Here is a 57,671-nt window from a genome sequence, read left to right as displayed (position 1 = left end):
TTAAAGCAAAAGCATTCCATCTTATTGAAGTAGGTTGCCCCCATACCTGGAGAAACCGACGGTACGGCTTGGCCAACCAATGAGGCTCCAGAAAGGTTTTTGGCAATGTAGTTAGTTTGAACCACCTCACCAGGATGAACCTCTAACACTCGAACTTCAGGCGAAAACTGCCATGGCATATCTGGCTTGATGTGGGACATGAATTCGACTCGAACCGTACGAGAGTAGTCTGGCTGCATTCCCTGAGGTTGCACCGCTGAAACAGTATTAGTTTTGCCATTGATGCCTAAGGCCTCACACATGACATCGTAGAGCGGCACCAAAGCGAAACCGAAGCAAAACATCGCAACCACGCTCAACACCAAGTAGCCCGTCAGCTTTTTGGTCGATCGTTTATTAGACAGGCGCTTAGGTTGTTTTTTATCTTGATTGGTATCGCTTTGCTTATCACTCATGGTTCTGCCCTCTAATCCACTTTCGGCGGATGGGTAAAGGTGTGGTGAGGCGCAGGGCTTGGTACTGTCCATTCAAGACCTTCAGCTCTATCCCAAGGCTTACTTGGCGCAGGCTCTCCCCCTCTTACGCACTTAATCGCTAGCCATAAGAAAATTAGCTGAGACAACCCAAACGCAAAACCACCAATCGACACGACTTGGTTAACGTCAGCAAACTGAATCGCATAATCAGGAATACGACGCGGCATACCCGCTAACCCTAAAAAGTGCATCGGGAAAAACAGTACATTAACTGAAATCACCGACGTCCAGAAATGCCACAGGCTGAGCTTGTGGTCGTACATATGTCCGGTCCACTTAGGCAGCCAATAATAGGCAGCAGCCATAATCGAGAACACGGCACCGGTTACCAGAACATAATGGAAGTGAGCCACAACAAAATAAGTATCGTGGTATTGGAAATCAGCTGGCACGATAGCGAGCATCAATCCAGATAACCCGCCAATCGTAAACAAAACAATGAAGGCAATCGCAAACAGCATTGGTGTTTCAAAGGTCAAAGCACCGCGCCACATGGTCGCCACCCAGTTGAAGACTTTCACACCGGTCGGCACCGCTATCAACATGGTGCAATACATGAAGAACAGTTCGGCAAATACTGGCATACCCGTGGTGAACATGTGGTGTGCCCAAACCAAAAATGACAACAGTGCGATACTACAGGTCGCATAAACCATCGAGTGATAACCAAACAGGCGCTTACCACTGAATGCAGGGATGATGGCTGAGACAATACCAAAAGATGGCAAGATCATGATGTACACTTCGGGGTGCCCAAAGAACCAGAATATGTGCTGGAACATCACCGGGTCCCCACCACCAGCGGCATCAAAGAAGCTAGTCCCAAAATACTTGTCAGTCAGTACCATAGTCACAGCCCCCGCGAGAACGGGCATCACGGCTATCAGCAAGAAAGCGGTAATTAACCATGTCCATACGAACATCGGTAGCTTGAACCAAGTCATACCCGGAGCGCGCATGTTCACTATGGTTACGATGACGTTAATCGCCCCCATGATCGAACTGATCCCCATAATATGAACTGAGAATACGAATAGCGCGGTACTGTCTGGGCCATAAGTTGTCGAGAGTGGCGCGTAGAAGGTCCAACCAAAGTTCGGGCCGCCACCCTCTGTAAACAAAGATCCGATTAAGATTAGAAACGCAAAAGGCAAGATCCAGAAACTGAGGTTGTTCATTCTCGGCAGCGCCATATCTGGTGCACCGATCATCATCGGAATCATCCAGTTAGCCAAACCCGTAAATGCAGGCATTACGGCACCGAATACCATGATTAAACCATGGACTGTAGTCATCTGATTGAAGAAATCTGGCTCAACGAGTTGCAAACCCGGTTGGAACAGCTCCGCACGGATCACCATCGCCATTGCGCCGCCCGTTAAGAACATTGCAAAGCTGAACCACAAATAAAGTGTACCAATGTCTTTATGATTGGTTGAATATAGCCAACGAGCCCAGCCTTTAGGTGCCGCATGTGAATCGTGATCATCAACAGGCAAATCATTATTGCCCAAGGTGCCTTCCGCAGAATGGCTCAGTACTTGATCTTCTGCTGGAGCCGATTTCACCGGCTTATTGATTGGTGAACTCATAACTGATCCTTAGCATCATTTTGTGCATCATCCGTTGAGCTTTCAGAACTGCCTTCTTGCTTCGCCTTATAAGCGTTGATATCTGAGGCCTGAACAATATCGCCGGTATCATTACCCCAAGCGTTTCGTTGATAAGTTACTACCGCTGCGATCTCTTTCTCGGTTAACTGATTATCGAATGCTTGCATCGCCGTACCGCCACGGCCATAAACAATTGTGTCGATATGAACATCCACATCACCAAGGGCAATAGGACTTCCTTTGATGGCAGGGAATGCTCCAGGAATGCCCTCACCGTTTGCTTGGTGACAAACCGCACATCGAGTTTTGTAAACCTCTTCACCGATGGTATTCAACTCCGCCAAGGAAAGTGACGCACCTAATGCATCTTTTGCGGCTTGTTGTTCGGCTATCGCTAACTCTTTCTGCTCCGCTAGCCATGCGTCAAACTCATCTTCTTCCATGGCATGCACCACGATCGGCATGAAACCATGGGCACGACCACACAACTCTGCACACTGCCCTCGGTAAACACCAGGCTCATCTATCTTAGTCCAAGCCTCATTAATAAAGCCCGGAATGGTATCTTTCTTAACGGCGAATGCTGGCACCCACCATGAGTGAATCACATCATCGGAAGTCATCAAGAAACGGACTTTACGGTCAACAGGCAGTACCAGCGGCTTATCAACTTCTAGCAGGTAATGCGCGCCTTTCACTTCGAGGCCTTCAATCTCTTTGTCACTGGTCGCTAGAAGGCTGTAAAACTCGACGTCTTCACCAAAATAGCTGTAATGCCATTTCCATTGTGACCCGGTGATTTTAACGGTCAGATCTGATTGGGAGGTATCTTCCATCGCTATTAAGGTTTTGGTGGCGGGTATCGCCATAGCGATGAGAATGATGATAGGGATGATGGTCCAAAGAATTTCGACTTTCGTGCTTTCGTGAAAATGGGCAGCAACTGCGCCCTTCGATTTCCTGTGCCTCAAAATCGAATAAAACATCACACCAAAAACAACAAAGGCAATCGCACAACAGATGTAGAAGATCAGCATATGAAGTTCATACACCTTACCACTGATCTCAGTGACGCCTTGAGTCATGTTGTAATCACTGCTAGCGTGCACTAAAGGCGATACTAAAAGCACAACAAAACTCTTCAAAAGCCACGCTAGCCTAACCAGTAATCTTTTCAAAAGATCTCTCCTTGTCCTTCCTAATTGGATACTTGCGACCTAAATGTCGTTGCGAACTGGACAACATTCATTGTTATTCCGGCTACACATGAAAAGGCTGAATCTCAATCTACAACTCACATGGAACTAGCCTGTGAGCAGGCTACTGACCTCATATAAACCCAAGAACTAATACGGTTCAAAAGCGTTGGAGGTTTCCATGAAAGATTCAAAAACGGCGAACTTGTTAAATTTTGTTATATTTATGTAAAAGGCTAGTTAGTGATATCCAATTATTCAAGGTAAGTTTACTTACTAAACAGTCAATTATTTGAAGTGGCTTAATCTACGTGCCCTCTTGCCGTTGGAATTTATTTTATATCGAGTTTACGATTGCTTTCATGGAAATGAGAATTAATATCACTTAGATTAAATCAACGGTAAGTCATACAGACATTAATAGGTTTAGTGATTATGCAAGATGCAATGAATTGGTTAGCGAGAGACCCAGATCCAAGAACTCGTGAAGAACTTCAACACCTCATCGATGAGGGAATGCACGACGAACTTGAAGACCGCTTTACTCAACGATTAGAGTTCGGAACTGCAGGACTTAGAGGCAAAGTTGGATGCGGCCCAAATCGAATGAACCGTTTAGTCATACAGGAAACAGCAACCGGGCTCGGCCACTACTTAATCGAACATGTCGCTAATGCGACCATTCGCGGTGTGGTCGTCGGTTATGACGGCCGTTTAGATTCAAAGCAGTTCGCGATTGATACCGCTTCCGTACTCACGGCTTTAGGCATTAAGGTTTATCTAACCTCGAACGTCGCGGCGACCCCTATCGTTGCCTTTGGTATTGAGCACTTCAACGCCGCAGCTGCCGTTGTGGTGACGGCCAGCCACAACCCACCGGAATACAATGGTTTCAAAGTGTACTGGGAGAATGGCGCTCAAATCATTCCTCCTCACGATGCGGGTATTGCCGCTGAAATCGATATCGCATCGACCAAGCCGCTCCCTTTAATGAGCCTAAGTGACGCTGAGACGCAAGGTAAGTTGGTGTGGTTAACTGAAGGCTATTATCAAACGTACCGCGCTGCGATCAATCAGAGCCCATGCGTGAGTGACGAGATCGAATCGGCGAACACCACCATCACCTATACCGCAATGCATGGTGTCGGCGCACAAATGGCCGAGGATCTACTTCACGATTCTGGTTTCCATAAGGTGTTCAGCGTCGCCGAGCAAAGAGAGCCCGATGGTAACTTCCCGACCGTCAACTTCCCGAATCCGGAAGAAAAAGGCGCGATGGATCTGGTGGTTAACTTAGCAAAAAGTGTCGATGCCGACATTGCTTGTGCCAACGATCCAGATGCAGACCGATTTGCGGTTGCAGTGAGAACAGATGATGGCTCATACAAAATGCTAACAGGTGACCAAGTCGGCGTGCTATTCGCTCATTATCTACTCTCAAAGCCGCATACCAAAAACCAATTAGTTGGTAACAGTATCGTATCTTCAACATTGCTTGAAAAAGTAGCTCAATCCCACGGGGCGACTTATTTCCAAACACTGACAGGCTTTAAATGGTTAGCGAATATTGGCATGCAATTGGAAAATGATCAGAACGACTTCTTGTTCGCCTATGAAGAAGCATTAGGCTACACAATTGGTACTCAAGTACGAGACAAAGATGGGCTGTCTGCTATTGTCGTGTTTGCTCAATTGGTTGAGGAGTTAAAATCTCAAGGTCGAACTGTCTGGGATCTTCTTGCTCAAATTTCATTTGAACATGGGGTTCACACCAACGCGCAGCGAAGCATTGCTCTTGACCCAGATTCGCCATCGTTAGGTTCGAAGCTTAGGTCTGCACAACCTAAAGCAATCAATGGCGTCGCTATATCAGTGATTGAAGATCTGCAGTCGTCTTTACGCTTTGTTATTGGTGGTAATACTGAGGCGATTAACCTGCCCGCAAGTGACGTACTCATCTATCACCTCGAAGACGGCTCACGCATTATCGTAAGACCTTCCGGCACTGAGCCAAAAGTTAAGGTCTACTATGAGACGGTGACAAAATTTGAAGGGACAGAAATCTACGAAGACACTCGCCTGCGCGGTGAGAAGTACATGGACAAACTCATCGAACAACACCAGCAAGAGCTGAATTCTTAGCGATTAGTATGTTCAACATATAACGGTTAAACCAAAAAATGGACGCTCTAAGCGTCCATTTTTCTATCGTCAGCTCACCGCGCGATAATATGTTCGATTTGGAACTTTACGAAGTAAAGAAAGAAGACAACATCCAAGCCGCCAATACGATGAATACACCGCCCATCACTTTCTGCTGATAAGTGCGAAACTTAGCATTTTCGACTAGAGACTTACCAATCGTACCGACCAACGCTACTAGTAAGAAATTGAACGTTAAACCTAAGACATTCAGTAGCAAACCAAGCACTAACATTTGCTCGCCCGAAGTCGCTTCAATATTCGTCGACACAAACTGAGGCAGAAACATCACAAAGAAAACCAACGCTTTAGGATTAAGCAGGTTACTGATTAGCGCTCTTTGATAGTAGGCTTTTGCTGCAAAGTTATCGCTTAACTCAGGCGCGTTACCCTGCTCTGTTCGCAGGCAGTCCCATCCCATCTTCAACAAGTACGCGCCGCCTAACAAATGTAGAGCTTTAAGCGCTATTGGGCTCATTGCGATCAACGCTGATACACCCATAGCCGCTAATACTGTCAGAATGATTCCAGAAGTCGCATTACCTAGGCTTGCAAACACGCCGACCTTACGGCCATAGCTCATGCTTGAACTCGCAATCAGTAACATATCAGGGCCAGGTAAAAGAAGAAGTGCAACAACGGCAGTCAGGTAGACAGGTAAAATGGTTAAGTCGATCATGAGGTTCAGCATTGATAAAAATGGAGGCGGATTTTATATCAATTACTGACGCCCTTCCAGATGCAATCAGTTGTACCAAGGCTAAAATTTCGAATTAAAAACCAACATCATAAAATTAGCCCAAATTATTAACTAAACAGATAACAATAATTAACTCGCGACCCACTCTATCTCTATCAATGTTGTCTCACCACACTTAAGGCGGCCAAGGAAAATATCACCTTGGTGCACTTCTCCGACGCCTTTCGGGGTGCCTGTCATCACAACATCGCCATCCAGCAAGGTCGTGTAAGAAGAGAGCTCTTCGAGGATAGTTTTCGGGGAATATAGCATCTGCTCAACGTGCCCTTTCTGAACACGAACACAGTTAATAAACAGCTCTAGATTCAAGTCTTCAAGATCCAAATCTGTTGTGGGTACAAAGCGGCTAAGAACGGCAGAACCGTCAAACGCTTTAGCGCGCTCCCAAGGCAAGCCTTTTGCTTTCAAGCTACTTTGCAACTCGCGCTTAGTCAGGTCTAACCCTAAACCTACCGCTGAGTATTGACCGTTTTCAACGATGAAACAGATTTCAGCTTCATAGTGTAGGGCTTCTTGATGAAAAGAAGAGAGAGAAGAAGTTACGCTAGTAGACGGCTTGTTGAACACCACCATAGCATCTGGGATCGCGTTGTTAAGCTCTTCGATATGATCGACATAGTTACGCCCAACACACAGCACTTTCGTCGGTGTCGCTGTTCGTTTCGAATTCATTAACTGTTCCTGATCTACAACGCTGCTCATAGTTTATCCCTGAACTATTTTTGGAATGCAGAGTTTACCTCATCACAAAGAGAGAATCTTCGACAAGCTGACTACTGATCTCCAAATTCTGATCTTTAGCTCAATTCGCTCATTGGGAAGTTTTTGTAAGGAGATCGCTGCATTAAGAAATGGCCATTCAAAACAGAAGTTCAAAACGAAAAAAGCCCTCTCCAACCAATAGGTTTGAGAGGGCTTAGCATGGTGTCTAGGACAGTATCCTAAAAGGTAAACCTAAGGAGTAAACACTATGCTAAATCAGTCTGCGACTTATAGGTAGTAACGACCACCGATAGTCCACTTATCATCAGTGTTACGACCGTTGTCGTCATTTAGGTCGAACTGGTAACCAGCGTAACCAACGAACTTAGGAGTGAAGTTGTATTCAGTTTGAAGAGCTAGTTCTTCACGAGCTGTTTCTTTTGAATCGCCTTTAATTACACGGCCTTCAACCATCTCGTAGTTGATGATAAAGTTTAGGCTGTTGTCTAGTGCGTAGGCTGCTAGTAGCTCATATGCGTCACTTTCAGCAAGAAGGCCAGTTAGCGTAGCATTAGCACCATCAAAAGTACCACTACCTGAAGTAGAGTTCATGTACTCGTTAGAAGCGTATACACCTGCTAGGTAAAGACCTTGACCGTAAGAGCCGTATGCAGCAGAGAATACGTGAGATGATGCTGTTTCAGTATTACCAGAAATCTTGATGTCACCAGTGTTGTAACCGTAACCAAGCTTAGCACCCATGATCTCGTAACCTAGGGTTACTTGAGTGCGGTCTTTCACCTCAGTGTTGAAACCAACAGTGTAAGATTCATCAGTCAGACCTGTTCCATCGCTGATAGTTGCGGTGTAGATGTCAGAAACAGTTTGCGTACCTTGCCAACCCAGGCCAATAGTAACTTTACCCGCTTCACCTAGTTCAAAACCATTGCGGTAAGAAACCATTTTGTCCGCACGGCCAGTACCAAGAGCACCGTGGTTGTCGTAGATGAAGTCGTTCGCGAATGCGATTGGCATATCCGCAACGCCCGCTACATCGTAGTAAGGAGCCCATTGAGTGCCCACTACTGCACGGCCAAAGTCGTCGTGAGTAACACCAACGTAACCTAGACGAGTTGTAAACGTCTCTTCACCACCTTCAAGGTAGTTAAGTGCCCATTCGCCTTTAGCGTCAGCAGTAAAGCCGTTACCCAATTCTTGAGTAGCGTTAAAGTTGATACGTGGTGAGTTAGCACCTACATCTGTATCGCCGTTCTCAGAACCGTTTAGGTTTACTGAAACGTGACCGCCAACTGAGAATGTTGTGCCGTCTTCGTTGTAAAGTTCTACTGCAACTGCCTGTGTACCAAATACTGCACCAGAAATTGCTAGCGCTAAAAGTTTCTTATTCATTTGTCATGTCCATTATGTAACTGGGTGAGTTATTCACTAACAACCTCGTGCTTACGGAGAAGTTGTTACCTGCATTTAACAAGTAGGCAAACCCTAATATACGAATGACAAGAAAGTTGCATTAAAATATATAAAATAAAAAAAATCGCACTATAAAAAACAAAAATACCTTTTAAAACAGTTGATTAACACGACGATTTCTGGGATCTCCTTTCATTCTTTGAGATAAATACTTTGATTATTTTTGATTTTATAATCACTAAAAAAGCATTAAAAATCTAAACCCAAGGTAACTCATCAGACCATCGAGAGGCTCGCCTTTGCCTTTGAAACATTTTGTAACACGTAGAGCTCAGCTGAAATATTTAGCTTTGTGAAACAAATCCCAATATGAGCTAGGAAAAATCGTTCAATAGAAAGTTTATTAGAGAAAAACAAAAAAAGGGCAACCAATCAGCGACTGGTTGCCCTTCATAACTCATCATTGAACTCTTATTTGAAGCAAACCTCAGCCCAACGAGCTAAACCTGCAGTTACTGAACCGAAGTAATTACCACTCACAATCGGTACATTCGGCACAGCTTGTTGTACGGCTTCACGAAGTATCGGTGAACGAGCGGAACCACCCGTCATGTAGATTACGTCTGGCTTTTTCTGGCCTTGTTGAATCGCTTCTTTAACCAACTCAATCATCTTAGACTTTGGTGTTTCAATCGCTTCAACCATCTGTTCGACTGAGATATCTACCTCGACCAGTTCAGAGGCAACATTAATCGCAGCACGATATTGAGGGGATTCTGCCAGCGCAATCTTGGCCTCTTCCGCTCTACGCACAATACCGTAACCCAAAGTGTCGTGATAAACCTTCATCAAACGTTCTAGCTTTTGAGGCTCTGACGCTTCTTTACGAAGTAATTTTAATGCCGCTAGGTTTTCTCTTGAATAGAAGTTCTTTTGAGCTTCAACATTATTAATCGCAATTGGGTTCCAGAATTGAGTCAGTGGCATATCAATACCCGAAATGCCTTTGCTGCCCATACCAAAAGGTGACATCAGTTGTTTGAATGCAAGATAGATATCGAGGTCATTCCCCCCTACCCTTTGCCCACTGTGTGCCAACAAGCTCTGGGTACGATCCGCTTTACCAGACCACGTTGGTCCCATTTCTAATAATGAGCAATCGGTGGTACCACCGCCAATATCAACAACCAATACTGTTTGGTTTTCAGTTAATGTGCTTTCGTAATCAAGGCCTGCGGCTACGGGCTCAAATTGAAAAGCGATATCAAGGAAACCGGCACGCTTAGCTGCGCGAGACAGTATGTCTTCAGCTTGTCTGTTCGCCTCTTCACCACCTCGACCGTGGAAGTTAATTGGTCGGCCGATAACAGCTTGCTTGATCTGCTCTTGAGTCGTGAGTTCGGCTTGATTCTTGATATTTGCCATCATGGCGCACACTAAATCTTCGAAAAAGCTCACCTGCACATCATGCAGTCCACTCGCGCCAAGGAAAGATTTAGGGGACTTAACATAATAAACATCGCGAGGGTCTTCTAAATATAAGTCCAACGCAGCCTGACCAAATGCCATGTCTTCTGGCACTAAGTCGATACTCTCTTCTCTGTTCAGCGCAATCGCACGTCGTAGTACTTGCTCACCGATCGCATCACTCGGCTTGATATTCAAGTGGCGGAATAGATGTTCAGAAACACTCTCACGAGTAGGCGCAAACACGGTTGAGGGAATATAGTGGTTGTTACCTTCTAGCGGTAACAGGCTTGGCTCTCCATTAACCATCGCCGCGACAGAACAGTTCGCTGTTCCATAATCAAATCCAATAAACATAATATCCCCCCACTCAATAAAAGGGGCGAGATGCTACATGAAAAGCCTAAAAATTACGAGGTCATTTCTAAATTTAACTGAGTAATTTCTTAGCTTAACGGCTCTTCAAGAAGAAACAAATATGCTACATTTCAGCCCAAATGAATCACAGGTTAGAGAAATGAAAACACCTTGCCGAGCGGCTTGTAAAAATAATGGCGGAATGTGTAGTGGCTGCTTTCGAACAATGGATGAAATTATAGGTTGGAAAGTCTTATCTGAAGAAGAGCAAACGTCGGTTATGGATAATCTTAGTGGCGCGAGTTCGACTCACCAATGTCCACAGTGTAATGAGCCAGCTCAATGCGATATCAGTGCGGGCAAAGAGACGTGTTGGTGTTTTGAGTTAGAAAAACGAGATACTAGCGATATTCCAAAGGCTGGAGTTTGTATGTGTCGTAAGTGCTTGTCTGCCCTGCCCGTTCAGTAGTTTAGAGCCCATTTAGTAAGTTACTGGATAGCAAGTTACTAGCCAGTTCAACATAGACAAAAAAAGCGAGAGGTTGTTTTCTCGCTTCAAAATACTGAGATTAAATTTCGACCTAATCGTTACCTGGTTAGTGTCTACTTCACTTTTGCAACCAGCGCAGGCTGAGAAAACTGGATACCATTCCAGCCATGAACCATAAAGTTACGAATATTTTGATGGTCGCTGTTCTCAGGAAAACCTAGCACGTCGTTACGATAAAATTGACCAAAACAAGCAAGTGTTTGCTCTGCTGATAGGCCTTGCTCTAAACCAAAAGCAAAAATCTTACACGAACCATTATTCTGCCCTGCAGCGTTCACTACCTCACCATTGCGAAATTCGCGCTCAGAAAAATCATAGTGAGCTTCGATCACTTGCATTGTATCTTCAAATTGCACGGCCTCTGGGGTTTCAGCCAGAGTATTCAATAAGGTTTCCAGTTCCATTTACTATTTCTCCATCAAGTATATATCTGTCAGCAGTGTATCTTGTTTTACGACAAGAGTAAGCCGTTGTTTACTTGAGATAGCGATTCACTTTTTTGTTGTACGCTGCTAATTACTTCAATGAAACTAATGACATAGTTTTATCAGGGCGTTATATTATTTTATCAAACGATTAACATTGTTCAGTAACGAATATGCATAAAGATAAAAACTTAGAACTGTTCAGATACCTAAAGCCAGGTACAAAAACAGCAGGTGTATTGGAATTTGGCCCAGACGACTCAATCCAGATCAGTACACTTTATATCGGACACAAAGAAGATCAGTACCTCATCCTAGAGCTTACGCAAAAAGCGACAGAAGCACTGACGCTGAGAAAGCTCACAAACGTTGATATTATTGTTCGTGCGATTACCGACACCGAACTTGGGCACATTGTCGCGTTCAAAACCAATGTACTGGCTCATATCACCTCTCCAGCACATCTAATCTTCCTTCGCCCACCCTCAAACTTTGCAACCAAGCCTATTCGTGAACACGAAAGGTATAAAGTACGTCTCAGCTGTGAAGTCACTTTTGATACCTTGTCGCTGGATGCCACACTAGTCGACTTTTCAGCGTCAGGGTGCGGTATCTATCTTACCCAGCAATCAGATATTGATGTCGGCTGGAAGATAAAAGTTAATTCTGACTTAAATGAGTACTTAGATGACGATCTTGTCTACAAGGTGGTAAGTAAGAAAAGGCAAAGACAAGGCTGGCTGCTAGGTATCCAATTCCCTGAACACCTAGATATGAGTGATGAGTTGAAAACGCTGCTATTGGAACAAGCCTTTGTCGCTGGCTCGATATAAAGGCAGAAAATTAGTTACTTCTCTTCAACAGACTCCATTAAAGAGCACTAAGTTAAAGCCTAGTGCTCTGTGTCATTCCAGTATGAGTTTTTGAAATGAACAAACGCTTGGTGGAGCGACTCTTCTTTAATCGGCTTTACAATTACGTAATTCGCCCCTGCGGCCATAAAGCTGTCTCTAGTTGACTCTTGAGCATCAGCGGTACACGCATAAATAGGGGCTGACACACCAATCTCACCTCTTAGCTGCTGAGTGGTTTCAACACCACCGAGATTAGGGAGTTGGTTATCCATCAAGATCAAGTCATAGGTAATCGTCTTAGCCATCTCAATCGCTTCTAAGCCATCTTTTACCCAGGTGACGACCATGCCATATTTCTTACAGAAAGCCTGAGCAATAAAGGCGTTGGTGTGATTGTCTTCCACCAGCAACACATTCAAAGGTCGACTAAACAACGCCTCTGGCTCAACCTCAGCTTGTTGCTTAGCATCGACTAATAGCGGCTTGGCGTGTACGACTACAGGAATTTCTATCGTGAACTCTGAGCCTTGACCTATCACGCTGCGGACTTGAATGTCCCCTTCCAGCATATCGACCAGATTTTTTACAATTGTAAGTCCTAAACCAGTGCCACCATATTCACGAGTGGTGGTCTCTTCGGCTTGAACAAAGGGTTCAAAAACAGCATCAATTTTGCTTTCATCAATACCAATGCCAGAATCTTTCACTCGAACGATCAAGCTGGCGTGATCGGAGTTAAAGATACTCTCGAGCTCAAAGCTGACGGAGATACCGCCTTGATGAGTGAATTTAAAAGCATTACTCAACAGATTAAACATGATCTGATTGAGGCGTACTTGGTCGGTATTGATTTCAATGTCATCAACCAAGTGATTCACAATGGTAAATTCGACGGATTTATCTTCACACAGCGGTCGATAGATGCTGTCTAAGGTATTAACTAACTCTCCTAAACGGAAGTCTTTCTTTTGAATATTAAACTGCCCTTGCTCAATCTTTGAGAAGTCCAAGATATCGTTAAGTACCGCCAGTAAATGTTCCGCACTATTACACAGTACATCCACCTGCTCGCGATTATCTTCATTGTGCATAGAGCGCTTGAGCAGCTGAGACACACCGAGAATACCGTTGAGCGGCGTGCGAATCTCATGACTCATCTTAGCTAAGAAGTCTGCTCGCACATTCGCAAGATGCTCAGCTTCTTCTCTTGCTCGATCAGCCTGTCTTTCCGCCTCGATTAGCTTAGTAATATCTTGCCCTTGTACCACCACTCCTGTGATGCCGTGTTCCACGCGAATAGCAGACATGTTCCAACGAAACACCTTTTCACCAATGGGTACGTTAATACCCGTCAGTTTAGAACCCTGAACCACCATTTGAATATTAGGCAGCATTCGCTGCTCAAACTCTTGGGCAATTGGACCATAATTGTCATCAGCATCGAACAACGCCATGCGAGCGGCGGGGTTCATCTGAATCAAATCGCCTTTTTCAGACCAAACTAAGATAGGCGAATGAGCAAAGTTAAAGAGATCTTGGAATTTTTGATTCTGTTCAGATAAGCGCTCAAAGGTGTCTTCAAGAGTACAACCAATATGATGAAATTCGAAAATGTTAGAGCCATCGAACTTGTTGTACTTTTCGCTAGCACTTGCCGAACGAGTAAAGTCCATTAGCTTATCAAGCTCGGCTGAGACTCTCTTTTGAATCCAAGTTCGAGCAAAAAAAGACATCAATATGATCACCACAATCACCACGATGATCGCACGCTGATAATTCTCTTCTAACGCAATGAAATTATTATTTTTTTGAACAGCTCGAATGATTAAAGGAGTTTCAACAGCATTAATCTTAATGGTTGCGATGGTAACGAAATGACGCGGCAACTGTTCGTACATTTGGTAATTGAGGATGTCAGTAATGGTGTAGCTTTCATCACCACTGAATGTCGATGTCACCGGTGTACCGTGCGCTTCAATCACGATATTTTCGCTATTACTGCCCTGTTGGATTGACTCAGCCAAAGAGAAGTTGTTGTCAAGCACAATGGCGATATAGAGTTGACCAAGGACTTCCCCAGTAGCGTTATCAACAATAGGGGTACGGCGAGCCAACAAGTGACGCTTACCTATATCTGTCCTCAGTTTAATAAAATGCCAATTACTACTGAACGAAACCTCATCAGAAATATGCTTTAAGTTGGACTCATCCAAACCATAAAATTGACTGTTGCCGTCTTCCCAAGCCAAACCATCGTGGGTTGAGACAAAGCGTAAATCTGGTGCATGATCCGGTTCACGTTGGTCAACACCAAAGAAAAAGTAGCTCAGAGTCTCGTCATTACCCGTATCAAAGTACTCTCTGAGAGTTTCACTGTGTGAGCTACTGTCTTGATGGATTTGCAGCACCGACAAACGATAATCAAACATGTTTTGGATCAGGCTTGAGGTTTGCTGTACCGTTCGATTCGTCTCTTGCTGTACGATATTACTGCTGGTTTCATAATTATGAATAAGCACGCCAAGTGCCATCACGCCTATCACCAAAATAACGATACGCGTAATGAGTCTAGCTAAAGTGTTTCTAGGTGTACTGGCGTAACTTTTCTTCATTAGTGACCTGAGTACCTAAATGCTCGCTGTTTAAGTTCTGAAATACGTTCTGGGGAATCTTCCTTGGTGACAATTTCAAATTCACCAGAGTAAACGGTAGGCACTTCCAAACCGGCTAGATCCCACTTGATCGCCTCTGCCATTGCAATGCCTGTATCGTCGTTCATACGCATGACAGTAACATCTAGGTCGCCCCTTGCAATGGCTTCAAGTTCAGCAGAGCCGCCTCCCCAACCATTCACTAAGATGTCTTGGCCCGATTCACGAATCGCTTCCATTGCACCGAGAGCGACATCCGTTGAACATGCATAGATAAAGTCTAGATCCTTATCGTTCTCTATGCTGATTTTAGCCGCTTGGTAGCCACTGTCTTTGTTTGATTTTGTGTAAAACGAAGACTTAAGGGTAAAGTTGGTAACCGTATTCACTTCATGGATAAAAGTATCTCCACGCGCATCACTGATATAGCCTTGTGAATAATACAAAACAGAATACTTACTGTCTGGCGGACTTACTTGTTTAAAATAGTCCGCCAGTTTTAAGCTGCCTGTCGCATGGTCAAAACCCACATACATAAATGGCTGTCTATCTGCCCAAGCTCGCACTGGCGTCGTGATATTTTGAAGAATCAGTTTGGTGTCTGTAGAGGTCAACACGTGCTCGATAAACTTGCGGTGGCGCGTGGTATCTAGCGTGAAAATCAAATAATCCGTCTTGTTTTCAATCGCTTCTTGCAACGAAATACTCTGCTGCGCGAGATCGGCATTAATACGGGTAAATACTTGATTTATTTGGTAGCGGATCTTCAGCCTATCGAGACGCTTCTCAAAAGCTTGAATATTACGAACCCAGTAATCCGAGATCTGTTGGCCCGGATACACCACGGAAATCGTAATTGGTTCGTCTTGGATTCTTCTCAGTGGCACAGGGTGATTTTGTACAGCCTCGACCATTTTATCGGTCAATGCTCTTTGTTCTGGAAAAGTGGAAAGATAATCTTGGTATTCCCAGTACCTATTGAGGACATGAGTACCATGGGAAAGAGCGGACGCAGAAAATACGGCAAGTCCAAACAACATCAGTAAACGTTTCATATTTTTCTCGTTTTATATGAGCTACTTTGGCTCATTTTTTAACCTAGCATGACACCATCTCTTTGTATGGCTAATGGATATTATGTAGGACAACGATGATAAATGATAGCGTCTAACACTAATTAGAACGACATTCTAAATGAGCAATATGTTAATTTGGAATGGAGATTAAGAACAACGAGTTAAATTATGATTTCAGCCCATTCACGGTAAGAGTAATTACCATTTAAATTCATAAGCTTAGCTAGAGCCGATATAGCTCCTTACACTATTAAGATTTAATCAATAACAAACATTTTAGCTATGAATTATGAGACTTCGATATATTGAATTTTGTCTTTTTGCCACTCAATAATCAGTTTGAGTGATACCAGTTTTTCTTTGCGGGATTTGGGCAACTGCTTGATCGCGTATTCGGTTTTCAACGCCTCACTTTTTGAGCCAACACCAAAGCTCCAAACCAGCTTAAGTGGGCCTTTACCTTTTAAAGCTTTGGCGCCTTTACCGGTTTGATGTTGTTCAAATCGACGTTCTAGATTGTTCGTCACGCCACAATAAAGGGCATTGTGACGATTGCGGATCAAGTACACGACCCAATCCGCATTTTTATCAGCATCTGACATTTAAAGCAGTGATTCAACCAGAGCCTTAAGCTCTGCCACTTCTGCTCGTAGGCTTGCAACTTCAGACTCAAGCTCTTCAAACTTTTCACTCGTTGCAGAGGGGGCAGCCGCGCTTACTGATGCCATCGCAAACGCTTCAACGTCCACTTCACCGCTCAACAAATGCTGGTAGCGTGATTCACGTTTACCCGCTTCGCGTGGCAGCTTCACAACCAAGGCACCTGCTTCTCTTGCAGCGAGTTTGTCTAATGTTGCTTCTACTTCTTTCACATCACTAAAGTTTGCAAGGCGACCCGTTCGAGTACGAAGTTCACCGGGTGTTTGCGCACCGCGCAGTAACATACAGCAGATGATTGCACGCTCTTGCTCTGTAAATTGCAGATCGCCGAACTCAGTGTTGCAGAAACGATGCTGATACTTATTAACACGGCTATTGAAGCTGCTCTCATCACTCACCATGCGACGTCCGATTAAACCATCAACTGCATCTAAAACATCTGACTCAGAAAGAGAGAGAACAGGTTCACGGTTACTCTTTTGATTGCATGCCGTGGTTAAACTGTTCAGTGTCAGTGGGTAATGATCGGGAGTAGTGACTTCTTTCTCGATCAAACAACCGATAATTCTCGCTTCAATTGGGGAAAGTACTGTGTTCATCGTTTTTCCTTTTTATTATTTTGATAATTCCATCTCAACACCTAACAATGCAGTAACTAGTGTTCAGACAAAATTGGTACTCGTTTCTTTCTGCCCTGTTCATCAATCATTATGATCTTAGAACGGTTTAGCTCTATTTCCACGACTTCCAAATAAGTACGCTCTTGTACATACGCATCACGAAGCTTGTTTTGTTCTGCTGAAGATTCAGTGACATTGTCGTCCAATTCTTCGTTTTCCAATTGTTGTTGATTCATTTCATATTTCGTATCAATGCAGTATCTACATGGGATACTAACTTGAACGGTAAGATAAAAACAATCACACATCAGCGAGAGTGACGAATAATTAAACAACCTTACTTTTGCTTTGATCTAAAGACTGTTACATCATCAATTGATGTGCTTTAATCAGAAGCAGACAACGTATTTGACGAATAGGAAAAGGAATCTATGAGCAGCGTATTTGAAATTGTTAACCAAGCACGACGTAAGAACAAACTTAAGCGTGAACTTTTAGACAACGAAAAGAAAGTTCGTGACAACCGCAAGCGTGTTGACCTTCTTGATAACCTACTTGATTACATCAAGCCAGAGATGACTCACGACGAGATCCTAGGCATTATCAAGAATATGAAAGCTGACTACGAAGACCGTGTTGATGACCACATCATCAAGAGCGCAGAGATTTCTAAAGCTCGCCGTGACATCAGCCGCCGCATTCGTGAACTAACAGAAGAAGACAAGCAAACGCAAGGTAAGAAGTAATCTAACCTCGCTGATTAACTTGTAATAATGTTAGTAACCCACTCTTTATAGTGGGTTTTTTTGTACATAAATTCCAGTGTCTATACTTAAGCTTACGTATTTACTGATTCAAATATTACTAGCAAAGCCAACGTAAGTAATGGAGCCACCTTATGTACTCAAGCATCCTGATTACCTTAGCGCTATCAACGACTCAACCCTACCCAGAAGAATTTGAAAGGCTGTATACCGAAGAGACTGAAATCACCTACGAGGATCTCGTGGTGGATGTTCATGGCTACAAGGTACCGACTCGCTCGGCATTTCGTGGCTGGATGCTTCTAAATCACGCAGAAGACCAAGTAAGAGAGATCGGACAACAGCTCAAAGATGCGGGAATCACACAAAGCATGCCTTTACATCTGGTGTTGTTGCAAGGAACAGACTGGGCAATGAGTAACACCACCTTGTTTACCCTCCCCAACAAAAAACATGTACCCAACATGATCAACACCTTGAAGTACATTCAAGAATACATCGAGCCTGAAATCGGTGTGGTTATTCCTGTTTCTGGTGAACGTTCAAAACTCTACAATCAACAAGCTGGCGGTGCCCTGCAAAGTAAACACTTAGAGTTCTGCGCCTTAGATCTTGTCCCAGCCAACGGTATTTCTCGAGCAGATTTGCACGTTAAACTCAAAAAAATTCACGCTGAATACGGGCAGAAGAATAACGTAGGGTTAGGCTTGTACGCCGGCGTTCGATTCCATATCGACACTTGCGGCTTCAGAAACTGGTAACTTAAAAAGACACCAAAAAGTCAAATAGACACATCAATTTACCATGTCTTTTTGACACTGTCCATATCTGGATTTTTATTAAACCATTGATATTTAATTAAAGTTAAATATGGAACGCTAATTGCTATTACTAAGTATCAAAAGAAAATAATAGCAATTAGGAATTCAATATGAAGACGATGACTCAACGCTTTCAAACTCTGCTTTCTGTTTCAAACTTCAGTCTAGCTATCACAACCTTGCTTATGCTTCTCAGTATTATAGTTGCTTATCCAATGGCCAATCACTTCTCACTGCCGATTCAAATTGTCGCCCACATCAGCACCATCTTAGTCGCAGCCTTGTTGAAAATCAGTTATGTAGGTCGCTGTCTTGCACAATACAACCTTGGCTTAGAAGTCCGCTAGACGATATCAAGACTACTGAAAAGATCGTACAACTGGTGAGATTTATAAGGTTTGGGCAAGTAGGCGTTCATGCCCGCTTCAAAACAATCTTTAATGTCTTCTTCCAGGACACTAGCGGTCAAAGCAATAATGGGTAATGGCGCAGCTTGTTGAGTGGTTTCCCACTGTCGAATCGCACGAGTCGCCGTTATACCATCCATAACAGGCATCATGCAGTCCATTAAGATGGCATCAAACTGAGCACCTTGAGTGATGACGTCCACCGCTTCTTGGCCATTACTGGCAATCAAATACTCATAACCCGCTTGCTCAAGGAAGAAGCTCGCTATTTTTTGATTCATCAGATTGTCTTCAACGATCAAAATGCGTCGATTCAGAGAGCGAACCTCTTCATCTTTTGGTTCCACCGCTGATGCTTGCTCTTCACCGACATCAAGCGATTGTAAGCTGTTTAAGAATCGTCGGCCCAAGAATGGCAAGGTATGAGTCGAGTGGACCGTTTCTGTGATTAGGTTGGTTTTGAATAGGTGATGCTGACACACGATGACGCGGGCAAGAGGATATATCGCCTTCAACGTCGCAAGATCTTTCTCCATCGAGTGATGCAAGGTATGACAATAAAGTATCAAGTCGCTTTCTTTTACACTTTCACTAAGGGCAGCAATGGATGACACCACATTGGCTCGAACATTCAAACGCTCACACTCTTTAACAAGCTGATCAAGGTAATTGAAAGAGTTCGAGATGATCGTCGCTCGGCTCAGGTTATCGAAAGTTTGAACAGGCGCTTCTACAACATCGACATACAAACAAAACGTGAATGTAGAGCCCTCTCCTTTCACTGAACGTGCGGTAATGTAGCCCCCCATCAAATCAACAAGCTGTCGACAAATCGCAAGCCCTAGCCCCGTACCACCAAATTGGCGGGTAATGCTGCCATCTTCTTGAGTGAAAGGTTCAAATATGGATTCTAACTTCTCTGGTTCAATCCCAATCCCGGTATCAGACACGCTGCATTCAAGCTTACCCCTGCCCATAGACATAGGGGTATAAGCAATGTCCGTGGTAATTGTGCCCTTGGACGTAAACTTAATGGCATTCGAAAGCAGATTGGTCAGCACCTGTCTCACGCGGTACTCATCGAAAAACAGTTGTTGCGGCGTTTGATAGTCGATATTGATGTCGAGCTCGATATCCTTACTTATCGCTTTCGACAGAATCACACTTACAGAGTCATAGACCGCCTCTCGTAAATCAGCATTGTGTGGTGACAACATCAAGTTACCCGACTCGATTTTAGATAGGTCGAGGATGTCATTAAGTAGGACTAGCAAAGAGTGAGAAGACGATTCAATATCCCCTAATACTTCTTGCTGATTTGCGCTAAGTTGACTTTGAGATAAGATCTCAGCCATGCCAATAATACCGTTAAGTGGCGTGCGTATTTCATGTGACATATTGGCTAAAAATGCGCTTTTGGCTTTATTGGCCGAAATCGCGTCTTCTTTTGCTGTTATCAACTCTTTATTGTGAAAGTAGTTACGCTCCATCACTCGATTTAGAGTTTCAGTGAACTCGGTGAGTTCATCGTTCCCTTGAATCTGAATCACCTTAGGTTCACCGTAGCTATCTGCGCATTCAGATACCCCTCTTAGGATAATCGATAAGTTTCGATTTAAGCGAAGAGACGTTGCTACACCGAGCCACAACAACACACCTGAAATGGCAAGAATAAGCAAAGTCATGATCAGGGTTTGCTTTTTTTGTAGCGCTATATTGTTGGTCAGATCAAACTGTAATTGCTTGGTATAAGCACCCACTGCCTTTGAAATCGCCAACTTCTTTCGTTCTAAACCTTCCACATGTTCATATATTTCAGGTGAAGAGAAGTCACCTTTGAGGATTCGATCGGTAAATCGGTTTTGAAATTCATCTTTAGAAAACGTATTTAGTAGCTTTCTAATTTCAGGCGAGCGACTACCTGATCGGAAAAACGTATCTAATAATTGCAGCTGCCTTTCTAAAGCACCAACATAACTCAATAAATATTGATCAATCAGCTCCGGAGAGCGATACAAACGGTAACTCAGCCACGCTTCTCGCTGAGTCCAGAACACATAATGAGTAAGATTGATAAACATCGCGTTAGCTTGACTGACTTTTTCATCCACAATGTTAATACGATATTCAGATAGCTCCATTAACACGCCTTTTAACAAGTCGAAGGCACGCTCTGTCAGTTGCGTGTTGTTATCAGTAACCTGTGACGCGTCCCTGTTAATACTGGAGGTTACACGGGCGAGTCTCTCTAATACGCTCTTAAGCTCAACCAGCTTTGGTTCAACAGTCCAATTACTGTCGAACTGTTGAAGCTGTTTCTCGTATTGAGCTAGCCTAGTCAAATCAGTTTTCAGTTTTAAAAGCAGCAGACCTTTCTCTGAAGAGTCATTAGACAGAACCAACCATCGATAAGCATCACTTGAAATCGTATTAAAAGATTGAAGCGCTTCAACCTTAATACGGGTTGTTTCAAGGTGATTCATCTTCTTTTCGTTCTTAAGCACTTCATTCACTGTAAACCCAAACATAATGAGTACAGAAACCGTAGAAAGAAAAATAAGACGCCATCTAATTGACATATTTATCATTTTTATAACTACTCCCTTCCCGAAAGTAATTTACCTAGCCCAGATTAAGGATAGGACATTAACAGGGGGTTATTGATCAAATTGGATATGAACAAACGTTACTCTGAGCCCAGAACGAAAAATTAGAACCAACTGATATCCAGAACGGAGCTTTAAAGCGGAGGAGTCTGCTTTACTAAGTGAGATTGAGACAAGCCGATTTTAGACAAGTGAACGTTACGTGAGAGAGGTCTACTCGAGGAGGTTTCTACAAATGAGATGTAAGCAAGCGAGGTTTTAGTGAGCAAAATGTAAACAAAAGACGTTTTCTCCAGTTATTATCACCGGCATAACAAGTACACATCCACATTCTGCGGCTCAACTAGACTGTGAATAATGACTCTGCGTGCTAACAAAGTGGATAGTTAGGTTAAAATTGTGACATCCAATCGTTTGCGTGATGCACTTTTCACACTCAAGCTAGGCTTATTCAAAGGTCGAACATCAATACTCGTTAATTCCCTTATTTATCGTTTACTGTTTACGTGTAACTTGAGTTAACGATCACACCTTTAATGTTCAATATAACCTGTATTACATATTATCCTTTGAATTGAGTATTTTTTGACGAAAAATAAGTGCTACAGATTGTTAAAGTCAATAGTCTTTATCTACGTTCAAATCTTGATTTTTGGCTAATACAAAGTCAATTTACAGATATTTTGTCTGCATTTATTTTTCCTAGCAGAATAACCAGTCGTACCTTACAATCCTGCCACATAAAAATTACAAGTTACACACAACGCATTCAAGCAGAATTAAGTGGCACTAAAGACCACCGCTTGATAGCTCAACCCCCTATGCTGATTGGCTTCCCTACAACCGCCATGACTGCAGAAACTTAACGTGAAAGGTCCCGAGTAAAGATGAGTCCCGAAAAGCACCTCCTAGACTGGCAAACTAGTCAAACTATTGCTGAATCCATCGCTCCAACTTTAGGTCAGTTATACCGCCAAAAAGGCGTAGAAGTTATCCTCTTCGGTAAGACCTTAGTTAACGCAACTACTATCGACATCATCAAAGCTCACCGCATCGCAAAACGTTACACTGGCTCACCGCTAACCGCGGAACAAACTCAACCAATTATCCAGCATCTACTATCAATGCGCTTGTCTCCATGCCGCGTTGATGTTGGTCGTCTTGCGCATTCATTCTGGCAAGATCGCGAAGACACACATGGGTTGGATGATTTCCTACAAACTGCACTTATCGAATCGCTTGAAGGCGATGCAATGACAGAACCTCGTGACGTTGTATTGTACGGTTTTGGTCGTATTGGCCGACTGCTAACTCGTCTGTTGATCGAGAAAAGTGGCCCGGGGTACCCACTGCGTTTACGTGCAATCGTTGTACGCGGCGGCAAAGATGGCGACCTAGAAAAACGTGCAAGCCTGCTTCGTCGTGACTCTGTACACGGCCAATTCAACGGCAGCATTGTTGTAGACCAAGAACGCAAAGCGATCATCGTTAACGGTAACTTCATCCAAGTTATCTACGCAAACAAACCAGAAGAAGTGGATTACACGGCTTACGGTGTTGAAAATGCACTTGTGGTTGATAACACAGGCGTATGGCGTGACGCGGAAGGCCTGAGCCAACACGTTGCGTGTAACGGTGCGAAGAAAGTGCTACTGACTGCACCTGGTAAAGGCGACATCAAGAACGTGGTATTTGGTGTGAATGAAAATGTTATTCAGCCAGAAGACACCATCATCTCTGCAGCAAGCTGTACTACTAACGCAATCACGCCAGTATTGAAAGCGGTTCACGACAAGTTTGGCGTGCTGTCTGGTCACATCGAAACGGTGCACTCATTTACCAATGATCAAAACCTAATCGATAACTTCCACTCGGGTGATCGTCGTGGTCGTGCTGCATCATTGAACATGGTACTGACATCGACTGGCGCTGCTAAAGCAGTATCAAAAGCGATGCCGGAAATGGAAGGTAAGCTAACAGGTAATGCGATTCGCGTTCCTACGCCAAACGTTTCAATGGCAGTTGCGAACCTAAACCTTGAGAAAGGCACAAACAAAGAAGAGTTGAACGAGTACCTGCGTGAAATGGCGCTGTCTTCTGCTTTGTCTGCACAAATTGATTACACAGACTCGACTGAGATTGTATCTACCGACTTGGTTGGCTCTCGTCACCCAGGTGTGGTTGACGGTGTGGCGACTATCGCACAAGACAACCGTGCCGTGCTGTACATTTGGTACGATAACGAGTTTGGCTACAGCTGCCAAGTTGTTCACTGTATGGAACAGATGATGGGTGTACGCTACAAGACATACCCAGAAGTTTAATTAACTTCGCTCTTGTAGATACGTCCATCGCAACAAGCTCCACAACATAATAACTATATCTGCGAAGTCTGTATGGACTTCGCAACCCCTTTTGTTTTACTCCCCCGTATAAACAAGAGGGTTGCCACTTAGATCTGCTCTCTCTAACTGATCTAGGTGGCCTTTTTACATCTAGCGCCCTAACTTTTATCGCTATAATAAGATCTTGTCTTCATCACTCTTGCACAGCTTTACGTCTGTTATAACTCAACCTCAACATCTGACTGAATCGAGCTTGAACATGCAAGCACGTAGCCCTGTTCAATCTGCTCTGGCGTCAATGTTTCTTGGCTGCTTGATTCCACAGATCCTTTGGTCACTTTGCATTTACACGAACCACAAATCCCACTACGACAAGCGATAATAATTGGAACGCCTGCTTTTTCTAATGAATCCGCCAATGGTGTGCCAGTTTCCGCTTCAACTTCAGCGCCGAACGCAGGCACAAATACCTTAACAGCACTATTCGTATCGTCAGCAATTTCGGCGTTTGACGCTTCTGATTGAGCATCCTGAGTAGCAGGAGTAAAGCTTTCTTGATAGAAGTTATCCATGTTGAACTCAAGCTCTTTCAGATAACTCTCAATATCTTGCATGAAGCCGACAGGCCCACACAGGTAAACCGTTCTATCTAAGATATCTGGGCTCAGTTTCACCAACCAGTTTTTATCTAAACGACCTTGAGGGGCGGTTGTTCCTTCGTTGTCTTTTAACAGCAGTTTTAAGTTGAAATTCGCATGTGATTCATCGAGCTGATGAAGTTCTTGAAAGTAGATAGTCTCAAGCTTGTTGCGTGCCATGTGGACGAAATCAATCTCAATGTCACTGTCTTGAGACAGCCAATATTTTACCATCGCCATTACGGGTGTAATGCCACAGCCCGCACTCACTAGCGTTACTTTCTTTGTTGCCGTTGGCATGCAATCAATACAGTTAAACGAGCCTGCCGGCTTCAACACAGAAACCTCGTCACCTTCATCAAGCTCATCAACAATAAAGTTCGAAACCAAGCCACCTTCCACACGCTTGACCGTCAACTTCAGGCGGTTATCTTCGGGGCAAGAAGCCACGGAATAAGCACGGTAATCCGTTTTCGTCGGCATATCTAAACCCAAGGTGATGAACTGACCGGGCTTAAAATTGAAATGTAAATCTTGTGGAATACTGCCAAGCTCAAAGCTGACCGTATCTGGCGTCTCGTGCCATTTCTTTAAACACACTAAATTGATTGAATCGCTATCCGACCATGCATACATAGTTCACACACCTCACTGATACTAAAGAATTAAATCTAAAAAGCCCCGCCGCTGCACGTTCCTAGAGAACAGCAACAACGGGGCTTGGGAGTGGGCTTAGATTAAGCCGCTAAGATTGTTTTAAGATCTTGCTCTGGCGTTGAGATAGAACGCATATCGAACTCGTCTTGAATAATCTTTAGTAGGTTTTCAGTTAGGAATGCAGGCGCTGTTGGGCCTGTGTAGATACCTTTCACACCCAGTGCGAACAGAGTAAGCAGGATAACGATCGCTTTTTGCTCGAACCAAGAAAGAACAAGTGTTAGTGGTAGTTCGTTGATGCCACAATCAAACTCTTGAGACAGCGCAAGAGCAAGCTGAATCGCTGAGTATGCATCGTTACATTGGCCAACATCGAGCAGACGTGGAATACCGTTAATGTCGCCGAATTGGTTTTTGTTGAAACGGAATTTACCACATGCCAATGTCAGGATTACTGAATCTTCTGGCGCTTGAGCTGTGAAATCTGTGTAGTAGCTACGTTCAGATTTGTCGCCGTCACAACCACCCACTAGGAAGAAGTGTTTGATGTTGCCTTCTTTCACTTGTTCAACAACCGCAGGCGCTGCTTCCATCAAGGCGTTACGACCAAAACCGACAGTGATCATTTGCTCGATCTCGTCATGCTTAAAGCCTTCTTGCGCAAGAGCACAATCGATCACTGCACTGAAATCGTCACCTTCAAGGTGAGCAACACCCGGCCAGCCTACGATGCTACGCGTAAATAGGCGGTCAGCGTACGAGCCCACATCTGGGTTAAGCAGACAGTTAGATGTCATTACGATCGCACCTGGGAAGTTCGCAAATTCTTTTTGCTGGTTCTGCCAAGCGCTGCCGTAGTTACCCGCAAGGTGTGGGTACTTGTTTAGTTCAGGGTAGCCGTGTGCAGGTAGCATCTCACCGTTGGTGTAAACGTTAATGCCCTTGCCTTCCGTTTGTTGAAGGATCTTTTCTAGATCATGCAGGTCGTGACCAGAAACAAGGATACAGTGACCTCGCTTCGTCTTCACATTCACGGTTGTTGGTTGAGGGTGACCGAAGGTATCTGTCTCGCCTTTATCCAACATTTCCATGACCTTGTAGTTCATTAAGCCGATCTGCATAGACGTATCTAACAGTTGTTTTAGGTCTGATGGATCTGTACCTAGGAACGCCATGATTTCATGGTATTCAGCGAAAATAGCATTATCAGTTTGACCAAGAACACGTGCGTGCTCCATGTAAGCTGCTGCACCTTTTAGACCGTATAGGCAAAGAAGGCGAAGACCAATCACATCTTCGTGTTGAGAGTCGTGACCACGGTTTACCGCCGCTTGAGGGGCAAGCGCCAATAGCTCTGAAGAGTCCGTTGGAAGGTCGAATTGAGCAGCAGCAGAAAGCGCTGGGATCTCAAAACCAATCAATGTCGCTGCCGCGCGAACCTGTTGCTCTAAACGCTGCTTGAATTCATGGGACTGTTGTGCGAATTCGATGATACGAGCAGGGTCGAAGTTAACGTTGGTTAGTGTTGCGAAAAACGCTTTTGGCGCCCACTCGTCGATTTCAGTATCAATAACATCACACGCACGGCCCAAATTGGCCCAAAAAGAAACACCTTGAAGAGAATGCACCAACACGTCTTGAAGGTCGGATACTTCCGAAGTTTTACCACACATACCTTGTGCGAAAGAACAGCCTTTTACGGTTGGGGTTTGAATTGTTTGTTCACATTGAATACAGAACATATAAGGGCTCCAGTAATTTTTATTAACTGTAAGTACTTTGCTTACAGTGACTTATTCCAACCCCTATAGAGCATCAAGCGTGCCAACTTTTAACATATTGATTTTATTAAACTTAGTTTTATTCCATGTTTTTAGTGCGTGATTATGACTACATATAAACTCCCTAACAGCACACATCCGTGTCATAGTGACTCTCAGAGATTTATTAACGGCGTTCATGTTTCGTTCAGAATAGAAGCGATAAAGTAACAACATAGAAAAAGAGGAATGAATATGAAAAATATATTAGTTACGATTGTTGCATTGTTTACTGGCCTTTTGGCGTTATTCACAAGCTTGATCCTTGCTATTCCTTTAGCTATTGCAGCTTTAATTACTGGCAAGCGCATTCAGAATCAAATGAAGAAACAAGGTTTCGCAGCTCATATGAACACTCGTCAGTCATCAACCAATGATGCCGGTGTTATTGAAGGTGAATACGAAGACCTTTCAAGCAAAAAGTAACCTAAACTTTAGTTTCAGACATAGTGAAAGCACAACAGAGACAAGATTACATAATGCAAAGAAAGCCCCTCCTAGCACTGCTGGCCTTAACGACTTTAAGTCTCGTTGGTTGTTCCAACGAGACACCGATACCCGCTTACGAAACATCTCCAGACTTGCCTAGCTATCAGCAAGACAGCTTTGATGCCTACGTCAATGACACACAAGATTGGTTATTGAAAAACCGCGTGTTCATGACGGAAGACAAGCAACTCGAGATCCAACTCAATTCACCAACCGAGTATCAACCAACCTCGCCAAACGGCAAGGCGGTATTATTGGTTCATGGATTAGGCGACTCACCTTACTCATTTAAAGACATCGCTACCCATTTGGCAGAGCAAGGTTACTTAGTGAGAACCGTATTACTTCCGGGTCACGGCAGTCGCGTGGGTGATTTAATGCAGCCGAGCCTAGAAGATTGGCAAGGTGTGGTGGCTCATCATACGAAGTTACTTGAGCAAGAGTATGATTCTGTTTGGCTAGGCGGCTATTCAACCGGCGCGAACCTCGTGACTTCACAGGCGATGAACGATCCAAAGATCTCTGGGTTACTGCTGTTCTCACCTGCGTTTCAACCGAGCTCGTCTGCCGTTCAATACGCGGGACTAGCAAGCTACTTTGTCACTTGGGCGGATCAAGATCCTGAAGACAATGTGTTGCGTTACAACTCGTTGCCAATGAATGGTGCATCGGTTTACTACGAGACATCAGAAGTCGTACGTGGTGACTTACAAGATAAACACTTCGATAAACCAGTTTTTATTATGATGAGTGAAGGCGACAGCGTGATTGACACCAACTACGTTCAGCAAGCCTTTACTGAATCTATGCCGAATCCAAACAATGTGTTGGTTTGGCAAGGAGAGACGACTCTCGAGGATCCTCGCGCTGTTCAGTACAGCATGAAGATCCCAGAGCAACGCATCTCGAACGGCTCTCACATGGGCTTACTGTTCTCACCAAACAACCCTTATTACGGAATCAATGGTAGCGAGAAGATTTGCTCCAATGGTCAGGCAGAAGGGTTTGAAGAACAATGCAATGCAACCAGTGAGGTTTGGTACTCAGCTTGGGGCTATCGTGAAGAAGGGAAGAACCATGCGCGTTTGACCTACAACCCCTACTTCTCAGACTCGATGGCGAAGCTAGATGCCGTACTGAACTCTGAAGGCTAATAAGCTCAAGTCTTCCAAAAGCTAATCCAGAGAAATCAAAAAGGCTCACTAGATAACGTCTAGTGAGCCTTTTTTAATGAGTGTCGTTTCTGGTGAACGTCTAGGGTCTGTTGACCTTTAGAGCTGATTTTTGCAGCACTTTGTGGGAAATTTCTACAAGGCAGAGGCTTTGAAGTGTAGCTAGCCTACATGAGAAGCCGATAACGCAGTAGAAATGAACCACAAAGGCTGCCCGAAGGGTTCGGCTAGAATCGTTTTATGCTTTGTTAAGAAGTATTAACTTAGAATGACTAGGCTACATACTCCTTGCCGCGCCTAAAACGATTCTATCTCGAACAAAATTTAACCACTAAAAGTTAACAGACCCTAGTTACTTATTCTTATCGTTTACTGCTATATCGTCCACACCACGCGAACAGCAAGCAGGATCAGCACCACGCCAGATAGTCGATCAATCAACTGAGCTTTCGAGCGAATACGTTCAACAATCAACGGGCTAGACAGTACCAAGGTGATAAAGGTGTACCAAAGGCCGTCGACAATCAGCGGCGTTGAGACAATAATCACTTGATTGGTCAGTTCATTACCTAGCGCTACAAATTGGCTAAACAGAGCGATGAAGAACAATGCGATCTTTGGGCTCAAGATAGAGATCAAGAAAGCCTCACGAGCAGACTGCATGTAACTCATCTTTTCACCCGCTTCTAATTTCGCGGCAACACCACCTTTCGAACGTAACGCATTAACGCCAAGATAAAGCAGATAAGCAGCCCCCGCTAAGCTAATACCTTTAAATAACATTGGGGATTGCTCAAGCACAACGGCTAAACCAACAATGGTTGCGAACGCATAAATACCGATACCAGCAGCGTGTGACCAAGCTGCGATAAGCCCGTTCATACGGCCACCAGCCAAACTGTGTTTAGCGATCATCGCCAAGCTTGGGCCCGGAGACATTGCACCCAACAAGCAAATCGCTAATAAAGAAAACCAAATTGTTACTGTCATCATTCCATTCCTAATAAAATAAAGCGTTCCAGCTGAACGCTCTACGCTTAATACTCAATACTTGGCACTTACCATAATTCGCAGGAGGTATTATTTGAAATCAAAGATTATCATCACACCTATGATTTCAAGTCATACTGATATTGTAACTCGACTTTTGCATGGCTTGGAATGCTTTTTCTCGCGCCCATTTGTGGGCAGAGTCGTTGTCATTTTTAGGATGCCACATTAACCAATAGGTATGCATTTCCGTATCAAATGGCAACGAAAAGTAGGTAGTATCGAGGTGTCGACCTAGGTTATAGGCGATATGTTCTGGCACGATCATCAGATAGTCGTCTTGCAATAACACAGTACCAGCAGATGAAAAGAACGGAACCTGTAAAGCCACTCTTCGCTTTAGCCCTTGCTTCTTCAATGCTATGTCCGCGTAACTGTCTTTATCTCCACCACCCGTCACTTTGATGTGAGAGTAGTGAACAATATCTTCTGCACTCAAAACCGCTTGTTGAGCCAGCGGGTGCGACTTTCGCATCAAACACACCGACTTATCTTCACCAAGTTTGATACTTGAGACATGTTCTGGCTTTGTGGGAAACATACTGGAAGCCAAATGAATCCCAGACTCGTTCAGTGCTTCAAGGTAGTTTGGCTGCCACAATCGATAAGCCAAATTAATGTTCGGCGCTTCAGCAGACACCTCTGCCACAATCACAGGAAGAATATACTGAGCGACATAATCACTCGAAGACAACACCAATTCACCCTGCCAGTCTTGCGGCTCGAAGGGTTTATCATCTAACAGGTGGTCAAACTCGCCAAGCAGGTCGTCGAGTTTACCTTTGAGTAGCAATGCACGGTTGGTCGGCACCAGTTTGTTGCCGTCACGGACCAGCAAAGGGTCGCCACACAAATCACGTAACTGGCTGAGCTGACGGCTCACCGCGGATTGTGTGATATGCAAACGTTGGGCGGCACGGCTCACATGACACTCTTCAAGAAGTACATGCAGTGAACGCAGTAGGTTTAAGTTGATATTGCCTAACATGAATGCACCGTCGCATTCTGTTTGTTGAAAAACTCGGTCAAAACCGTATGAGTCATTAAGTGGCGAAGATCCGGGTAACTTTGCAGCTGATCGCGAACTCGGTTCAAGCTCTCCATGCTTTCCACTTCCACGTACAACATCATATCTGTCTCACCGCTAATAGAGTGGCACCATTGCACCTCATCAATACTCTGGATTTGTTTCGCGTAAGACTCACAACTATGGTCACTACTCGACATGTCGAACTTCAACAAGATATAAGCGCACACATTCTTCGTTTGGTTGGGTTCTGCCACTTGAGCGCAGTAGCCCGTAATCACTTTGTCGCTTTCCAGTTTCTTGATTCTGGCGTTCACCGCTGAGCGCGAGAGGCTGACATCTCGGGCGATATCGCTCACTGAGCATCGTGCATTGGTTTTGAGAATATCCAAAATATGGCGATCAAATTTATCCATGCTTCTGATTCTTTTCATTTATTGTTCTATTTATAACGCCTAATTTGACACAACTTTCCTACTTATAACAGCCATTCTGACAGCCGACACTTTCACACTGAATCGGATTAATACCGTTAAAATGACGGTGTCTTACGACGTTTCGCTAGCTGTATTATTGATGTCAACAATGTATGCTCTCAATCATAACTTCTCACACACCAGAAGAAAGTTACTGGAAGACCGTGACCAGAATCAAATAGCTAGGAGAGCGAATGACACAACTCAAACAAGAAATCACGCTTATTTCAGGAATCGGACAACTCTCGACGACCTTGCTAGGCACTGGATTATTTATGATCCCTGCGATCGCAGCAGGCATTGCAGGACAGTTGTCTCTTCTCGCTTGGTTAATCCTGTTTATCGCTATTTGCCCGATTGCACTGACCTTCGCAGCACTAGGAAAACGCTACCCGAATGCAGGTGGCACTGCCTATTTTGTGCGCCAGGCGTTTAGCGAGCGATTAGAAACAAGCGTGGCGTGGTTGTTTGTGAGTGTTATTCCTGTCGGTATTCCAGCGGCCATTGCACTGGCTGGTGGTTTTGCTCAACAATTGTTACCCGCACCTCTCGATACACCACTTGGTGCTCAATCCTTTACCGTCGCCCTGCTTATTGCCGTCAATTTGATGGGCAGTAAATCTTCTGGCCGACTGCAAACCGTGATCGCATTGTCGATTTTTGCCTTAGTCAGCGCTTTTGTTTGGAAAGCCGACATCACGGCAACCGATGTTGCTCTTCCTGCCATCTCATCCAATTCAATGTGGTCTATCGGCGCTGCTTTAGCTGTCATGTTTTGGTGCTTTGTCGGAATAGAAGCTTTTGCTCACATGGGAGAGGAATTCAAAAATCCACAACGTGACTTCCCAATCGCCATCATTGCAGGCTGTTTTGTTGCGGGGCTAGTGTACTGGGCTTGTTCAGTAGTGATTCTTAAGCTGGGTGCTTTCGGTTCATCTGAATTCGATGCCGCATCCATCCCTTGGGTAACAGAACAACTGTTTGGTAATGGCTTCAAAACCGTCATCAGCGTGCTGGGGTTCTTTGCTTGCTTTGCCAGCCTAAACCTTTACACACAAAGCCTGTCTCGGATGATCTGGGCTCAGGCCCGCCAACACAGCCCTGCAAGTCGAATGGCTCAACTGAACAGCCGCGGCGTACCGCTCTACCCAACGTTAGCAATTGGCTTTGTCGTGCTTATTTCGTGTGTGATTGGTGAGCTGTCTAATTTAGACCTTGAGTTCTTTCTCAAGCTCGCCAACGGTATTTTTGTTCTGGTTTATCTGCTCGCAATGTTAGCCGCTTGCCGATTACTAACAGGCGCATCTAGATACACTGCCATGCTTTCATTGGTCATCTGTACCTTGGTGTTTATCTGTTTAAGTTGGTCGATGCTCTATGCTGTGACTGTTTTTGTGACATTGTCACTCCCTTGGCGGAAGTGGCTAGGTAAAGGTAAACCCACCGTCTCTATCGACAAGTTGTAACTCGATTCGTGATGAATCAGAAAATGGTAAACAAGCCCTACCAATATTACTGATAAAAAAGCCGAGCGATCTGTTTGATCTTCGGCTTTATGTCAGCCAATCGGATATTTCCAAACCCCAACACCACCCCACTCCAATCACGAGCATCACTTGATCCATATTCATAAAAATCAAACGGACGAATGATGATATTTTCAAGCTCAGCTCTATGACTCCATTCAGTCTCAGATATACCTTGATACCACTTCACGGTCACATGTAGCCCTGCCGCCTGACTGATCACTTCAAGATCACCGTTAAACTCGCTTTCAATCGCTTCTATCATCGCTTCATACTTGAGTTTGTATGACCGACGCATCTTTCTAATATGACGCAGCAAGTCGCCTTCTCGAACAAAATCCGCCAAAGCTTCCTGTGTGTGGGACGCCGTGTCTCCAGTGAGCGCGTCTTTTATCTCAAGACACTTCGCCACCAGACTTTCTGGCACCACTAAGTAACCTAAGCGGAGTCCGTTGAACATGACTTTACTCAGCGAACCAACATAAATGATTCGTTCATCAAACCCGAGTTTACCCGCTAAGCCTTGCATACTGGTGTAAGGGCGATGAGCAAACTGGAACTCACTGTCATAGTCATCTTCAATGATCCATGACTGATGTTGATTGGCCCAGTCGATCAGTTTAAGGCGTTGCTCAGTATTTAAAGCCGTGCCCATTGGGTATTGGTTACTCGGTGTGACATACAGAGCCTTAGCGTTACTGGACAACACTTTTTCAATATCTAGCCCCACCTTTTCACGCACACTTACACGATCCAGCTCTAATCTCAACAGATCGATAATTTTATGCACTTGTCGATAACCGGGCTCTTCCACGAGGATTTTTTCGCCCATCGCTAACGTCGCCATTAATCCGATTGAGATGGCTTGCTGCGCACCTGCGGTGATGATGATTCTATCCGCACTACAATGAACTGAACGACTGCTTGCAAGATACCCACTCAACGCTTCCCTCAAGGCTGAGCTTCCCTGAACCTCTTGATTGCCCGCAATGTTCTGACGTGTAGAGTGACGTTGCAGCAACCTCTGCCATTTCGCAAAAGGGAACGCATCTAAGTCAGGAACTCCTGGGGCAAAGCTGCGGTTAATGTCGTTAGGTGTCGCTATGTTTGTACTCGGTTTACTGACTGTTTGTTTGACCTTCGGATCCTGAACACTGTTTGGCTTAGACAAACTTAGAAAGTGCTCTGGTTGTTCAACCGAGACATAAAACCCTGAGCCTTGCTTACTCTCGATATAGCCTTCAGTAACCAGTTGTTCGTACGCATAAATCACCGTATTTCGACTCACCGATAACTCGACAGCCAACTTACGTGTTGAAGGTAACTTACTGCCCTTGCTCCATAAATCTTGAACGATCTTCTCTCTTATCGCGTGGAACAAGGCGGTTTGACGCGTGCCGTGTTGTTCGTCTAACTGTAGATCACCGACATCGATAGGCTGCATAACTGGATCCAAATAGTGTTTAAAAGTGGCTCTATTTAATAGACCAGTTAATCGCTACATTAATCAAAAGGCAATGATTAAGGAGCGATTATGTTATCTAACACGAAAAGAACCACGATTAAAAAAGGGGCTCACAAAGCCGTATTTGAACAAGAGAAACTGCACCAAATTATTGATGAGAGCTTAATCGCACACATTGCATTGCAGGGCGAACAAGGACCAATGGTCATCCCGATGCTCGCGTGGCGAGTGGGTGATATAGTCTACATTCATGGAGCTAAAAACAGTCGCCTACTAAAAGGACTAAAAAAGGGAGAACCAACCTGTTTAACGTTCACCTTGTTCGATGGTTGGGTGCTGGCTCGTTCGGCATTTCATCATAGTGCGCATTATCGTTCTGCTGTGGTATTGGGGTCATTTTCAGTCATCGATGACAATCAAGAAAAGGATCGCTTGTTGAATATCTTTATTGAGCAAATCGCACCGGGCAGAACCGATGAAGTGAGGCTCAGTAATGAAAAAGAACTCACTGCGACCGAGTTGTTGGCGATACCTTTAACAGAAGCTTCCGTGAAGATTGGTAAACATGGAGTGAATGATGATAAAGCCGATATGGACATTCCAGTTTGGGCTGGCGTATTACCCTATAGAACTGTTGTTGGGCCGTTAGAAACCGTTCCAGAACAAGAAGGCATCATTGAAACACCAGATTACCAACAAGCTTATGGTGAACGCTGGTATCAGAATTAACACTCGAAGATGGTGAACTTGATAAAATTGTATACAATCTGAATTACAAAAATTTAACATGACTCAATAATGTAATCAGACGATGAAAACGAACAAGGATATTCTGCCGTTTCAAGGCTTGCTCAATGGCATTGGGCAAGTCTATTTCACACCGTCTATCATGACGTCGACTTTGCTGTTGCTTGCCATTTCTATTGAGTCACTGGCGCTGGCTTTTCTTACCTTACTTGGCGCCAGTTGCAGCTATGCATTAGCTTTCTATGGCTATATGTACACCAACACCAACACCAACACCAACACCAACAAGTCAGTTGACGACATTGATAGTGGAATGTACGCGCTAAATGGCGCTTTGATTGGTTTATTTATCGGTAACTTTTTTGGTGTGACACCATTATTGGCTTTAGTGACTGCGTTAGGTGCATTACTCACGGTGCCGATTGCCCACATCGTATTCAGTTTTGAGAAATATCGCGGTTACACTAGCGCCTTTATCCTCACCACTTGGCTGATTTATATTATCCAATCAACCTTTGAGCTGTCAGCGTTTTCTGCACCTGATTCCGCACTGATGCCACTCATCAGTATTGAGGCTAACTCGTGGTTCAACCTGCCGACAGTGGTGATCCCGTTGTTAAAAGGGATAAGCCAAGTCAGCTTCATCGAAAATGCGTTGTCGGGGCTCGTTATCTTAGTCGCCATCGCACTCAACAATATCAAGCATGCCATTTGGGTTATGCTCGCAGTAATAATTAGCACCGTATTTAGCGGGTTGATTGGCGCTTCTAACGAACTGGTAGCCCAAGGTCTTTACGGGTACAACGCCATTCTTGCCACTTTAGCACTTGTGCCCTATCCGCGAATCCGTTGGCCGTTAATCCTATTAGGCATGCTGTTAAGCTGTCTCATCACACTTGGTTTTCATGAACTGTCACTGTTACCACTCACCGCCCCTTTCATTTTGAGTACTTGGGGGGATGGTTTACTTGTCCAGCCTGATCCATAAACGAACCATAAGTTAGCTCTGAATAGTTACAGGCCAGTTTTTAGGCGCTCAACATATTGCTTGGGTGTCAAACCTCGATGTTTCTTAAACATCCGATTAAAGCTCGCGACATTGGTATAGCCGAGCCTCGTCGCGACTTTATCTATTGGCACTGAATACATCAACAACTCCACCGCCACATTACTTAACGCATAGCCCATAATGGTAGAAAAGTTGATGCCTAAGTTATGCAATCGACGTTGAAATTGCTGTTCAGATAACCCAAGTAAACTCGACACTTTATGCAGTGTTGGCAGGCCGAAATGGCGACTGTAATTGATCATCTCATAGGTCACCTTATGCTCATCCGCGGCATCAGGCATGTTGAGGTAATTATCTAAGTCATGAAAGTTCATTGCCAAGCTCATCTTGCCGCTAGAAGGGGCTTGATTGCTCGATAACCTCGACTGGCTTGGTATCCAGATTTCAGTTCGTGGCTGGCCCCACTGAATATTGCACCCAAAATACTCTTGATAGAGTTGAGTGTTCTCGCGATAACCTGCGATAGAGACGGCTGCGGGAGTAAAGTCGTCTCCCAAGTAACGCCTTAATATCTTCATCATAAAGATGGCAACTCGAATTGAGTCATGAACTTTACCCACCTCAGTATAAGCAGGATTGTCGTAGCACCATTTGATGAAATTACCGACTTGAGCGCCATATAGAAAAGCCCCGGACTGCAAACAGTGCAACCCGATGTTAACTCGGCGTATAGACGACGCCAGATCGTGCCCCGAGAAAAACCAGTTAGAGAGAGGACCTAGCCTTTCAATATCCACTCTATCAGCCAGCTTCAAGATAATATCGGAATCACCGGTTTGTTGTTCAAGTAAGCCATACCATTTGTCCACTTCACTTACGGGGATAAGGTTCATCGGGTTATTAAACACCGATTTAGGAATACCTAATTGCTCAGTATTCACAGCCTTATTAGTCGTTGCGTATTGGTAAATACCCAAAATACCCAATGCTCTTAAGAAGTTACAATTGTTCATTAGCCACCATACTTAGAAGTCACTATTACAGATCAAATCATAATGACATCATTATTAAAGTAATTGGTAAATTATCAACTTCTAAATCTGATATCAATAACACTCGGTGCTCAATTTAACCTAGGGTATATCAATGAGTTTAGTTAGTGTACCATTTGTCGGAACCGGCGCAGATACCGCACTACACGTAGTTGCAGGCGTAGTGTTAGTCGCAACCATCGCTGCTGCATGTTACGGCTTCTGGCGTGTGCATGAATTACCAATCAACAAGGCTCACAGTAAAGAGCATCAACAACTCGGTTTGATCACCGCATTAACATGGATTGGTTTTGTATGGCACTGGGTATGGGTACTAGCAGTAATTTTGGCCTTCGTTGATATGGAAAAAGCCATCATCAATCTAAGAGACACATGGAAGTCACCGACCACAACCAAGGAGCAAACAACTTCCGACAAGCAAGATGAGGAGAGCCAAACATGTTAGAAGGCTTGGCAATTTGGGCACTGTTCATTTACTTACTCAGACTTGTTGGTATGCCTTGGAACAAAGGCACCAAGGCGTTTGCGTACCTAGGGGGTACATCTTGGTTGCTGTTTGTATGGGTTGGCCTACTCAATTTTACTCCGATGGATCTATCGGGAGGCTCAGTGGTTCAGTCTCCACATATTCAGCTGCGTCCCGATTCAACTAATGTGTCGGGAAAAACTTCCAAAGTCCACATCGACCCAAACCAGGATGTGACTGAAGGACAGCTAATTTACGAAATTGATGACACTAAATATGTCATCGCAAGAGACAAAGCCAGCGTTCAACTTGAGTCTGCAGAGGTCGCTTTAGACACAGCTCGTCAAGAAGTGAGCATTGCAAAAGTCAGCTATCAATCGGCGCTTGAAGACATCAAAGCTTCAGTCGCACAAATAGATTCGGCTAAAACAGACTTAGTACTGCAGTCAAAGACGCTTGATCGTTACCAGAAGCAAAACAAAGTGGTAGAACATACGATCACTGCAACTGACATCGACCAACAAACAGCAAAGGTAGACTTAGCGACGTATAACGTTACGACATTGGAATCTCAGCTTAGCAAGAAAGAAGTCGATGCCGAGAATGCGAAGTTGAACATCCACAAAGCTGAAACCAATGTGAGCAAGAAGCAAACTGAGGTCGATTCAGCAAAGGCAACACTGGCACAAGCACAATGGGACTTGAACAGCACCAAAGTCACGGCACCGACTGACGGCTTTGTAACGAACTTTATTCTTCGTGAAGGTCAGCGCGTTTCAATGATGCCTCGTATCCAGATGTATACCGAAGAGAAGTACGTGCTGATGCGAGTTAACCACCAAGCGATTCGTAATATTAAGGTCGGTCAACCTGCGGAATTTGCGACAGCGGTATACCCAGGAAAAGTGTTCTCTGCAACCGTAGAAGGCATTGTAGAGGCCACTGGTGAAGCGCAAGCAAGTTTGCTGGGTATCGATGAGCAGGTTCGTGTTACCACAGGCAAAAACCTTCAGAACAAGCACCACTTTGTTCGTTTAAAAATTGATGAGGCAGAGGGTTACGATATTCCTGTTGGCTCTGTCGGATTAGCGTGGGTAAGCGGTGAGAAGCCTATCAGCTTTATGGCGTTCCTAGACGTAATACGCGGGATCATCATTAGAATGAAGTCTCAACTGTACTTCTTCTACTCCATCTAATACTTCCTATTGGTGAAACAATACCCAAGCCCGTGCGCTCTTAGATCGCACGGGCTTTTTGTTTATTTCACCATTCGTCGCCAGAAAGAACACAAACCCGAAAAACGAATAAACACTCTAAAGTTGCAAATCGCAATTGCATTTTGCAATTGGGCATTTCAAAAACGCAAATTAAACGCTCAAATACGCACCAGATTGCTATAAAACTGCCGTTTTACGTGGTTTTAAAAGTTGGCACACTAACTGCAATGTATATATTGACCCTTCTTAAGCCGAGGGTCACCTAGCCAACTGACGTTGTTAGTGAACCTATTCTTGTTCACAAAATATATAGGCCAATTGCGATTATTGCGATTGGCTATTTTTTTGCCTGCAGTTTGGCCAACCGCCCTCTTTTTCGATACAGACACCCATTCAGACGTATAATAATAAGCATTCATAGCCAACCAAGAACAGCAGATAACCAACGCATTATAGAAAACGTTTTCTATTTGTTTTTTAAATAAAGACAGAAAATAACCCTATGTTTTACAATATAATTACTGCAATAACTGGTTTTTATGGGCGATTATTGACAAAATTAGCATTGACTATGTGATTTATATCACCATAATGCGCAAGTTTGCCTGCAATACGGCGACCGTTAATTTTAATTTTGATCATTTGCGGAGGTAAAAAATGGCTGCTGATAATAACTACAGTCTAGGGCCGGTTCCTACATCGGCTAGGAAAGGAGTCGCTTCACTCACCATGGTAATGCTTGGACTCACTTTCTTCTCTGCAAGTATGTGGACAGGTGGTTCACTCGGGACAGGTCTTTCATTCAACGATTTCTTCCTCGCCGTTCTCATCGGTAACCTAATCCTCGGTATTTACACTTCTTTTCTTGGCTACATCGGCTCATCTACTGGCCTCTCTACCCACCTCCTTGCTCGTTTCTCTTTCGGTACTAAAGGCTCATGGCTTCCTTCTGCTTTACTTGGTGGTACACAAGTCGGTTGGTTTGGTGTGGGTGTTGCGATGTTTGCTATTCCAGTACAAAAAGCAACGGGCATTGATACCAACACCTTGATTATCGTATCTGGCTTATTGATGACGGGTACAGTGTACTTCGGCATTCAAGCGCTAATGGTGCTTTCAGCGATTGCAGTGCCTGCGATTGCGATTCTGGGTGGTTACTCAGTACTGACTGCGGTAGACAGTGTTGGTGGACTAGAGCAATTGCAACTTATTAAACCAGAGACGCCAATGGACTTTTCAATGGCTCTTGCAATGGTTGTAGGTTCGTTCGTAAGTGCGGGTACGTTAACGGCCGATTTCGTTCGCTTTGGTAAAAAGCCAGCAAGCGCAGTATTAATTACTATGGTTGCGTTCTTCATCGGTAACTCGCTGATGTTTATCTTCGGTGCAGCAGGAGCAGCAGCAACCGGTCAGGCTGATATTTCAGATGTGATGATCGCGCAAGGTCTGCTGCTTCCAGCCATCATCGTGCTTGGCTTGAATATCTGGACAACCAATGAAAATGCACTTTATGCATCCGGTTTGGGTTTATCTAACATCACTGGTCGCTCAAGTACTACAATGTCAATCATTAACGGCATTATCGGTACGATTTTCGCACTTTGGTTATACAACAACTTCGTTGGTTGGTTAACCTTCCTTTCGCTGGCGATTCCACCAATTGGTGGCGTAATCATCGCCGACTTCTTCGCGAACCGTAAACGTTACAAAGATTTTGCAAATGCAGAGTTCCAAACCGTTAACTGGGCTGGCATTATCGCGGTAGCAACAGGCGTAGCCGCTGGTCACTTCCTACCTGGCGTTGTTCCTTTGAACGCAGTGTTAGGTGGTGCAATCAGTTACCTCGTGCTTAATCCTCTATTGAACAAAAAAGCTCTGAAATCTCAGGCCGCTTAAGGACACACTATGACAACCTTATTAATCAAGAACGCGAAACTTCAAGACCAAGAAGGCTTGAAACAGATTCTGATTGAAAATGGTCAATTTTCTCGCATTCTCGATAATGGCGCGCAAATCAATCATCAAGGCGACATCCTTGATGCTGAAGGTGGCATTGCAGTTACTCCTTTCTGTGAACCGCACATCCACCTAGATACTACTCAAACTGCTGGTGAGCCTAACTGGAACATCTCTGGCACTTTGTTTGAAGGTATTGAGCGTTGGGCTGAGCGCAAAGAACTGCTATCAATCGAAGACGTAAAGTCTCGTGCCAAGCAAACACTGAAATGGCAGATAGCTAACGGTGTTCAACACGTTCGTACACACGTTGATGTGTCTGACCCAACACTCGTTGCGTTAAGAGCGATGGTTGAAGTTCGTGAAGAGATGAAAGAGTGGGTCGACATCCAGATCGTTGCATTCCCTCAAGAAGGTATTCTTTCATACCCTAACGGCAAAGAGTTGCTTGAAGAAGCAGTGAAGATCGGCGCTGACGTTATCGGTGCTATCCCTCACTTCGAATTCACTCGTGAGTACGGGGTTGAATCTTTGCATTATGTGTTCGAGCTTGCACGCAAGTACGACTGTCTGATCGACGTTCACTGTGATGAAATCGACGACGAACAGTCTCGCTTTGTGGAAACATTAGCAGCCCTTGCTCATAAGTTTGAAATGGGCGAGAAAGTAACTGCTAGCCACACCACTGCAATGGGTTCGTACAACGGTGCTTACACATCTCGCCTGTTCCGTCTATTGAAGATGTCAGGTATCAACTTCGTGGCAAACCCGCTAGTGAACATTCACTTACAGGGCCGTTTCGACGATTACCCGAAACGCCGCGGTGTAACGCGCGTTAAAGAGATGCTAGCAGCAGACATCAACGTTTGTTTTGGCCACGATGATGTGTTTGACCCATGGTACCCACTGGGCACAGCGAACATGCTTCAAGTTCTGCACATGGGACTGCATGTAACACAGGTTATGGGCTACGACCAAATCAACAACTCACTTGATTTGATCAGCAAGAACTCTGCTCGCACATTGAACATTCAAGACAACTTCGGTATCGAAGAAGGTAAGCCAGGTAGCTTGCTGATTCTTCCTGCTGACAATGGCTTTGATGCAGTACGCCGCCAAGTACCAGTGCAGTACTCAATACGCCACGGTAAGGTGATTGCAGAGACTCAACCAGCGAAAACAAAAATAAATTTAGATCAAACTGAAGATATCAACTTTAAGCGTTAATATCGTCTATACTAATGATCAAAAGGAAGCTGAGATGCTTCCTTTTGTTGTGTTGGACGAAGCGACAAAACTATCACTAAATCAGTGTAAATCTTGTACATTCGCACGGTATGACAAAAAAAGCACAAATTTCTTAAGCAATGCGTGTACATCTCAAAAGACTGTGTTAACATGCTCTCGCTCTGTTAGCCGGAGTTATTTAAGTTAGATGAATAGTAAAAAATTGACATGTAAAATCGTTACCCGTTTTTGTAAGTAGTTTTTCCTTATTTCTTAGCAATATTAAATAATTCAATTATCAGCGCATTGCATTAAATGCAATCAACAACTTAGAAAATTTATGAATAAGGGACAAATTATGTCTAACACAAATACTGGCACTGTAAAATGGTTTAACGAAGAGAAAGGTTTCGGTTTCATTTCTCAAGACAACGGCGGCGCTGACGTATTCGTACACTTCCGTGCAATCGTTTCTGAAGGCTTCAAAACTCTGAAAGAAGGCCAAAAGGTTTCTTTCGAAGTTGAAAACGGTCAAAAAGGCCTACAAGCAGCAAACGTTGTTGCTCAATAATTAGCTCTTATAGCTAAAAAGAATTTTAAAGCGCTGATTTTTATCGGCGCTTTTTTATGCCTGCTTATAAACATTTCCCCTCTCGATACAGGCTTTCCCCCGTAAACTCTGAACAAATGCAAATCACCAGCCAAGCGTCCTCAACCTAGACTTTCTCAGTTAAAGCTCAACGATCAATTTACGTCACTTTTTGTATGCACTTCCCTAGACAACACTTAATTCTCAGCAATCTTTTGATACTAACTCACGCTACGCCGAAAGTTTGATAAGCCCAAATATGGTTAAAGAACAATCCATTAGATTACGCTTATGAATACGCAATCGATATTCATAATAAAAATGAGTTATTTATCCAACCCTCATCCACTAATCATATAATTTTTAAAGCAAAGACCTTCGAAATCCGCTAACCTTGTTCGCAAGTGGCTTAGTTGTTTTGGTATCTGCAGTAAAAATAATGAACAAAGACGAATTTCAGAAATCCACCGCAAATCTAAAAAAAGCGGTGCCTCTTATGATGAAGAACAGGGTGTCAACGACACCTGCAAATTACGCACTTTGGTACACCTATGTCGATAACGCTATTCCCCAGCTGACTCAAGACATGGATGGTGTTTTAGAACACTACGGTATTTGTCCTCCTGCCGTTGGTGAGCAGCTATACAACAATTATGTTGCCAGCAAATCCGAAACCAATATCAATGACCTTCGCGCTAATTTGGAACTGTTAGTTTCTGAAGTTTCCAATTCAATGAATGACACCCTGACCGACACCTCCGCTTTTTCTGACATGATCGATAAAAGCTTCGAGGACTTGGCTCGTGTTGATAATGAAAGCCTATCTATTGATGAAGTCATGTCCTTAGTTCGACAGCTGGTGTCTGAATCCCGTCATATTCGTCACTCTACTCAGTTTTTAAACTCTCAGCTAAACTCTGCAACCTCAGAGATCACCAAGCTAAAAACCCAGTTAGTAGAAGTTCAGAAAGATGCGCTTTTCGATAGTACAACCACACTCTATAACCGTCGCTCTTTCGACCGTGACATAGAAACCCTTTGTGAAGCACAACAATCTTTGTGTCTGATTCTTCTCGATATCGACCACTTTAAAAATTTCAACGACACCTATGGCCACTTGTTTGGCGATATGGTGCTTAAAGCGATCGCTCGCAAGCTGAAGTTAAGTTGCCGTGAAGGTATTTCTGCCTATCGATTTGGTGGTGAAGAGTTCGCGCTGATTGTGCCTAACAAGTCTTTGCGTATTGCTCGTCAACTCGCTGATACCAATCGTCGCTCTCTAGAAAAGCTGTCGATTAAAGATCGCCGCAGTGGTCAACAAGTCGGCAGTATCACTGCATCGTTTGGTGTCGCTGAACTTGAACCCGGCGAATCAGCTCAATCGCTGATTGAACGTGCTGATAAGCTACTTTATGAAGCGAAATCACTTGGCCGTAACCGAGTCATGCCTTTGTAAAACACACCAACAATGCTCTTATCGACATATTAGTCGGCTCGTATTGAGACTAGAAAGCCCCAAAGACATTATCTTCGGGGCTTTTTCTTTAGTTGTATAAATTACTTTAGCTAACTAGGATTCACCGTTAGATCTGGAAGCAATAATTCAAGCAGTAGTCTTCACCACTCTTTGCTCTGAACTCTTTATCTTCACTGCATGCCTTTGGTTTACCCTTTGCGTCACCTTGAATCAAACTGATCCAGTGGCGCATCGCTGCAATGGTCTCTTCACGCATTGTGGTTGTTGCTTCCATTGGTGATTGGCCAAACGTGGTGCATGATTCCAACTGAATATCATCAATTTCTACTAGCTCAATACAACCTGTCCCTTTGTGGCAACCAAACATCACCTCTAGGTGGCTGCCACTGCCATCTCGAAACAAGATAGAGTCTGGGTCGTTCTTCTCACCCATGTACGCTACAAACTGCTTAGGGTGCTTCAGACCGCTGTGCTGACCGTCTTTAAAGTAAGCCATAATATGGCGGTAATCGACTACGTAGCTGGTTACGTCTTGATGTGAGCCATTCTCTAGTGGGAATAGTCGATCAAGCAGCTGCTTTGCTTTCACTTGCTTTTCAGTTTGCTGATTAGCATTGATTGTCTCCACGGCAAAGACAGCTTCAGCGATAAATGGCTTTGATTGTTTTTGGATTTCTGTTTTATCGAATGTAAGCATATTCATAGTCTTTCCCTCTTGACCAGTCCGGTGATAACCACCGATTTCTACAGCAAAAATGTGTCCTAGAGCAATTATTCCAAACTAACGTTTAATTTATTTGTCATTTTGTGAATTGCTTAGTTTGTAGATTAGCGCTTTTTTACATACAATTTCACAACAAAAATTTTACAATGTGAATTTTACAAATATGGCCTTGTCAAAAAGTTTAGTTCGTCAGTCACATTTCCTAGGTACGAAAATACGTAACCTAAGAAAACGTAACCATTTAACGATGGAAGACCTGTCTGCGCGTTGTATTAGAATCGACCCAGAATGTGCTCCTTCCGTTTCTTACCTTTCAATGATTGAACGTGGAAAGCGGGTTCCGAGCATCGATATGCTGGAAGTGATTGCACAGGTCTTTCAGAAGAATCCGACGTGGTTCCTCGACGACGAATCTGAACAACAAGCCATTGCTCCTGATAAGGGGAATCGTGGTGGGATAAGTGGCATGGCGCTCGAGCCGAGCTTCCTATTCTCAAACGACATCCTGCAAATTGCGATTCCTGAGATGCTGTCACAAACGGGCATTTCAGGCCGCCAGTTTGCGCACCTCTTGATTCGAGCACACCAAGAGAGCAACCAGAACCACTTCCCTGACCTTGAGCGCGCTGCGGAAGAAGTAGGCTTAAAACGTCTTAACCTCAGCGTAGAAGACCTGATAGACATCGCTAGAAGCCTAGGAATCAACATCCGCTGGGTAACGCGAACGCCGCAAGACGTAGTCGATGAGCTCGGAATTAACGCTAAGCAGTTGGTGACATCCTTCTTTGAGCCTCCCGGTACTATCTTCTTAAACGAGATCCTTAAAGAGTACCCAACCCGTCTGAAATACGACCTTTCGGTTTATATCGGTCATTGCATTCTGCACAGCAAAGAGGGCCTAAAGAGTGTGTTGTCGGTCGGTAACAACAACACGTGGGACGACAACCAGATATCGGGATCTTCACAGCTCAACTCCCAAGATATTCTTCAAGCATGGCGAGACTTTGAATCTAGCTTCTTTGCTGGTGCACTTCTGTGTCCGAAAGTTCCGTTTAGACAGCTACTCGACCGCACTGGTTACGAAATCGACGTTCACAAAAGAGCAGGGGTTTCCCCCTCTGTTGCGATGCGTCGAATGACTGTAGTATCGCCCTACCCTCACTGGCACTACTTTGATGCTTATGGGCCGGGGAAACTCAAGGCGGTATATCGCGGAAACGGGATTCCACTGCCTTGGGGAAATATGAGAACGGTCGCTGACCCATGTCAACATTGGGCTGTGTTCCGTCGATTATCAGAACCTCGAGCGGGAAGCTCGGCTCAAATCTCCATTTTGAACGTGGGTGATGAGCCAAGAATCTACTGCTGTGAATCCATCAATATGACGGATCCTGCGGGTAACAATCGTGTGTTGTGTGCTGGTATAGATCTCAACCCTGCGATTGATGCTCAAGGCGGTAATTCAAGAGACATAGCAGAGCAGCTTAAAGCGTCATGCGTTAACAATGGTGGCTCTGTGGCAATTCCGCGTAACATCAAAAAAGATCTCACGACAATAGCCAAGATTCTAAATATAAATTGGATTGAACGTGGGATTGAGACAGAGGCGAGGCTTATCTGCTCCAGAGGTGGAGAATGCCCACGCCAACCAAGCTGTTACTCTAAGTGTGGTGAGTAAAAAAGTAATAACAAAAAATAGAACCTAAATTTCAGGCAAAAAAAAACCAATCACAATAAGGGTGATTGGTCATATATTTTGTGTGAACAAAAAAGGTTCACTAACAACGTCAGTTGGCTAGGTGACCCTCGGCTTAAGAAGGGTCACCATTACTAATGCAGCATGCGTGCCAACTTTTAAAACACGTATTTACTACGCATCTGGACACGTATTGGCCGGATATCCTTGTTTGTTTTGCAAACTGGAATTGCAAATTGCAAAATTCAACAAAAACGCTAGTGATTATGTTATTATTAATGAATAATTAAAGATTCATTACCCTTCCCAAAAATGTCATATTTCCCTTAGATTCAATCACTTTAAACAGCAATAAACCTCCCCTAGCTTACTCAAGCTATACGGTTACTCAACATAAACAACACCCTAAACAACGCCCATAAAAAAACGCGAACATTGAGATTCAATATTCGCGCTTATTCGATTTCTATGACAGAAAGAACTTAACCCACGAGACGCCTTTTTATAAAGCGACTCATGTTCGTTGCTCTTTCAATATCTCAGAAAAGATTACTTCTGAGGAGCTGGCTTAGAACGGCTTCGAGACGGTTTGTTTGTCGAAGGTTTGTTGCTTATCGGCTTATTTGACGACTTGCTTGGGCCGTAGCTACCGCCGTAACCAGACTTCTTAGGTTTGCCTGCAGGTTTACCCGCGTTGTTTGGCTTACCAGTACCGTTAGATTTACCCGCACCGCTTGGTTTGCTCAGAGTGTTCTGAGCACCTGCGTTATTTGCAGCAGGTTTATTGCCCGCACTACCGCGTTTAAAGTTGCTGCCGTTGTTTCTTACTGATTTATCTTCAGTTGTCGCAGCTGAGTTGTTTTCAGCAGGTTTCTTACCAGATGTCGGCTTACGCTTTGGAGCCGAACCATTACCAGCTACATGACGCTTGTTCTTACCTGCTGGCTTGTGCCCGCGAGCGTTATCACCAGAGCGTTGACCATCAGCATGTTCACGTGGCTGTTTTGCTTTCTTCGGTTTCTTAGGCTTGATTGGACGTGAATCCAAGCGAGACTCAGGTAACTTATTTACTGGAGAGAAACCTTCCAGTTCACGACGCTCTAGCACTTGTTGAATCAGGCGTTCAATACCGAACAGCTCACCCACTTCATCAGCACAAACCAATGAAATCGCTTTACCTACTTCACCTGCACGGCCAGTACGACCGATACGGTGTACATAGTCTTCTGATACATGAGGAAGATCGAAGTTAACTACTTGAGGCAGTTGCGGGATATCGATACCACGAGCGGCGATATCAGTTGCAACAAGTACTCGTACCTTACCTGTTTTGAAGTTCTCTAAGGCTTTAGTACGTGCACCTTGGCTCTTGTTACCATGGATAGGTGCAGCAGTGATGTCTTGCTCTTCAAGGAAGCGAGCAAGCTTGTTCGCACCGTGTTTCGTCTTGCTGAACACCAACACTTGTTGCCAATCGTTATCTTTGATTAGCTTCGCTAGCATTGCGCTCTTTTTCTTTTTGTCTACTGGGTAGATGCTTTGCTCAACCGTTTTTGCCGTTGAGTTTGCAGGGCTTACTGAAATCTCAACAGGATTGTTCACCAAGCCTTTCGCTAAGCTGCGGATATCATCAGAGAACGTCGCTGAGAACAGTAGGTTCTGACGCTTCTTAGGCAAGAAAGCTAAGATCTTACGAATATCGCGGATGAAACCCATGTCTAGCATGCGGTCCGCTTCATCTAGCACTAGGATTTCTAGTTGGTCAAAACGCACTGCATTTTGGTTGTATAGGTCAAGTAGACGACCAGGTGTTGCCACCAACACGTCACTACCTTTACGCAGTTTTTGCATCTGAGGGTTAATCTTCACACCACCAAACACTACCGTCGAAGTCAGCGGTAAGTTAATACCGTACTTCACTACGCTGCCATTCACTTGCGCAGCAAGCTCACGAGTTGGCGTTAGCACGAGCGCACGAACTTGGTTCTGACGTACGCGAGTACCTTTCGATAACATTTCAAGAATAGGTAGCGTGAAGCCTGCAGTTTTACCTGTACCTGTTTGAGCAGCGGCCATAACATCTTTGCCCGTTAGGACAGCTGGCACGGCTTTCTCTTGTATTGGTGATGGCTTATCGTAACCTTGTGCTTCAATAGCTTTAAGGATCGGTTCAGAAAGGCCAAGGGAGGTAAAACTCATAGATTATTTTCTCAGTTGAATAACATTTAGTATGAGCAACACGTTAAAAAGTGCGTTGCTTCAGCTTTTGCTCATCAAATACATTGATACGGAGCAAAGCGCGGTATTCTGAGGCTTTTCCGCCCATTCAGCAACTAAATTCTAATCGCAGCTAAAATTCAACCTAGATAACTTGTCGCTTCTGTTCGTACATTTTTTCATCAGCGGCTTTCAAGAGCGCATCGACATCATTGTAGTTACTATTGTGAATAACCCAACCCACACTGATTCTGAGATAAATAGAGTGCGCTTCGTACACAACTGGCGCCGAGCATATCTCCTTTCGTAGTTTAGTCACGATTGAAGATACGTGTTGATCATCGATGATGCGTGGCAACAAGACCAAGAACTCATCACCGCCTATCCTTGCAACGATATCTGAAACACGCAGCTCACTTCTTATGCGGTTAGCACACTCGATCAATACCTGATCGCCTGCCGCGTGACCATAAGTGTCGTTGATTGCTTTAAACCCATCGAGGTCGATATTTACAACGGCAAAGGTTCTCGCTCTCTGTTTTTGAGTGGTTTTGAAGGCCTGTTTGAGGCTATACATGAAGTATCGACGATTCGGTAACATCGTTAGCTCATCATGCATAGAGCGGCTATCTGCAATCCGGTACAGACGATAAATAGTAAAGAAGGCAAACGCCAACACTAATATAATGGAGTAGCCTACCAGCCTTACCGCTTGGATTCGATACCAAGGCTCATCCATCAATACATGTTCGTTACCGGAGAGAGCAAGGTACCAACCCCCGTATGGGAAACTCACCTGTTCAGTGGCGAACGCATTATCGAACACATCCTGAGTGCCATAAAAGACAGCGCCATCTTTCCCTGAACTGTTTGCACCACGAATTGCTAATTCATACTTGTTCTCTATCTTGCCGATTCCAACATCTTCAAACAGCTCATCTAAACCGATAACAGCACTGGAGACACCCCAGTAATCTTGATTGAAAGGCGGGTCTCGGAAGATCGGAGTGCGTGCAATGAGGGCTTGTCCACCTTGAAACAGCTCAAAAGGACCGGCAATAAAGGTGTTGCCAAGATTACGGGCTATCTCAACAGACTCCCATTGATTTGGGTGATCACGATAATTAATACCGAGAATCTGCTCATTACCTTCCATCGGGTAAACAAAGTTTAGAATGTCGTCTTTGGCGAGTCCGATAAGTCGAATATGGAAGCCATCTTGAATGATATTCTCAGCAATCTTATCCCAATTTTTCACCTCACCATCGGGGTTGATGGTCACTAAGGTCGAGAAATTATTGAGGATATACATATCTGACACGATCGCGGCTTCAATCCGAGAACGAATAATGGATAGTTGCTTTTTTGCCTCTGAATACGATTCGTTTTTAAGAAAAGTTAATTGCTTGGCATGAAAGAACTCAATTGCGCTTACTATCGCAAGGAAAAAAAGAAAAGATACTACTCTGGCAGACCACTGCTTGCTAGAACCACTTGGCATTTACGAACCTCTAACACTATTGTTCTATATACTGCCTTATAACGGCTCATTTCTGGCTTATTGCCCCAGTATGCCGCTAAGTCATTAAAAATCCATACTGACGTCGACTATCTATCAAATATTGAGTGATCCATCACTTCAAACTTCTTTACTAAACGAATGGTTTAATCAAAAAGGGTTAGTGAACCTTATAAAGCTTACATTGTATTGACTCAACGCTTACATTGAAGGATTCATCAATGTTATTTTACATAGACTAATAATCAGCTTGGTACCTCACGACATGAAGTTAAAAACTATCACACTGTGTACATTGCTATCAGCCTCGGTTGCCGTTCACGCACAAGAAAACGTTCAAGCGCCAACCGCAGTGAACGTTCAATCCCAAGCAGATTCGCTCAATTCTCAAGAACAATCTTTCAAGCAATCTGCAGACCTAATTCGCACCACCTACGAAAGCCAGCTTTACACCCTGCCTGCATTCAAAGAAGGTCACTACGGGCTGCGCATGTATCGTCAAACATTAGACGATAAGTATTCAGCGGCGGTGTGGAGCGACATGGCTCGAGTGGCAAGCAAGCTCAGCACCCTGTCGAATGACGTTCAAACCATGGAACAAATCGTACTCTACTCAGAGAAGCGAGTTGCATCTTATATTGGTGATAACGATGAGCGCAGTATTCGACGCTACAACATCACCAAGCACATGCCTGAATACCTTTACCTTGGTGTTGACCTTCTAGGCTCTATGGCTCGTGCTAACGAATACGGTTTAGAACACAAGAACGATGCCAAGCTACGCGAAATCATTCGTCGCTATGACTTCTCACGATACGTGACCAATGAAGACATGGTGAAAGCGTGGGCCGCTCAATTAGCGAATCAGGTTTACTGGTTGCGCCAACTGGGTGAGCAGGATGTCGTTGATGAGTTTGTCGATACCTTCAAAAAAGCCTACCCAGATTCGCAAGACAGGAAGCTTTCAAGCCAGCAATACGGCAATAAGATCTATGGTATGACCCATGTGATCTTTGGTGATTCAGAATATTACCAACATCAAGTAAGCGAACAAGACCATCAATGGATCTACGATTACTTTAGAGAAAACATCGATACGATTCTGCTGCGTGCGAAAGAAGATGTCATTGCTGAGGTTGGATTAACCTTCTTGTTGGCAGGTTTAGAAGATGACCCAGTTGTAGAGAAAACTCGACTCGCGATTCAAGCTTCAATCGATGAGAAACAAGGCATGATCCCTTCAATTACTGGCGATTTTGACCTTGAGTACGGTGAACACCGCAACGTATTAGCAATCATGCTACTCGATTGGCAGCAAGTGAATGAAGCGCCGACTTATGAAGACAACCCTAAGGTGTTTACTAACATCCCTTACGGACTCATTAAAAACCAACCACCGAAGAACTAGCAACATACCTAGCCTAGGTTCATCATAGAACCCAAAAAGCCTCATACCTTTCAAGGCTGCGGCTTTTTGCTGTTTACTACGTCAGTACTCGTATCAAAAGTTGTTAATATCAAAACCTGCGTAAAGATAAAAACAAAGACGACATCAAGCTCCTGACACGGCTTTGTTCATCACTATCGTAAAATCCCCTTCTGCGTAGCCCTCCGTTAAAGAGACATCATCGCAGAGCGTTTTACAGAAACGATAGACACCTTGAGGGTGATAACTCATCAAGGTATTACGCGAAGGATACTGGCTTGAGTTGAGAAGATTAAAAATCACCGTCTGATTCGCCAGTTCATACATGCGAGTAATCATGTTTGTCAGATAATCAGAATCACGAGAGATGTAGTTCAGTGAACCACTAGCGATGACAATGTCGTGCGCCTCAAGGTTCATTTTGCTCATATCACCCGCCAAAAACTGACAACGATCTTCTGTGTAGTTTTGCTTCGCCTTCTTAAGAAAGCCTGCGTGTTGGTCAACGCCGGTATAAGATTGAATACGATAGATGCTGTCGAGCAGTTCAAACAGCTCGCCATAGCCGCAACCCAAATCTAAAACACTCTTCTTTTCGAAGTCCGCCGCACGAGCGATTACTTCAAAGCGACACAATTGACTCTCTTCGCTAGTCCAACCTAAAGCTTTAGCCTTGTCGCCATTCGAGCGGTTAGTTTGTTTCCGATGATAGCGATACACCTTCCAACGATCGAGCCAGTGCATTCAAATCAGTCCTACTTCAATGAACATCAGCACACCTTGATAAGATTAAACTTTAGAACTTGAAGAAAAGAGCCCACCGATTTTATAACCGATCGCATAGCAAACCACGGCGACAGTAACAAACACCAATGCCGAGAAGAAATACGCTACAGACGCTGCGACACCTGCCCCCCACACGACACTAAACACCAAACCGAGATAAGCCTCTTTTGGCCACTGGTAGATAGGAAACTGAGCGCCGCCAGCAATTAGGTAAACCATCGCAAACAAGCCAATGAAGGTAACAATAAGACCGATGAGAACGCGAATATTCATGGAGAGACCCTTGATTAATTTAGCTTGGTTGCCATTGTTCCTAATCGAAAGCGGATATGCTTAGTCGAAACCGAATATTCTCAATCGAAGCCGAATGTTATTAATCGCAACCTGATGATATTCAAGTATATCGGATAAAAGGAACTGGCTCTATTACTCTTCCGAGTGAGCTTTTACTCACTATAGACAAATCACAGTCGACGGCCAAAACCTGATTTCGCCTGATTAACAGGCACAAAAAAGCGGACACCCTCCTTACGTTAACTCCGTAAGTAAGATATCCGCTTTTACTCAATTTAGGCGCTTTAACTGAATCTAGCTTAAAGCAGGATGAAAATACCCGCTAAACATGCACTCATTAAGTTTGCTAGCGTACCAGCAGCTACTGCTTTCAAACCTAAGTTTGCCACTTCAGCACGGCGCTCTGGTGCCATAACACCGATTGAACCTAACTGAATCGCGATAGAACCAATGTTAGCAAAGCCACATAGAGCAAAAGTCACGATTACTTGGCTGTGTTCAGATAGTAAAGCTTTGTTCTCAACGAAGTCGATGAAAGCAACAAACTCGTTCATAACGATCTTCTGACCGATGTAAGAACCTGCCATCAATACTTCATCACTCGGAATACCGATTAGCCATGCAAGAGGCGAGAACAGGTAACCGAAGATAGCTTGCAGTGTAATGCCCGCAAAACCGAACGTTTCACCTAGGCTTTCTAGGCCAGTGTTGACCATCGCAATCACACTCACGAAGGCAACCAACATAGTACCAACCGCTACCGCAACCTTCATACCGTTCATCGCGCCGCTTGCCAGTGCATCAATCACGTTGCTTTGGTCAGCTTTATCGAGCTCAATGTGGTCGTAATCACTTGGTGTGCTGCGCTCAGGAACGATGATCTTCGCCATCAACAGGCTACCCGGAGCCGCCATAAAGCTTGCAGCGATAAGGTATTTAAGCTCAACACCAAGGCCAGCATAACCACCAAGTACACTACCCGCTACCGACGCCATACCACCTGCCATTACAGCAAACAGTTCCGAACGAGTCATAGACTTTAAAAAGGGACGAATTAGAAGAGGAGACTCACCCTGAGAAAGGAAGATATTACCTGTAGCAACCAGAGATTCAGCTTTACTTGTACCCAGCAGTTTTTGCACCGCTCCGCCCAAGATTTGAATCACTTTTTGCATGACGCCTAAGTAATAAAGCGCAGAAATCAAAGCACTGAAGAAGATAATGATTGGAAGTACGCGAACCGCGAAAATGAAGCCTTCAGTAGCAAGGTCACCGAAAAGAAATGCGATACCAACATCTGCAAAACCAAGCAGGCTAGAAACACCGTTACTTAAGCTTGTTAGCGCTAATTGTCCCCATGGGAAATACAATACTAAGGCTGCAAAACCGATTTGAAGTAATAGTGCACGAGAGACCGTTTTCCAGTTAATTGAAGAACGACTTTCAGATAGCAGGTACGCGCAAGCAATCAGTGCAAGAACACCGACAAAACCAAATAGAATATTCATAATGTGTCCTAGTAATCCTTAAAGAGTGAACATGAGCCAAGCAAATGACATCAAAGGAACAGGACAAAGAACCGCAAGCAAAACGCTACGCGATGAAGGAGCTAACAGGGTTAGCGAATGTAACAACGAGTTGTTCATGTAAAAAATCACCTTATACAAGCAGTGGAACGTAGCTGGTCCGGTCCGTGGGGTCATTCACATATCCATGTGACGGCTTGTATTGGCTAAGCACCGGCTTAAAACCGGAAGAGAAGTATAAACAGTTAAGTGAGACGTTCATCACATTTTTTGACGCAAACGATCGCGCGGTCAAGGATTAGCCAAAACGTATTGTTTATCGTCGTTTTCGTGCTTCAAAACTGTAAACAATCTGTAGGGAGTTGAATTTGTAATGTTAAGTCTTTAAGTGTGTGAGCGTAATCACTCGGTTAATTCTGTGTGATTCTTACTACTTTTCTGTGCTCTGCCTCATTTCCAGAGACTTCAAGATTCATCTTAAGTTTAGATGCGTATATACTTTGTGTGATCTCACCAAATAATTATCTATAAAATACCAATAGAGCTGATTAGATATAACAGCCATCGAGACTAAGAGAGGAAACACGTGAAGAAAATGGAAGCTCCGCACGACATGAACAATGGAGCTAGATTCAAAACAAATAGACACGGCTATGTGACAGTAGTTGAATATTATAATACCTATACTGTTATTGTCGCGTTTGAAAATACCGGAAATATCCGCGCTATCAGTGCGGCGAAATTACGTACAGGTCAACTTACCGATCGCTCTGTTGCGCCTGAATCAATTATGATTGGTGAAAAGGTTGAATCGGTTAAACACGGGATATTAACCATTACTCACGTTGAATCTGAAAATATTGTGGTACTGACCAATGCCAATAACGAAGAAATTAGAATGTTATTGCCTGCCGTACAAAAAATGAAAGATAAAACTGAAGAAGTCGACAGTGAAAATATTGCCTCACCAAAACCAACCTCTCTTAGCCAACTGACTAAAAGAAATAAAAAGACCAAAGACGTTAATAGCATGCTTAAGAAAATGCTTACTGACTACGGTCGATACGATTAATTCTCTATTTTCTACAATAAAGCCTCTTTAGATTTATATTCTGATATAAAAACTAATTAAGCCTGCCTTTATCAATAAAATACGTTGCATATTCGAGTGAAAAGTTAAATTTGATCAAAGTCTCACTCTGGATCTTTACTACAAATTAACGAGATCTACATCACAATCTCATTTTAGCTTTGTGATGGAGATCTTATTGAAATCTGAATATTTCCATTACTATGCTCTCACACAATAAGAGAACGAAGTTTCTCAACCCCTAAAATCCAATTGAGACAAATATTATGAAAAAGATTCTTGTAGTTTGCGGTAACGGCCTTGGTACTTCTCTAATGATGGAAATGGCAGTAAAAGAAGTCGCTAAAAAAATCGGTTTCGAAGCAGAAGTTGATCACGAAGATCTATCATCTGCAGCATCAAGCAATGCAGATATTTGGGTTGCAGCAACAGACGTTGCAAACCAACTAAAAGACGCTGGTAAAGAGAACATCATCAGCCTTAAAAATATTTTTGACAAAGCATCTATTGAAGAACAACTAAAAACTTTCATGTAAGGTCAAAATTATGCAAAACTTTTTCGAGTTCATGCTCGGCTTATTAAAAGAGCCGGCGATCATGGTGGGTTTAATTGCTTTTATTGGCCTAGTTGCACAAAAAGCAGATGTTTCTACCATTCTAAAAGGCACAATTAAAACCGTAATGGGTTTCCTAATTTTAGGTTTTGGTGCTGGCGCTCTTGTTGGCGCACTAAATAACTTCTCAGTTGTATTTACTGAAGCATTCGGCGTAAGTGGTGTTATTCCAAATAACGAAGCAATTGTTGCATTAGCACAAGAAGCATTCGGTTATGAAATGGCTCTAATTATGTTCTTCGCATTCGTTGTGAATATTTTATTGGCTCGTATTACTCCTTTAAAATATATTTTCTTAACGGGTCACCACACAATGTTCATGTCTATGCTGGTAGCGGTAATCCTGTCTACAGCTAACATCGAAGGCACTGCTCTAGTTGCAATCGGCTCGATCATTGTGGGTTCACTGATGGTTATCATGCCTGCACTTGCTCAAAAATACACAGAGAAAGTGATGGGTACAGATCAACTGGCGATGGGTCACTTCTCAACGTTCTCATACTTAGTATCGGGTTACATTGGTAGCAAGTTTGGTGACACTTCCAAATCAACAGAAGACATCAACGTACCTAAGAGCTTAATGTTCCTGCGTGATACACCCGTTGCTGTAGCAACAACAATGGCTATCTTCTTTATGTTTGCTTCAATAGTTGCTGGCGGTGACTTTGTTGAAACAGTATCAAACGGTCAGAACTGGGTAGTATTCACCTTCATGCAGTCTCTTGTGTTTGCCGGTGGTGTTTACATCGTACTGCAAGGTGTGAAGATGCTGATTGCTGAAATCGTTCCTGCATTCAAAGGTATCTCTGACAAACTCGTACCGGGTGCAAAACCTGCTCTAGACTGCCCTATGGTATTCCCTGTAGCACCAAACGCGGTACTTATCGGTTTCCTTTGTTCTTTCGCTGCTGGCCTACTAGCAATGGCAGTTCAAGGCGCGCTTGGCTGGACAATCATTGTAGCTGGCGTCGTTCCACACTTCTTCGTAGGTGGTGCAGCAGGCGTTTACGGTAATGCGACAGGCGGTCTACGCGGTGCAATTCTTGGTTCGTTCACGCAAGGTCTGTGTATCTCTTTCCTACCAATGCTACTGCTTCCAGTACTGGGTGGCCTTGGTCTTGAAGCGACAACGTTTGCTGACTTCGACTTCGGTGTTGTTGGTCTTATCCTAGGGTGGATTGTTTCATGAGCTTATTTGATTTAATTGGTAACCAAGGCGTTATCATCAACTCTGACGAAAACCTAACGGTTGATGCGGCGATTGATGTGACTTGTTCAACACTGCTAGCGAGCAACAAAATCGAAGCAAGCTATGTTGAAGCTATCAAGCAAAAGCATAAGGACATTGGCGCGTACTATGTTCTAGCACCAAAGATTGCGATGCCTCATGCTCGCCCTGAAGATGGTGTGAACGAAGCATCACTGCAAGTAACGGTATTCAAGAAGGGTGTTGATTTAGAGTCAGAAGACAACGGTGACGTTTACCTTTCGATTACTCTGGCGGCGATGGACTCAGATAGCCACATCCATACGATTATGGCGCTATCAGAGTTGTTCCAAAATGATGATGACATTGATGCCATCATCGCAGCGGAAACTGAGCAAGCGATCATCGAGATCTTAAAACGATACTAATCTCGATATAAAGATCCTGATAAGCACCAGAAACAGAAAAG

At 44.0% G+C, this 57,671-nt stretch carries 50 protein-coding genes and 1 pseudogene (1 of these 51 running past the window's edge); 24 read left to right on the top strand and 27 right to left on the bottom strand.

The features are described 5' to 3' along the window. The 3 genes in view from AB4482_RS21340 to coxB are tightly spaced (at most 11 nt apart) and all read right to left on the bottom strand, a layout consistent with a single transcriptional unit that may run on beyond the window. A protein-coding gene (locus AB4482_RS21340) for a cytochrome c oxidase assembly protein (protein ID WP_372181615.1) crosses the window boundary here: on the bottom strand, nucleotides 1-455 show its 5' portion. It extends 175 nt beyond the left edge of the window; the window shows 455 of its 630 coding nt (coding positions 1-455); the start codon lies at nucleotides 453-455; its stop codon lies beyond the left edge, outside the window. 11 nt (nucleotides 456-466) lie between these two features. Then, nucleotides 467-2,128 (bottom strand): cytochrome c oxidase subunit I, encoded by a 1,662-nt coding sequence (ctaD, locus tag AB4482_RS21335; RefSeq protein ID WP_372181614.1) that lies wholly within the window; start codon nucleotides 2,126-2,128, stop codon nucleotides 467-469. Further along, nucleotides 2,125-3,327, bottom strand: a complete 1,203-nt coding sequence (coxB, locus tag AB4482_RS21330; protein ID WP_017064841.1) for a cytochrome c oxidase subunit II — start codon at nucleotides 3,325-3,327, stop codon at nucleotides 2,125-2,127. Before coxB ends, ctaD begins: the two co-directional genes overlap by 4 nt. 453 nt (nucleotides 3,328-3,780) lie before the next feature. Between coxB and AB4482_RS21325 the strand changes: the two genes are divergently transcribed. Then, nucleotides 3,781-5,487: a phospho-sugar mutase gene (locus AB4482_RS21325; RefSeq protein WP_372181612.1), complete on the top strand. Its 1,707-nt coding sequence runs from the start codon at nucleotides 3,781-3,783 to the stop codon at nucleotides 5,485-5,487. 106 nt (nucleotides 5,488-5,593) lie between these two features. On the opposite strand, the gene AB4482_RS21320 is transcribed toward AB4482_RS21325, so the two are convergent. The 4 genes from AB4482_RS21320 to yegD form a co-directional block, all read right to left on the bottom strand. Beyond that, a complete protein-coding gene (locus tag AB4482_RS21320; RefSeq protein ID WP_372181611.1) occupies nucleotides 5,594-6,226 on the bottom strand; it encodes a LysE family translocator in 633 nt (210 codons plus the stop codon). 150 nt (nucleotides 6,227-6,376) lie between these two features. After that, nucleotides 6,377-7,009 carry a fumarylacetoacetate hydrolase family protein gene (locus AB4482_RS21315; protein WP_372181609.1) on the bottom strand — a complete coding sequence of 211 codons (633 nt, stop codon included), beginning with the start codon at nucleotides 7,007-7,009 and terminating at the stop codon, nucleotides 6,377-6,379. A 288-nt stretch (nucleotides 7,010-7,297) separates the two neighbouring features. Further along, the gene (locus tag AB4482_RS21310; RefSeq protein ID WP_372181608.1) at nucleotides 7,298-8,419 is read right to left on the bottom strand and encodes a porin; all 1,122 of its coding nucleotides are present in this window, start codon (nucleotides 8,417-8,419) and stop codon (nucleotides 7,298-7,300) included. A gap of 492 nt (nucleotides 8,420-8,911) precedes the next feature. After that, the gene (gene yegD, locus AB4482_RS21305; protein WP_017064846.1) at nucleotides 8,912-10,264 is read right to left on the bottom strand and encodes a molecular chaperone; all 1,353 of its coding nucleotides are present in this window, start codon (nucleotides 10,262-10,264) and stop codon (nucleotides 8,912-8,914) included. 160 nt (nucleotides 10,265-10,424) lie between these two features. Between yegD and AB4482_RS21300 the strand changes: the two genes are divergently transcribed. After that, the gene (locus AB4482_RS21300) at nucleotides 10,425-10,733 is read left to right on the top strand and encodes a DUF1289 domain-containing protein (protein WP_372181606.1); all 309 of its coding nucleotides are present in this window, start codon (nucleotides 10,425-10,427) and stop codon (nucleotides 10,731-10,733) included. Between the two features lie 134 nt (nucleotides 10,734-10,867). Here the strand turns inward: AB4482_RS21300 and AB4482_RS21295 are convergent, their stop codons facing one another. Then, the gene (locus tag AB4482_RS21295) at nucleotides 10,868-11,218 is read right to left on the bottom strand and encodes a HopJ type III effector protein (RefSeq protein WP_017061764.1); all 351 of its coding nucleotides are present in this window, start codon (nucleotides 11,216-11,218) and stop codon (nucleotides 10,868-10,870) included. A 194-nt stretch (nucleotides 11,219-11,412) separates the two neighbouring features. Between AB4482_RS21295 and AB4482_RS21290 the strand changes: the two genes are divergently transcribed. Next, nucleotides 11,413-12,072 carry a PilZ domain-containing protein gene (locus tag AB4482_RS21290; protein ID WP_017066093.1) on the top strand — a complete coding sequence of 220 codons (660 nt, stop codon included), beginning with the start codon at nucleotides 11,413-11,415 and terminating at the stop codon, nucleotides 12,070-12,072. A gap of 59 nt (nucleotides 12,073-12,131) precedes the next feature. Here AB4482_RS21290 and luxQ read toward each other — a convergent pair whose 3' ends face one another. The 5 genes from luxQ to AB4482_RS21265 all read right to left on the bottom strand — a co-directional run bounded on the left by luxQ (nucleotide 12,132) and on the right by AB4482_RS21265 (nucleotide 17,336). Continuing rightward, nucleotides 12,132-14,705, bottom strand: a complete 2,574-nt coding sequence (gene luxQ, locus AB4482_RS21285) for a quorum-sensing autoinducer 2 sensor kinase/phosphatase LuxQ (RefSeq protein WP_137001353.1) — start codon at nucleotides 14,703-14,705, stop codon at nucleotides 12,132-12,134. Then, on the bottom strand, nucleotides 14,705-15,799 hold the full coding sequence (locus tag AB4482_RS21280; protein WP_029235787.1) for an autoinducer 2-binding periplasmic protein LuxP: 1,095 nt from the start codon (nucleotides 15,797-15,799) through the stop codon (nucleotides 14,705-14,707). The genes luxQ and AB4482_RS21280 overlap by 1 nt, the downstream gene beginning before the upstream one ends. A gap of 308 nt (nucleotides 15,800-16,107) precedes the next feature. Beyond that, nucleotides 16,108-16,422 (bottom strand): GIY-YIG nuclease family protein, encoded by a 315-nt coding sequence (locus AB4482_RS21275; RefSeq protein ID WP_017061768.1) that lies wholly within the window; start codon nucleotides 16,420-16,422, stop codon nucleotides 16,108-16,110. Continuing rightward, nucleotides 16,423-17,079 carry a YceH family protein gene (locus AB4482_RS21270; protein WP_017061769.1) on the bottom strand — a complete coding sequence of 219 codons (657 nt, stop codon included), beginning with the start codon at nucleotides 17,077-17,079 and terminating at the stop codon, nucleotides 16,423-16,425. Between the two features lie 56 nt (nucleotides 17,080-17,135). After that, a complete protein-coding gene (locus AB4482_RS21265; protein WP_017068647.1) occupies nucleotides 17,136-17,336 on the bottom strand; it encodes a hypothetical protein in 201 nt (66 codons plus the stop codon). A gap of 195 nt (nucleotides 17,337-17,531) precedes the next feature. On the opposite strand from AB4482_RS21265, the gene AB4482_RS21260 reads away from it, so the two are divergent. From AB4482_RS21260 to AB4482_RS21250, 3 genes are all read left to right on the top strand, one after another. Next, entirely contained in the window at nucleotides 17,532-17,846 is a 315-nt protein-coding gene (locus tag AB4482_RS21260; protein ID WP_004730049.1) for a DUF496 family protein, read from the top strand. 152 nt (nucleotides 17,847-17,998) lie between these two features. Then, nucleotides 17,999-18,625: a D-Ala-D-Ala carboxypeptidase family metallohydrolase gene (locus tag AB4482_RS21255; RefSeq protein ID WP_048659066.1), complete on the top strand. Its 627-nt coding sequence runs from the start codon at nucleotides 17,999-18,001 to the stop codon at nucleotides 18,623-18,625. A gap of 170 nt (nucleotides 18,626-18,795) precedes the next feature. Then, nucleotides 18,796-19,032 (top strand): hypothetical protein, encoded by a 237-nt coding sequence (locus tag AB4482_RS21250; RefSeq protein WP_048659065.1) that lies wholly within the window; start codon nucleotides 18,796-18,798, stop codon nucleotides 19,030-19,032. Here the strand turns inward: AB4482_RS21250 and AB4482_RS21245 are convergent. Further along, nucleotides 19,029-21,620: an ATP-binding protein gene (locus AB4482_RS21245; protein ID WP_372181644.1), complete on the bottom strand. Its 2,592-nt coding sequence runs from the start codon at nucleotides 21,618-21,620 to the stop codon at nucleotides 19,029-19,031. The genes AB4482_RS21250 and AB4482_RS21245 overlap by 4 nt on opposite strands. Nucleotides 21,621-22,585: 965 nt before the next feature. On the opposite strand from AB4482_RS21245, the gene AB4482_RS21240 reads away from it, so the two are divergent. Next, nucleotides 22,586-24,022 (top strand): glyceraldehyde-3-phosphate dehydrogenase, encoded by a 1,437-nt coding sequence (locus tag AB4482_RS21240; RefSeq protein ID WP_372132086.1) that lies wholly within the window; start codon nucleotides 22,586-22,588, stop codon nucleotides 24,020-24,022. 239 nt (nucleotides 24,023-24,261) lie between these two features. Here the strand turns inward: AB4482_RS21240 and AB4482_RS21235 are convergent, their stop codons facing one another. Beyond that, on the bottom strand, nucleotides 24,262-25,317 hold the full coding sequence (locus tag AB4482_RS21235; protein WP_371720947.1) for a 2Fe-2S iron-sulfur cluster-binding protein: 1,056 nt from the start codon (nucleotides 25,315-25,317) through the stop codon (nucleotides 24,262-24,264). A gap of 101 nt (nucleotides 25,318-25,418) precedes the next feature. Next, the gene (gene hcp / locus AB4482_RS21230) at nucleotides 25,419-27,080 is read right to left on the bottom strand and encodes a hydroxylamine reductase (protein ID WP_017068651.1); all 1,662 of its coding nucleotides are present in this window, start codon (nucleotides 27,078-27,080) and stop codon (nucleotides 25,419-25,421) included. 273 nt (nucleotides 27,081-27,353) lie between these two features. On the opposite strand from hcp, the gene AB4482_RS21225 reads away from it, so the two are divergent. Both AB4482_RS21225 and AB4482_RS21220 read left to right on the top strand, forming a co-directional pair. After that, nucleotides 27,354-27,584, top strand: coding sequence for a hypothetical protein (locus AB4482_RS21225; RefSeq protein WP_017061777.1), 231 nt, complete (start codon nucleotides 27,354-27,356; stop codon nucleotides 27,582-27,584). Between the two features lie 53 nt (nucleotides 27,585-27,637). Further along, nucleotides 27,638-28,801 (top strand): carboxylesterase, encoded by a 1,164-nt coding sequence (locus AB4482_RS21220; RefSeq protein WP_017061778.1) that lies wholly within the window; start codon nucleotides 27,638-27,640, stop codon nucleotides 28,799-28,801. A gap of 393 nt (nucleotides 28,802-29,194) precedes the next feature. Here the strand turns inward: AB4482_RS21220 and AB4482_RS21215 are convergent, their stop codons facing one another. The 3 genes from AB4482_RS21215 to AB4482_RS21205 form a co-directional block, all read right to left on the bottom strand. Beyond that, complete coding sequence (locus AB4482_RS21215; protein ID WP_017061779.1) at nucleotides 29,195-29,809, bottom strand: LysE family translocator; 615 nt, start codon at nucleotides 29,807-29,809, stop codon at nucleotides 29,195-29,197. A 127-nt stretch (nucleotides 29,810-29,936) separates the two neighbouring features. Further along, a complete protein-coding gene (locus AB4482_RS21210; RefSeq protein WP_372181603.1) occupies nucleotides 29,937-30,857 on the bottom strand; it encodes a LysR family transcriptional regulator in 921 nt (306 codons plus the stop codon). After that, complete coding sequence (locus AB4482_RS21205) at nucleotides 30,851-31,312, bottom strand: Lrp/AsnC family transcriptional regulator (protein WP_372181602.1); 462 nt, start codon at nucleotides 31,310-31,312, stop codon at nucleotides 30,851-30,853. The genes AB4482_RS21210 and AB4482_RS21205 overlap by 7 nt, the downstream gene beginning before the upstream one ends. A 254-nt stretch (nucleotides 31,313-31,566) precedes the next feature. On the opposite strand from AB4482_RS21205, the gene yjeH reads away from it, so the two are divergent. Further along, nucleotides 31,567-32,838, top strand: coding sequence for an L-methionine/branched-chain amino acid transporter (yjeH, locus tag AB4482_RS21200; RefSeq protein ID WP_017061782.1), 1,272 nt, complete (start codon nucleotides 31,567-31,569; stop codon nucleotides 32,836-32,838). A gap of 46 nt (nucleotides 32,839-32,884) precedes the next feature. Here yjeH and AB4482_RS21195 read toward each other — a convergent pair whose 3' ends face one another. Continuing rightward, entirely contained in the window at nucleotides 32,885-34,342 is a 1,458-nt protein-coding gene (locus AB4482_RS21195) for a PLP-dependent aminotransferase family protein (RefSeq protein ID WP_372181600.1), read from the bottom strand. A gap of 90 nt (nucleotides 34,343-34,432) precedes the next feature. Here AB4482_RS21195 and AB4482_RS21190 point away from each other — a divergent pair, with 90 nt between their 5' ends. Further along, on the top strand, nucleotides 34,433-35,092 hold the full coding sequence (locus tag AB4482_RS21190; RefSeq protein WP_017061784.1) for a pyridoxamine 5'-phosphate oxidase family protein: 660 nt from the start codon (nucleotides 34,433-34,435) through the stop codon (nucleotides 35,090-35,092). Nucleotides 35,093-35,174: 82 nt separating this feature from the next. Beyond that, nucleotides 35,175-36,114: pseudogene (locus AB4482_RS21185) on the top strand (urea transporter). A 10-nt stretch (nucleotides 36,115-36,124) separates the two neighbouring features. Here the strand turns inward: AB4482_RS21185 and AB4482_RS21180 are convergent. Beyond that, on the bottom strand, nucleotides 36,125-37,132 hold the full coding sequence (locus AB4482_RS21180) for an AraC family transcriptional regulator (protein WP_017061786.1): 1,008 nt from the start codon (nucleotides 37,130-37,132) through the stop codon (nucleotides 36,125-36,127). Between the two features lie 133 nt (nucleotides 37,133-37,265). Here AB4482_RS21180 and AB4482_RS21175 point away from each other — a divergent pair, with 133 nt between their 5' ends. The 6 genes from AB4482_RS21175 to AB4482_RS21150 all read left to right on the top strand — a co-directional run bounded on the left by AB4482_RS21175 (nucleotide 37,266) and on the right by AB4482_RS21150 (nucleotide 44,082). Further along, a complete protein-coding gene (locus tag AB4482_RS21175) occupies nucleotides 37,266-37,616 on the top strand; it encodes an MFS transporter (protein WP_017066493.1) in 351 nt (116 codons plus the stop codon). Further along, a complete protein-coding gene (locus AB4482_RS21170) occupies nucleotides 37,610-38,833 on the top strand; it encodes an HlyD family secretion protein (RefSeq protein ID WP_136973822.1) in 1,224 nt (407 codons plus the stop codon). Before AB4482_RS21175 ends, AB4482_RS21170 begins: the two co-directional genes overlap by 7 nt. 678 nt (nucleotides 38,834-39,511) lie before the next feature. Continuing rightward, nucleotides 39,512-40,750, top strand: a complete 1,239-nt coding sequence (gene codB / locus AB4482_RS21165) for a cytosine permease (protein ID WP_032545811.1) — start codon at nucleotides 39,512-39,514, stop codon at nucleotides 40,748-40,750. 9 nt (nucleotides 40,751-40,759) lie between these two features. Beyond that, complete coding sequence (locus AB4482_RS21160; protein WP_017068656.1) at nucleotides 40,760-42,037, top strand: cytosine deaminase; 1,278 nt, start codon at nucleotides 40,760-40,762, stop codon at nucleotides 42,035-42,037. A gap of 358 nt (nucleotides 42,038-42,395) precedes the next feature. Beyond that, nucleotides 42,396-42,608: a cold-shock protein gene (locus AB4482_RS21155; RefSeq protein WP_004740083.1), complete on the top strand. Its 213-nt coding sequence runs from the start codon at nucleotides 42,396-42,398 to the stop codon at nucleotides 42,606-42,608. Nucleotides 42,609-43,065: 457 nt separating this feature from the next. Next, on the top strand, nucleotides 43,066-44,082 hold the full coding sequence (locus tag AB4482_RS21150) for a GGDEF domain-containing protein (RefSeq protein ID WP_017060611.1): 1,017 nt from the start codon (nucleotides 43,066-43,068) through the stop codon (nucleotides 44,080-44,082). Nucleotides 44,083-44,209: 127 nt separating this feature from the next. On the opposite strand, the gene AB4482_RS21145 is transcribed toward AB4482_RS21150, so the two are convergent. Further along, nucleotides 44,210-44,806, bottom strand: coding sequence for a malate synthase (locus tag AB4482_RS21145; protein ID WP_017060610.1), 597 nt, complete (start codon nucleotides 44,804-44,806; stop codon nucleotides 44,210-44,212). A 169-nt stretch (nucleotides 44,807-44,975) separates the two neighbouring features. Between AB4482_RS21145 and AB4482_RS21140 the strand changes: the two genes are divergently transcribed. After that, nucleotides 44,976-46,505: a DUF3612 domain-containing protein gene (locus tag AB4482_RS21140; protein ID WP_082153947.1), complete on the top strand. Its 1,530-nt coding sequence runs from the start codon at nucleotides 44,976-44,978 to the stop codon at nucleotides 46,503-46,505. Nucleotides 46,506-47,072: 567 nt separating this feature from the next. On the opposite strand, the gene AB4482_RS21135 is transcribed toward AB4482_RS21140, so the two are convergent. Continuing rightward, nucleotides 47,073-48,722, bottom strand: coding sequence for a DEAD/DEAH box helicase (locus AB4482_RS21135; RefSeq protein ID WP_136978709.1), 1,650 nt, complete (start codon nucleotides 48,720-48,722; stop codon nucleotides 47,073-47,075). A gap of 163 nt (nucleotides 48,723-48,885) precedes the next feature. Continuing rightward, nucleotides 48,886-50,241 (bottom strand): diguanylate cyclase domain-containing protein, encoded by a 1,356-nt coding sequence (locus tag AB4482_RS21130; protein WP_372181599.1) that lies wholly within the window; start codon nucleotides 50,239-50,241, stop codon nucleotides 48,886-48,888. 283 nt (nucleotides 50,242-50,524) lie between these two features. Between AB4482_RS21130 and AB4482_RS21125 the strand changes: the two genes are divergently transcribed. Continuing rightward, nucleotides 50,525-51,667, top strand: coding sequence for a DUF3541 domain-containing protein (locus AB4482_RS21125; RefSeq protein WP_372181597.1), 1,143 nt, complete (start codon nucleotides 50,525-50,527; stop codon nucleotides 51,665-51,667). A 144-nt stretch (nucleotides 51,668-51,811) separates the two neighbouring features. On the opposite strand, the gene AB4482_RS21120 is transcribed toward AB4482_RS21125, so the two are convergent. The 3 genes from AB4482_RS21120 to AB4482_RS21110 form a co-directional block, all read right to left on the bottom strand. Continuing rightward, nucleotides 51,812-52,429 carry a class I SAM-dependent methyltransferase gene (locus AB4482_RS21120; RefSeq protein WP_017064868.1) on the bottom strand — a complete coding sequence of 206 codons (618 nt, stop codon included), beginning with the start codon at nucleotides 52,427-52,429 and terminating at the stop codon, nucleotides 51,812-51,814. Nucleotides 52,430-52,474: 45 nt separating this feature from the next. Further along, entirely contained in the window at nucleotides 52,475-52,744 is a 270-nt protein-coding gene (locus tag AB4482_RS21115) for a hypothetical protein (RefSeq protein WP_017066500.1), read from the bottom strand. A gap of 320 nt (nucleotides 52,745-53,064) precedes the next feature. Continuing rightward, nucleotides 53,065-54,273: a NupC/NupG family nucleoside CNT transporter gene (locus AB4482_RS21110; protein WP_017060598.1), complete on the bottom strand. Its 1,209-nt coding sequence runs from the start codon at nucleotides 54,271-54,273 to the stop codon at nucleotides 53,065-53,067. Between the two features lie 613 nt (nucleotides 54,274-54,886). Between AB4482_RS21110 and AB4482_RS21105 the strand changes: the two genes are divergently transcribed. The 4 genes from AB4482_RS21105 to AB4482_RS21090 all read left to right on the top strand — a co-directional run bounded on the left by AB4482_RS21105 (nucleotide 54,887) and on the right by AB4482_RS21090 (nucleotide 57,630). Continuing rightward, nucleotides 54,887-55,363: a hypothetical protein gene (locus AB4482_RS21105; protein WP_372181642.1), complete on the top strand. Its 477-nt coding sequence runs from the start codon at nucleotides 54,887-54,889 to the stop codon at nucleotides 55,361-55,363. Nucleotides 55,364-55,647: 284 nt separating this feature from the next. Continuing rightward, nucleotides 55,648-55,917 (top strand): PTS sugar transporter subunit IIB, encoded by a 270-nt coding sequence (locus tag AB4482_RS21100; RefSeq protein WP_017064872.1) that lies wholly within the window; start codon nucleotides 55,648-55,650, stop codon nucleotides 55,915-55,917. Nucleotides 55,918-55,927: 10 nt separating this feature from the next. Then, entirely contained in the window at nucleotides 55,928-57,184 is a 1,257-nt protein-coding gene (locus AB4482_RS21095; protein WP_048608964.1) for a PTS ascorbate transporter subunit IIC, read from the top strand. Then, nucleotides 57,181-57,630: a PTS sugar transporter subunit IIA gene (locus AB4482_RS21090; RefSeq protein WP_333912679.1), complete on the top strand. Its 450-nt coding sequence runs from the start codon at nucleotides 57,181-57,183 to the stop codon at nucleotides 57,628-57,630. The genes AB4482_RS21095 and AB4482_RS21090 overlap by 4 nt, the downstream gene beginning before the upstream one ends. Nucleotides 57,631-57,671: the final 41 nt, after the last annotated feature.

The organism is Vibrio sp. 10N.222.55.C7 (genome assembly GCF_041473335.1).
In the GTDB taxonomy this organism is placed as follows: domain Bacteria; phylum Pseudomonadota; class Gammaproteobacteria; order Enterobacterales; family Vibrionaceae; genus Vibrio; species Vibrio crassostreae_C.
This window is presented reverse-complemented; position numbering and strand designations above follow the sequence as displayed.

Coding starts and splice junctions, on each gene's coding strand:
- ctaD (WP_372181614.1), bottom strand. CDS start 2,128: ATGAGTTCACCAATCAATAAGCCGGTGAAATCGGCTCCAGCAGAAGAT.
- AB4482_RS21325 (WP_372181612.1), top strand. CDS start 3,781: ATGCAAGATGCAATGAATTGGTTAGCGAGAGACCCAGATCCAAGAACT.
- AB4482_RS21320 (WP_372181611.1), bottom strand. CDS start 6,226: ATGATCGACTTAACCATTTTACCTGTCTACCTGACTGCCGTTGTTGCA.
- AB4482_RS21315 (WP_372181609.1), bottom strand. CDS start 7,009: ATGAGCAGCGTTGTAGATCAGGAACAGTTAATGAATTCGAAACGAACA.
- AB4482_RS21310 (WP_372181608.1), bottom strand. CDS start 8,419: ATGAATAAGAAACTTTTAGCGCTAGCAATTTCTGGTGCAGTATTTGGT.
- yegD (WP_017064846.1), bottom strand. CDS start 10,264: ATGTTTATTGGATTTGATTATGGAACAGCGAACTGTTCTGTCGCGGCG.
- AB4482_RS21300 (WP_372181606.1), top strand. CDS start 10,425: ATGAAAACACCTTGCCGAGCGGCTTGTAAAAATAATGGCGGAATGTGT.
- AB4482_RS21295 (WP_017061764.1), bottom strand. CDS start 11,218: ATGGAACTGGAAACCTTATTGAATACTCTGGCTGAAACCCCAGAGGCC.
- AB4482_RS21290 (WP_017066093.1), top strand. CDS start 11,413: ATGCATAAAGATAAAAACTTAGAACTGTTCAGATACCTAAAGCCAGGT.
- luxQ (WP_137001353.1), bottom strand. CDS start 14,705: ATGAAGAAAAGTTACGCCAGTACACCTAGAAACACTTTAGCTAGACTC.
- AB4482_RS21280 (WP_029235787.1), bottom strand. CDS start 15,799: ATGAAACGTTTACTGATGTTGTTTGGACTTGCCGTATTTTCTGCGTCC.
- AB4482_RS21275 (WP_017061768.1), bottom strand. CDS start 16,422: ATGTCAGATGCTGATAAAAATGCGGATTGGGTCGTGTACTTGATCCGC.
- AB4482_RS21270 (WP_017061769.1), bottom strand. CDS start 17,079: ATGAACACAGTACTTTCCCCAATTGAAGCGAGAATTATCGGTTGTTTG.
- AB4482_RS21265 (WP_017068647.1), bottom strand. CDS start 17,336: ATGAATCAACAACAATTGGAAAACGAAGAATTGGACGACAATGTCACT.
- AB4482_RS21260 (WP_004730049.1), top strand. CDS start 17,532: ATGAGCAGCGTATTTGAAATTGTTAACCAAGCACGACGTAAGAACAAA.
- AB4482_RS21255 (WP_048659066.1), top strand. CDS start 17,999: ATGTACTCAAGCATCCTGATTACCTTAGCGCTATCAACGACTCAACCC.
- AB4482_RS21250 (WP_048659065.1), top strand. CDS start 18,796: ATGAAGACGATGACTCAACGCTTTCAAACTCTGCTTTCTGTTTCAAAC.
- AB4482_RS21245 (WP_372181644.1), bottom strand. CDS start 21,620: ATGTTTGGGTTTACAGTGAATGAAGTGCTTAAGAACGAAAAGAAGATG.
- AB4482_RS21240 (WP_372132086.1), top strand. CDS start 22,586: ATGAGTCCCGAAAAGCACCTCCTAGACTGGCAAACTAGTCAAACTATT.
- AB4482_RS21235 (WP_371720947.1), bottom strand. CDS start 25,317: ATGTATGCATGGTCGGATAGCGATTCAATCAATTTAGTGTGTTTAAAG.
- hcp (WP_017068651.1), bottom strand. CDS start 27,080: ATGTTCTGTATTCAATGTGAACAAACAATTCAAACCCCAACCGTAAAA.
- AB4482_RS21225 (WP_017061777.1), top strand. CDS start 27,354: ATGAAAAATATATTAGTTACGATTGTTGCATTGTTTACTGGCCTTTTG.
- AB4482_RS21220 (WP_017061778.1), top strand. CDS start 27,638: ATGCAAAGAAAGCCCCTCCTAGCACTGCTGGCCTTAACGACTTTAAGT.
- AB4482_RS21215 (WP_017061779.1), bottom strand. CDS start 29,809: ATGACAGTAACAATTTGGTTTTCTTTATTAGCGATTTGCTTGTTGGGT.
- AB4482_RS21210 (WP_372181603.1), bottom strand. CDS start 30,857: ATGTTAGGCAATATCAACTTAAACCTACTGCGTTCACTGCATGTACTT.
- AB4482_RS21205 (WP_372181602.1), bottom strand. CDS start 31,312: ATGGATAAATTTGATCGCCATATTTTGGATATTCTCAAAACCAATGCA.
- yjeH (WP_017061782.1), top strand. CDS start 31,567: ATGACACAACTCAAACAAGAAATCACGCTTATTTCAGGAATCGGACAA.
- AB4482_RS21195 (WP_372181600.1), bottom strand. CDS start 34,342: ATGCAGCCTATCGATGTCGGTGATCTACAGTTAGACGAACAACACGGC.
- AB4482_RS21190 (WP_017061784.1), top strand. CDS start 34,433: ATGTTATCTAACACGAAAAGAACCACGATTAAAAAAGGGGCTCACAAA.
- AB4482_RS21180 (WP_017061786.1), bottom strand. CDS start 37,132: ATGAACAATTGTAACTTCTTAAGAGCATTGGGTATTTTGGGTATTTAC.
- AB4482_RS21175 (WP_017066493.1), top strand. CDS start 37,266: ATGAGTTTAGTTAGTGTACCATTTGTCGGAACCGGCGCAGATACCGCA.
- AB4482_RS21170 (WP_136973822.1), top strand. CDS start 37,610: ATGTTAGAAGGCTTGGCAATTTGGGCACTGTTCATTTACTTACTCAGA.
- codB (WP_032545811.1), top strand. CDS start 39,512: ATGGCTGCTGATAATAACTACAGTCTAGGGCCGGTTCCTACATCGGCT.
- AB4482_RS21160 (WP_017068656.1), top strand. CDS start 40,760: ATGACAACCTTATTAATCAAGAACGCGAAACTTCAAGACCAAGAAGGC.
- AB4482_RS21155 (WP_004740083.1), top strand. CDS start 42,396: ATGTCTAACACAAATACTGGCACTGTAAAATGGTTTAACGAAGAGAAA.
- AB4482_RS21150 (WP_017060611.1), top strand. CDS start 43,066: ATGAACAAAGACGAATTTCAGAAATCCACCGCAAATCTAAAAAAAGCG.
- AB4482_RS21145 (WP_017060610.1), bottom strand. CDS start 44,806: ATGAATATGCTTACATTCGATAAAACAGAAATCCAAAAACAATCAAAG.
- AB4482_RS21135 (WP_136978709.1), bottom strand. CDS start 48,722: ATGAGTTTTACCTCCCTTGGCCTTTCTGAACCGATCCTTAAAGCTATT.
- AB4482_RS21130 (WP_372181599.1), bottom strand. CDS start 50,241: ATGCCAAGTGGTTCTAGCAAGCAGTGGTCTGCCAGAGTAGTATCTTTT.
- AB4482_RS21125 (WP_372181597.1), top strand. CDS start 50,525: ATGAAGTTAAAAACTATCACACTGTGTACATTGCTATCAGCCTCGGTT.
- AB4482_RS21120 (WP_017064868.1), bottom strand. CDS start 52,429: ATGCACTGGCTCGATCGTTGGAAGGTGTATCGCTATCATCGGAAACAA.
- AB4482_RS21115 (WP_017066500.1), bottom strand. CDS start 52,744: ATGAATATTCGCGTTCTCATCGGTCTTATTGTTACCTTCATTGGCTTG.
- AB4482_RS21110 (WP_017060598.1), bottom strand. CDS start 54,273: ATGAATATTCTATTTGGTTTTGTCGGTGTTCTTGCACTGATTGCTTGC.
- AB4482_RS21105 (WP_372181642.1), top strand. CDS start 54,887: ATGGAAGCTCCGCACGACATGAACAATGGAGCTAGATTCAAAACAAAT.
- AB4482_RS21100 (WP_017064872.1), top strand. CDS start 55,648: ATGAAAAAGATTCTTGTAGTTTGCGGTAACGGCCTTGGTACTTCTCTA.
- AB4482_RS21095 (WP_048608964.1), top strand. CDS start 55,928: ATGCAAAACTTTTTCGAGTTCATGCTCGGCTTATTAAAAGAGCCGGCG.
- AB4482_RS21090 (WP_333912679.1), top strand. CDS start 57,181: ATGAGCTTATTTGATTTAATTGGTAACCAAGGCGTTATCATCAACTCT.